Consider the following 57,149-nt stretch of genomic DNA (forward strand, 5'->3'; position numbering starts at 1 on the left):
CGCACCTCACCGGCGGCCGCTGAGCCTCGGTGCGCCGTCGTCTCCCCCGAGCCCAGCCCTGCCCAGCCCTGCCCATCCCTGCCCAGCCCATCCCTGCCCAGCCTGGCCCTGCCCTGCCCATCCCTGCCCAGCCCGGCCCTGCCCTGCCCAGCCCTGAAGAGTCCTGCCGAGCCCTGAAGCGCGCCGAAGCGCCCTGAAGCGCTTTTGCGAAACCGCGCCTCACAGCCCTCTCCGGCGCTCGCCCAGGACCCTCACACCCCCGGCCCGCCCCTGCTGAGGGCAGCGTTCCCCATGAGAAACAGGGGTGATGCGGCCGGGTAACGTCGGAGCCGCACGCTGCGGTGCATGACCTCGAATGCGTGTGTGGTGGTGATCGGCGCCGGCCCAAGGCCTCGCCGCCCCGGCCCTCGAACAGGCCGACACCCTCGCCGCGTTCCTCCCGGGCGGCGCGAACGCCCGCTGCACCGGCACCCGCTCCCCGGCCCGGCCGGCCCTCACCGGTCCCGGCTCCCCCTCCGGCCTCGCCGCGTTCGGTGAGACCGGGGCCCGCCCCGGCGACGACGTAGTGCGGCTCGCCGACGCGCCCCCAGAGCCACTCCCCGCCGCCGGCCCCCGCTCCACCCGCTCCACCTGCTCCACCTGCTCCATCTGCTCCACCTGCTCCACCTGCTCCACCTGCTCCACCTGCTCCACCTGCTCCACCTGCTCCACCTGCTCCACCTGCTCACCAACGACGGAGGCTCCTGATGTCCACGACCGCACCTGTGGGGGACCGGCCCCGCCCCACGATCGTGCTCGTCGGCCACGGCATGGTCGGCCAGCGCTTCCTCGAAGCGCTCGCCGGGCGCGGCCTGACCGCCACGCACCGCGTGGTCGTCCTGTGCGAGGAACCGCGTCCGGCCTACGACCGCGTGCAGCTCACCTCGTACTTCTCCGGCCGGACCCCTGAGGAACTGTCCCTGACGGACCGGGAGTTCATCGCCGCGCACGGCATCGAGCTGCTTGTGGGCGACCCGGCGGAGGCGATCGACCGCGGCGCGCGCACCGTGACGGCCCGTTCCGGCCTGACCGTCGGCTACGACGTCCTCGTCCTCGCCACCGGCTCCTACCCGTTCGTGCCGCCGGTGCCGGGCAAGGACGCCGAGGGCTGCTTCGTCTACCGCACCATCGAGGACCTGCTCGCGATCGAGGCGTACGCGAAGTCGGGGGCCACGACGGGTGCGGTGGTCGGCGGCGGCCTGCTCGGCCTGGAGGCCGCGGGCGCGCTGAAGGGTCTCGGACTCGACGCGCACATCGTGGAGTTCGCGCCCCGGCTGATGCCGGTGCAGGTGGACGAGGGCGGCGGCGCCGCGCTGCTGCGCACCATCGAGGACATGGGCCTGACCGTGCACACGGGCGTGGGCACGCAGGAGATCGTGGTCGGCCCGGACGGTGCCGTCACCGGCATGAAGCTCTCCGACGGATCCGGACTCGCCTCCGACATGGTGGTGTTCAGCGCCGGGGTCCGCCCCCGTGACCAGCTGGCCCGCGAGGCGGGCCTGGCGGTCGGCGAGCGCGGCGGCATCACCGTCGACGAGCAGTGCCGTACGGTCACCGATCCGCAGGTGTTCGCGATCGGCGAGTGCGCGCTGGCGGCGGACGGCCGGGTGTACGGCCTGGTCGCGCCCGGCTACGAGCAGGCGGAGACGGCAGCCGCGACCATCGCCGCGGACGAGGCGTCCTTCACCGGCGCCGACCTGTCGACCAAGCTGAAGCTGCTGGGCGTCGACGTGGCCTCCTTCGGTGACGCGCACGGCACGGCCGAGGGCTGCCTGGACGTCGTCTACTCCGACTCCCGCGCGGGCCTGTACAAGAAGCTGGTCATCGGCCGGGACGGCACGCTGCTCGGCGGCGTCCTGGTCGGCGACGCGGAGGCGTACGGCATCCTGCGCGCGCTGACGGGGTCGGTGCCGCCGGTCCCGCCCGAGTCCCTGGTGCTGCCCGCCGGGGCCGGCGCGGGGGCCCGGCTCGGCCCGTCCGCGCTGCCGGACGAGGCGATCGTCTGCTCCTGCCACAACGTCAGCAAGGGAACGATCCGCGGCGCGGTCACCGAGCACCGGTGCACCACCGTGCCCGAGGTCAAGAAGTGCACCAGGGCCGGTACCGGCTGCGGGAGCTGTGTGAAGGTGCTCGGCCAGCTGGTCACCGCCGAGCTGGAGGCGTCCGGCATCGAGGTCGACAAGGGCCTGTGCGGATGCTTCGCGCAGACCCGCGAGGAGCTGTACGAGATCGTCCTGGCCCTGCGCATCACCTCGTACCAGGAGCTGCTGGACCGCTACGGGCGCGAGGACGCCCGGGGCGGCGAGGGCTGCGAGGTCTGCAAGCCGGCCGTGGCCTCGGTCATCGCCTCGCTCGCCCCGGCGATCGGCGCGAGCGGTTACGTCCTCGACGGCGAGCAGGCGGCCCTGCAGGACACCAACGACCACTTCCTCGCCAACCTGCAGAAGAACGGCTCGTACTCGGTCGTGCCGCGCATCCCGGGCGGGGAGATCGCGCCCGAGAAGCTGATCGTGATCGGCGAGATCGCCCGGGACTTCGGCCTCTACACGAAGATCACCGGAGGCCAGCGGATCGACATGTTCGGGGCGCGCGTGGAACAGCTCCCGCTGATCTGGGCCCGCCTGGTGGACGCGGGCTTCGAGTCCGGGCACGCCTACGGCAAGTCGCTGCGCACGGTGAAGTCCTGCGTCGGGCAGACCTGGTGCCGCTACGGCGTCCAGGACTCGGTCCGCATGGCGATCGACCTGGAGCTGCGCTACCGGGGGCTCAGGTCGCCCCACAAGCTCAAGTCCGCCGTCTCCGGCTGCGCCCGCGAGTGCGCGGAGGCCCAGTCGAAGGACTTCGGCGTCATCGCCACCGCAGGCGGCTGGAACCTTTACGTCGGCGGCAACGGCGGCGCCACCCCGCGCCATGCGGACCTGCTGGCCCAGGACCTCTCCGACGCCGGACTGGTCCGCCTGATCGACCGGTTCCTGATGTTCTACATCCGCACCGCCGACCGGCTGGAGCGCACCTCGGCCTGGCTGGAGCGGATTCCGGGCGGCCTGGACCATGTGCGCGAGGTGGTCGTGGAGGACTCCCTCGGCATCTGCGGGGAGCTGGAGTCCCTGATGGCCGCGCACGTCGCGCACTACCGCGACGAGTGGGCCGAGACCATCGAAGACCCCGAGAAGCTGGCCCGGTTCGTGTCCTTCGTGAACGCCCCGGACACCCCGGACCCGGTGGTCGCCTTCGTCCCCGAGCGCGGCCAGATGAAGCCCGACCTGCCGCTGCTCGCCATCGGCCGCCGCCCCCTGGAAGACGCACTGGAAGGAAGCGCCCAGCGATGACCCTGGCACCCGAGACGACCGGTCTGAAGGTCCAGCTCCGGCTGGCGGACGGCTGGTTCACGGTCTGCGACCTGAGCCGGCTGCTCCCCGGCCGGGGCCTGGCGGCGCTGCTGCCCGACGGCCGCCAGGCCGCCCTCTTCCGCGACCGGAACGGCACCCTGTACGCGATCGACAACCGCGACCCGTTCGGCGGCGCGGCCGTCCTCTCCCGGGGCCTGACCGGCACCCTGCAGGGCCGGCCGTTCGTGGCGTCCCCGCTGCTCAAGCAGCGCTTCGACCTGGAGACCGGGCAGTGCCTGGACGACGGGTCGGTACGCATCGCCACGTACGGGGTGCGGACCGCGTGACAGCCGGCCTCGGCCGGCCGACCTCGATCGACTGATCCCGACCGGCTGTTCCGGACCGGCTGATCCCGACCGGCCGCTCCCGATCGAACGATCTCGACCGAACGATGCCTACCGAACGATCTTGACCAAGCGTTCCAGAAAGAACTAGGCTGCGTCACGTGGCCAGGACCAAGGAATTCGACCCGGACGCCGCGCTGCAGTCAGCCCTGGAGCTGTTCTGGCGGCGCGGCTACGAGGCGACGTCGATGACCGACCTGGTGGAGCACCTGGGCATCGGCAGGGCAAGCCTGTACGCGACCTTCGGGAACAAGCACGAGCTGTATCTGAAGGCACTGGACCGCTACGAGCAGTCGGGCCTGGCCCGGATCGTGCACGAACTGTCCCAGCCGGGCCCCGCCCTGCCCGCCGTCCGGGCACTCGTCGGACGGTTCGCGGCCGAGGCCGCCGATGACCAGCTGCGCAGGAACGGCTGCCTGGTGACCAACACGGCGGCCGAGCTGGCCCCGCACGATCCGGCCGCCACACGGCAGGTCGAGCGCAACTGGGACCACATCGAGACCGTGCTGCACTCGGCGCTGGTGCGCGCCAAGGCCCAGGGTGAGCTGACCGCCGGGCACGACCCGCTCCCGCTCGCCCGCATGCTGCTGGTGCTGATGCAGGGCCTGCGGGTGGTCGGCAAGGCGTCCGCGGACCCGGCCCGGGTCCGGGACGCGGCGCAGCAGGCACTGGCGCTGCTCGACCGATAGGCCCCGCCGTCCGACAAGTCCCGCCGTCCCGTACGCCCCACCGTCGAGGGGCGTGCGCCACGCTCTCATACTGAACCGATCGGTCAAGAAAAAGGGGAGATCATGACCACCACCCGTTTCACCGGCAGGACCGCCCTCGTCACCGGCGCCGGCTCCGGCATCGGCCGCGCCGTGGCACTCGCCTTCGCGGCGGAAGGTGCCCAGGTGGTCGTCGCCGGGCGCCGTCCGGAGCTTCTGGACGAGACCGTCCGGCTGATCGAGGAGGGGGGCGGCAAGGCCCTCGCGGTGCCGGCCGACGTCTCCCGAGCCGCCGACGCCGAGGCGCTGGTCCGGGCCGCCGTCGAGAGGTTCGGTTCGCTCGACGTGGCCGTCAACAACGCCGGCGTCTTCCGGGGCGGACAGCCCCTCGCCGAGCTGCCGGAGGACGACTGGCACACCCAGCTCGCCATCAACGTCACCGGTGTCCATCTGGCCCTCCAGGCGCAGATCCGCCAGATGCGCACCCAGCCCTCGGGCGGCGCGATCGTCAACGTGTCCTCCACGTTCGGCCGGCACACCGGCTCCCCCGGGGCCGCCGCCTACTCCGCCACCAAGGCCGCCGTGACCGCCCTCAGCCGGGGTGCCGCCCTGGACCACATCGGCGACGGCGTCCGCATCAACGTGGTCAGTCCGGGCGCCACGGCCACCTCCATGTCCCTGCGCCCGGGCGAGTCGGAGCAGGGCCGGTCCGAGCGCGCGAAGGCCACCCTGCCGCTCGGCCGGATCTCCGCCACCGAGGAGGTCGCCGCCGCCGTCCTCTACCTGGCCTGCGACGACGCGGCCTCGCTGGTCGGCACCGATCTGGTGGTGGACAGCGGCGGCTCCTTGTGAGCGCGGGGGTTCACCGGCCGGAACGGTACGGGGGTTCACCGGTCCGAACTGCACGGGAGTTCACCGGGCCGGTACCGCGCGGGAGCTCACCGGGCCGGGACAGCGCGGGAGTTCACTGACCGGAGCCGTCGCCCGCACCGTAGGGGTACGGCGGGGCCCCTTCGACATCGGCCAGGCCGTCGGCCTCCGCATCCAGCTGCTCCCGGTCGTACTCGGTGAGGAACGGAAACAGGGCTCCGCAGTCGCGGCAGGCCCGCGCGAGTGCGGCATCGAACGTCGGCCGGGGCTTCAGGATTCCAGGCCGGCGGAACTTGAGCCGCAGACGTTCGTACGTTCTCTCGCTCGAGGTGAGCTCCCCGACCGGACTCAGCCGGCCGGAGCCGCATATCCAGCAACGCATGGCTGGAACCCTACGCCCTAGTCGATCCCCGACCGCTCCACCCCCGCCACGATCCACCGCTGGAAGCACAGGAACACCAGCAGCAGTGGCAGGACGGACACGGCCGCGGCGACGAACAGTTCGTGCAGGCGGATCACCTGGGACGTGGTGAAGGACGACAGTGCCACCTGCACCGTCCAGGCGCTCTGGTCCTGCCCGATGACCAGGGGCCACAGGAAGGAGTTCCAGGCGCCGAGGAACACGATGGTCCCGACGGCGGCGAACACCGGCCGGGCGTTCGGCACGACGACCAGCCAGTAGGTGCGCCAGGGGCCGAGCCCGTCGACCTGCGCCGCGTCCTCCAGCTCCCGGGGAAAGCCCAGGAAGTACTGCCGGAAGACGAAGCAGGCGAACGCCGGGAACAGGGTCGGGACGATCAGCCCGCGGAGCGTGGAGATCCAGCCCAGCGACGACACCAGGACGAAGCTCGGTACGAACGTCACGGCGGCCGGGACCAGGAGCGTGCCGAGGATGCCGTAGAAGACCTTGTTCGCGTGGCGGTAGGGGATGCGGGCGAGGCCGTAGCCCGCGAGGGAGGCGAGGAGCAGGGTGCCGAGTGTGGTCGCGACGGCGATCAGCGCGCTGTTGAGGAGGGAGCGGGCGAAGGGAACGGCGGGGTCGTCGAACAGCTCCCCGACGTTCCGCCACCTCAACTCGCGCGGGAAGAAGGTCCATTGGGGCGAGGTGATGTCCTGCTCGCTCGACAGGCCGTTGCGGACCAGCAGATAGAAGGGGATCAGGAAGAGCAGGGCCAGCGCGATCAGCAGCACCAGCCTGAGGGCCCGCCCGGCCCGCACCAGGGCGTCATCCATCCGCGTCCGTCCTTCCCAGCCTCAGCCACCGCGCCTGCCCCACCGTGACGACGGCGATGACCAGCGCGAGGATCACCGCCCCCGCGCTGCCCAGTCCGAGGTTCTGCCCCTGCCCGAGGGCCGTGTAGTAGAGGTAGACCAGGGGCGGCCGGGCGTAGGGCGGATAACCCCGCGCGTCGGACAGCAGGTTGTAGAACTCGTCGAAGGCCTGGAAGGCGTTGATGACGAGGAGCAGCACCACCGCGACCGAGGTGGCCCGCAGCTGGGGCAGGGTGATGTGGCGCAGCACGGTCCAGCCGGGCCGGGCCCCGTCCACGGCGGCCGCCTCGTAGAGCACCGGGTCGATCCGCTGGAGCCCGGCGAGGAAGAGGATCATGTAGAAGCCGGCCTGGAGCCACAGCCGTACGGTGACGATGACCAGCCAGTACCAGGGCGGGTCGGTGGTGGACAGCCAGGCGACGGGATCGCCGCCGAACCAGCCCAGCACGGTGTTGGCCAGCCCGAACCGCACCCCGTTGAAGAGGGACATCTTCCAGATGAGCGCCGCGACGACGTAACTGCAGGCGGCGGGCAGGAAGAACACGGACCGGAAGAAGGCCCGGGCGCGCCCGATGCGGTTGACCATCAGGGCGAGGGAGAGCGAGAAGACGTAGGTGGCGGGCACGATGAAGGCGGTGAAGACCAGGAAGGTCTTCAGGCTGTCGACGAACGCGTCGTCCTCCAGCATCGCCGCGTAGTTGTCCAGAACGACGAAGTGCGTGGGCGTGACGGTGTTGTGCGCGTCGAAGAAGCTGAGTGCGACGCTCCACAGCAGCGGAACGTAGGTGAACAGGGCGAGCCCGAGGGCGAAGGGTCCGACGAAGACCCAGAACCAGAGGGCGTTGCGCCTGCTCACGGCTTCTTCTTCACACGGTCGAGCTCGGCCGACACCTTCCGTACGACGGCCCGCAGCTCGTTGTCGGGAGCGGCCCCGTTCTTGATGATCCGGCTGAGTGCGTCCTGGTAGGCGGTCTGACTGGCCGGGGTCCACAGCAGGGGCTGGGCATAGCCGTGGTCGGTGCTGAGGCGGACGGCGTCGGCGGCCGGACCCGACCTCAGCCGGGCGGCCTTCTTCGCGAGGGAGGTCCGTGCCGGGATGTGGAAGCCGTAGGAGAGCGCGAAGTCCTCCTGGTAGTCGGTGCGTTCGACCCACAGCCACTTCACGTACTCCTTGGCGGCCTCCCGGTGCCTGCCGCGCGCGCTGACGGCGGCGCCGTACGCGCCGACGGGCACCGAGGGCCGGCCGTGCGGGCCGTCCTGCGGGAAGGGGAGCACCCCGAAGTCGTCGCCGAGTTCCTTGCGCACCTGGGGCAGTGCCCACAGTCCCGACCACTGCATGGCGGTCAGGCCCTGGAGGAGGGCGGAGGGGTCGGACCAGTCGGCGGGAGCGCCGAGGAGGAGGGACCCGTCCGCGTACAGCCGGTGCAGCTTGCCGAGGGTGCGGGCGGCCGCGGGGTCGTCGAAGCCGGCCTTGCCGTCCTCGGTGACCAGGGAAAGTCCGGCGGCGTACAGGGGAGTTCCGCCGAGGACGCCGGCGCCCCCGTCATTGCCGAGGAACAGCCCCTTGACCTTGCTGCCGGTGAGCTTCCCGGCCGCGTCGACCAGGGCGTCCAGGGTGGTGGGCGGCTGGACTCCCGCGTCCGCGAGCAGGCTCTTGCGGTAGTAGAGGAGCTGCATGTCGATGACCTGGGGGATGGCCCAGATCTTCCCGTCGTGCGTCTTGGGCGTGAGCACGGCCGGGTTGAAGTCGTCCCTGACCCCGTGCGGAAGATCGGTGAGGTCGACGACCTGACCGGCCCGGATCTGGTCGAGCGTGGGCCCGTTGACCTCGAAGACATCGGGTCCGGAGTCGGTGAGCAGGGCGGCGGCGGTCTGCTGGTCGTAGTTGCCGGGCCGCCACTGGACGCTCACGTGCGCCTTCCTGTAGGCGGCGGCGTATCGCTGGACGGCCTGCTGGGTGCCCGTCTCGCCGTACTGGTGGTACCACTGCGACAGCGCGGCTCCTCCGCCGTCGTGCCCGCCGCCCCGCCCGGTGTTCGATCCGCACGCGGTGAGCAGTCCGGCTCCCGCGCCGGCTGCCAGCAGCGTCCTGCGGCTGATGCCCGTCATCGTGTGCCCCCTGACGTTCGTCATCGATGCACGGCCCAACGATCAACCATGCGCCGTGATTACGTAAGGGGCGTTGCAGCCGTGTGTCACACCGTGAGGTCCGCGCACCCCGCAGCGCGAGGAGCGGCCCGGGGAAGGAGTCCGGCCGCACACCGGGGGCGGCCGCCGCGTACGGCGTGGGCAGGGCACCCGCCTCGGCCGGCAGGAGGCCGGCGGCCCTGGAGCGGGCGTGCGCGTGGACGATCCGACGCCGGTGGCGGCGCATGCTGTTGAGGTCCTCCGGGGTGCCATCACGCCCGCCGTGTCCAGGCGGTGCGGCGGCTCACCGCGTCCCGATGTCGCGGGCGGTGCCGTCGGCCACCGCCCGGAGCTTGTCGGGGTTGGCCACGTTGTGGATGGCGGTGATGCGGCCGTCGGGGCCGAAGTCGAAGGTCACGGTGGCGATGACGCGTTCCGGGGAGCTGAACACGATGCCCGGGCCGCCGTTGATCCCGACGAGTTCGGCGCGCATGTCGGCGGGCTCGACGCCCTGGTAGGTGACGGTGCCGATGGCCGCGAACCAGGAGGCCACGGTCTGCGCACCCACGACCGGCCGCAGCGCCTGACGGACCTTGCCGCCGCCGTCGGTCCACAGGGTGACGTCCGGCGAGAGCAGCTCCATCAGGGCGTTGACGTCGCCGCCGGTGGCCGCGGCGAAGAACCGCTCGGTGGCCTCACGCTGCCGTGTCCGGTCCGCCGTGAAGCGCGGCCGCCGGGCCTGCACGTGCGCGCGGGCACGGTGCGCGGCCTGCCGTACGGCCGCCTCGGAGCGCTCCACCGCCTCCGCGATCTCGGCGTGGCTGAAGCCGAAGACCTCCTTCAGCACGAACACCGCGCGTTCGAGCGGGCTGAGCGTCTCCAGCACCACCAGCATCGCCATCGACACCGACTCGGCGTCCAGGACGGCCTCGGAGGCGTCCCCGCCGGTGAGGATGGGCTCCGGCAGCCACGGCCCCACATAGGTCTCCCGCTTGTGCCGGGTGGACCGCAGCCGTTCCAGCGCCAGGTTCGAGACGATCCGCGTCAGATACGCCTTCGGGTCGGCCACCTGCGCGCGGTCCGCGGCGGACCACTTGATCCAGGTGTCCTGGACCGCGTCCTCGGCGTCGGCCGCGCTGCCGAGGACGCGGTAGGCCACGGAGAACAGCAGCCGCCGGTGCTCGTGGAAGGCTTGCTGGCCGGGGTGGGCGGTCAGCTCGGTCACTTGGTCCTCCGGATCCGGGTGAAGCGCCCCCCGCGGGGCCAGAACGCGCCCGCTGCGGGCATCTTCTTCATGCGGCCGTAGGTCGGCCACGGCGCGGCGGTCACCGTCTCCTTGTACCGGACCGCCGTACGGCCGGTCAGGCAGATCGGGCGCGGACTGTCGTCGGGGCGGGTGAACTGCACCACCGCGTCGCCCCGCCCCAGGCTGACCGGTGTGTGGTAGTAGCCGAAGCGGAACGGCTTGGGCCGCCTGCCCCTGAGCACCCGGCAGATCGACAGCGCGGCGTGCACTCCGGTCGGCATGCCGCCCTGGCAGGTGCCGTGCATGACGCCGTACCCCTGGCGGATCGCGGCCGCGTCGCCGATCGCGTACACCTCGGGGTGGGACACCGAGCGCAGCGTGGCGTCCGTGACGACGCGGCCGTGCTCGTCCACGGCCAGCCCGGCGGCGGCCGCCAGCGGCGACACCCGTGTCCCGCTCGTCCACAGGACCGCGTCGGCCGTGACGCTCTCGCCGCCCGCCAGCTCCACGGCGTCCGGCAGCACCTTCACCACCTCGGCCCCGGCCCGGACCCGGACGCCCAGCCGGTCGAGCGCGCGGCGCAGATACGCCCTCGCCCTCGGGTTCATGGCGGCACCGGGCTCCTGCCGGCCGAGCAGGACCACGGTCAGCTCCGGGTACCGCTCGGCGATCTCCGCGGCCGACTCGACGCCGGTCAGCCCGCTGCCGACGACCACCACCGTGCCCCCGCCGAGCCGTGAGAGCCGGCCGGCCAGCGCCTCGGCGTCCTGGGCACCGCTCAGCGTGTACGCGTGGTCCTCGCTCCCCGGCACGGCCGAGGTGTCGGCCACACCGCCCAGCCCGTACACCAGCGTGTCGTAGTGCAGCACCCGGTCGTCGTCGATCCGCACGGCCTTCGCGTCCGTGTCCACGGCCGTGACCCAGCCGCGCACGAACCGCGCCCCCGTGCCCTCCAGCAGCTCCGGGACGCTCAGTTCGGCGAGCCGCTGCCCGGTCGCCACCATGTGCAGCCGCATCCGCTCGGTGAACCGCTCCTGCGCGTTCACCACGGTCACCTCGACGTCCTGAGGGCCCTTGACCCGGGCCGCGAGCTGGATCGCCGCGGCCATGCCCGCGTACCCCGCCCCCAGGATCACCACGCGGTGCGGGGCCGCCCCGCCCTCTGTGTGCTGTGCGCTCATCGTCCGGCCCTTCCTCGTTCGCTGTGGACACCCACCAGATGGAAGCTGCGTGCCGGTTCGTGACACGAGGCCGATGTGACGGGCACCACAGTTCGCCGCGAGGCCGCCCCGGACGGGGACGCGCATCCGGCGGCAGGAACGGTCATGCGCCGGATCCCGCCGGTCGGGCCACCGGCGGGGCGAGGGGTCCGGTGCGGCCGCGTGTGACGCCGCCAAGTCCTGTCGGGCATCATGGAGTCCATGACCACCCGTCGAAAGGCCGATGCCGCGTAACCGGCCCGGCGCTCTGCGCAGCGCCCGCAGGACCTCTGGCCCCCGTGTCCGGGAAGAGCCCCCGCCGGTCCGCATACCCGGTCTGTCCGACCGCACCAGCCTCGCCGTCCACCGCGCGGAGCGCCTCTCCCCCGGCTTCCGGTATCCGCGCGGTGCGACCGACACCGCCCTGCGGCGCTACCGGGCGTTCCTCCGTCCGCCCGGGAACCGCCCCCGTTACCCCCGCGAGTCCTCCTGCGGCAGCTGCCCCGGCTGCGCCCTCGACGACGTACGAGAGGCCCGGGACGCGCTGGCGGAGATCCTGCCCCTGCTCCCCGTCCGGGCGCGGGCCGAGCTGCAGGGCGTGGTGACACCACTGGACCACCGCTATCTGCGCCTCACGCTTCCCGACCCGCTGGCCGGTCCCGAGGAGCCGTGGTGGCGCCGGCGCCTGGCCCTCGGCGTGGAGGGCTGGTGATCCCCCGGACACGCGGGGCGGGATTTTTCCCGGCGGCAGGCACAACTTTTCCGGGCGAGGACGCATCCAACAGAACGTCCTCATCACCCATTCGCCCGATGGAGGCGGATGCGCCATGTTTCTGAATATTCGGTTCCTCTCCCGCCGCGGCCTGGCCGCCGGCCTGACCGCCGCCACGGCGGCACTCGCGACAGCAGGCGTCGCATGGAGCGCGGCGGCGACGGCGGCTGCGGCAGCGCCGGCAGCTGCGAAGACATCCGCGACCACGGCCATGACGACCCGGGCGTCGGCCGCTGCGCGCACCTGCGCCGTGACCGACCTCTACGTCTCCATGGGCCGCCAGGAGGGCGCGGCCGGATCCCTCTACTGGCCCGTCCAGTTCACCAACACCAGCACCACGTCGTGCGCCCTGCGCGGCTTCCCGGGCGTCAGCGTCCTGGACACCGCGCACCGGCAGATCGGACCGGCCGCCACCCGCACCAGCCGGTCGTACTCCACCGTCACCCTCGCCCCCGGGCACTCCGCGCCCGCGGTCGTCCGCACCACCAACGGCCCGATCGGCGGGCCCTGCCTGCGCACCGGCAGCTATCTGAGGATCTATCCGCCGGCGTCGCACACCGCCGTCCTCGTGCCCGCACGCTGGACGACGTGCTCGAACACCTTCCAGGTCGGCCCGGTCAACACGGACGGCACCATCTGACCCACCGAGGGGCGGCGACCCGACACGGAGCGCCGCCCCCTTCCCGCCGGGGCCCGTCACGAAGCGGGCCCCGCCTGCGGCCGAGATGGTCTATGACTGCGCGACCGGCTCCAGGGCTTCGACGGCAGCGGCGGCAGCGGACGAATCCGGGCCGTAGAAGATGTCGATGTCGACCTCTTCGCCGCCCATGGTCAGGGTGTCCCATGCCCCGCTGAGGACCAGCATGCGCAGCGTGGCGGAGTCCAGTGTGCGCAGGCGTTCCAGGATCGCCTCGTCGTCCGGCATTCCGGGCAGCCGGGGTGCGAGCCGTTCGCGCATGGCCCGCATGCGCTCCAGCAGCGTCCCGGTGTCCGCCTCATGCTCGGGCTCATCGGTGATCCCGGCGATGCCGTGCTCGATGATGTCCTTGATCGCCCAGGTGACACCTTGGTCGTCGGTGGTCACCATCGCCTTCCACGCGCGGCTCTTGTGCCGGTACTGCAGCATCGACATGGCGGCCTCGTGCCGCAGGAAGTCCGCGTCCCGGAACGCCCGTCCGTTCCAGGCTCCGTTGAGGGAGCGGGCCAGCGAAACGGCGGAGGCGAGACCGCTGTTGAGGCCGCGGCCGGGCCAGAAGTGGATGGCGTTGGCGGCGTCGCCGAGGAGGAAGCCGTAGGTGCCGGGAGAAGCGGCCGTGGGGGGCAGCAGTTCCGCGGAGAAACGCGGGCGTTGCACCATGTCCAGGCGGAAGCTGGTGACCGCGGTCAGGTCCTCGGGCCGGACACCGAACAGCTCCAGTCCCTCGCGCACGCGCTTCCACAGGGACGAGCCCTTGATCAGCGCGGGCAGGAACAGCGTGCCGTGCGTGGAGCACTGGAAGTCGCCGTGTTCGTCGCGGTTCATCAGGCACGGCCGGGAGGCGATGCACTCCTCGAAGACGCGGCGGACCGGGTCGATGCCGATGACCTCCGCCACCTCGGCGTCGGTCAGCCGCATGTTGAGGAAGCCCTCGCCACGCAGCGAGTTGAGCAGGAAACGGTTCTGGGCCACCGTCAGCAGGACCGCCATGGGGTCGGTCAGGCCGGACTTCACGCGCAGGCCGAGGACGACGTCCTGGAGGTGGCGGCCGTCGAGGGAGTAGATGGACTCGTCGGCCTTGCCGAACCGGGCGGCGAAGTGCTCCCGGGTGTGCGACCGCCCGCCGTCGCAGATGGCGAGCACGTGCTGCGTGGCGAGGGCGTCCTGCTGGTCGGCCGCGTCGAACCGGGCGGGTATGAGCCGGATCCGGTCCCGCTTCTCGTTCGCCAGCTCCAGCAGCCGGTCCTCGATGTAGGCGATGCGCATGTTGCGCGGGTGGTGGTCGCCGATCGAGTCCGGGCCCGACGGCCACATCTCGCTGTAGTTCTCCGGGGCGAAGAGGCGCGCGCGCACCTCCTCCGGCCACGCGAGGTACTGGCGGCTCTGCACGGTCACCACCTGCTGGCGCCGCACATTGCCCTCGTCCTCGCCCTTCCAGACGACGGTGCGGCCCTGTTTGCGCCACCTGCCGTCGTAGACGGTGATCTGCGTCTGGGGTCCGAGGAAGTGCTCCAGCAGCAGGGCGAAGGAGAGGCCGACGGGGCCCCCGCCGGCGACGGTGACCCTCAGTACCGGCCCCTGCTCGCCCTCCTCCGGACCGTGGGTCACGGACCGGGGCAGGGACAGCGCCATGAGGGTCTCCATGGCGTCCGCCACCTCGAAGCGGAACTCCTGGTCGCCCAGGGTGATGGCGTCACCGGGCTGCAGCAGACGGGTCTCCACCTCGTCTCCGTTGACCAGGGTGCCGTTGCTGCTGCCGCAGTCGCGCAGCCGGTATCCCTCGTCCTCGTCGAAGACGATCTCCGCGTGGAAGCGGGAGACGCTCAGACTGGAGATGACGACGGTGTTCTCGGAGTTGCGTCCGAAGGTGACGCGGGTGTCGAGGATCGGGATGCGCTCTCCCGCCAGCAGACCTTGGAGTCCGACGAGCACCGGTGCCACGGCACTTCCTTCCAGGGGGCAGCGACACGCTTCACGTGTGTTGTTGAAAAATAAAATGATCACATGCTGTTACAGCATAGCCCCCAAAGGGACCCTCAACGCCCTTTCCTGTAGCGGAAATGTACCGATCCGGGGCCAACCGCGACACCCCGGGTCGCCCACCGGCGGGCGCCCGCGGCGGGCCGCGCCGAAAGGAGCCCGGACGGACCTGCAAGGCGGGTGACGGCGGTTCGATTGCCGCCGCGGCACCAATCTGTCCGGACGGCACACCTAGGGCCGGGTGCGGGTGAGCAGGAGGATCTGGTTGGGGCGGGAGCCGCTTGAGGAGGCGTCAAGAGCCGCCAGGCTCTGCCAGACGATGGACATGTGCTCGCTCCTGCCGCGGTGGCGCACACCCGACTCGTCCAGGTCGGCCATCGCGGCGACGAGAGCCGTGCGGGCGCAGGACAGCGCCCGCTCGTCGCAGGGGACGGTTCGGTCGCGTATCGCCGTGAGCAGCTCGGTGACGCCCTCCACCAGCACCTGTCCTCGATGGGCCGGGAGATCGGTGACGATCGACCGGAGGATGTCGCGCTGAAGGCGTACGACACGGGTCGGATCCTCTGGCACCTGCCGATCGGAACGACCGGTGAGCAGCATGTCCTCAGTTGCCCGCGCCACCAGGAAGTCGTCCAGGGCGGAGAGTCCGGCGGGTTCCGCGTCTTCGGTGGCAGCGGGTGGCCGGCCTGGCAGCCGGCGGTCGAGCAGGGAACGGAAGGTGTTGAGGGAGAGCGTCAACACCTGTGTGTGGGAATCGCGGCTGAGGCCGAGAGCGAGGCCGAGGGCGAGATCGAGGTCGCGGACGAAGAGGTGGGGCAGAGAGAGCGAGAGGGCATCGTCGAGGGCGCGGACGAGGTGGGAGCCGGGGACGAAGTCGCCGGCGGCTCCGAGGGCGAGGCCCAGGGTACGGATCAGGCCCTCGTCGAGGCCCTGGGCGTGTTCGAGGGCACGGTCGAGGTCGAGGCCGTAGGCGTGCTGGAGCGCGCGGCTGAGCGTGGGGGCGAGGTCGAGACCCCGGGCGAGGTCGTGAACGCGGTCGAGGCCGATGCCGGGGTCGAGGATTTCGGAGGCTCGGGCGCCGACGACCGAGTGGGCACGTTCGAGGGCGCGGGCGAGAACGGGATCCAGGTTGAGAGAGAGCTCTTGGACGGGAACCGTCCCGACGGCTCGTGTGAAGGCATGGGCGAGGTCGAACGCCCGCAGGAAAGCGGGGGCGAGCGCGCGGTGGTCGGTGAACGCCTCGGCACACAGGCGGACGTGGTCGAGAGCGACGGCCATGGCCAGAGTGAGAGGGAGTTTCAGCGCGGACAGGGCAGGAGCCCTGCGGAGCGCCGAAGCGTGTGTGAGTGCGGCGGTGAGGACCTTGACCCAGGTCTCCACCCGCGTGCGCTGTGGCTCCGGCGTGGCCATGAGCCGCAGATAGAGGGTGAGCCGTTCCCGGTCGGCGACGACGAGGGAGCCGGCCTGTTCGGCGGGGTAGGTGTAGGGCCAGTCGACTCCCTGAGGCCGGTGAAGGACCGTCTCGGTGCCGTCATGGGCCCAGACCGTGCAACGGGTGAGGTCAGCGACCAGGGCCTCGGGGTCACCGAGATCCGCTGAGGTCGGCAGCCGGTAGACGGTCTCGCCGTCTGCGGTGAGGGTGTTGATCCAGTCGACGAAGCGTTCGGCGTCACCGGCCTGCATGCCCACGGCCACGCCGTTGCCTCTCTCCGGCACGTCCGAAGGAGCGGGATGGTGGCGACCCGCCGCTTCCTCCTCGTTGACGAACGCCATGTACAGGGCATGGGAAACGGGCCGCGCGCACAACGCGGTCGTGTCGTCGATCCGGATCGTCTCGCGCAGTGCCCGCGTGGCCAGGACCCCTGCCACGAGGCGTGCGCGGGAGGGATCGCGAGGTCGGCCGGGAGCGGGCGGGCTCAGCAGGGCTTCCAGCCGGCCCCGGGTGTCGGGGTCGACGGTTCTCGCCTCTTCGGCGCAGTCGAAGGCCAGGGCCAGGGCAGGGACCGTACCGCTGTCCAGGCAGGCGGTGATGACGGGCGTGGCGTCGTTGCCGGCGGACCAGAGCAGGATCGTCTCGCGCCACCATGGGTCGTTGACGTTCGCCGTCAGTACGGTGGTGTCGGCGTGGGGGGTGCTGAGCTGGGCGGCGGCCAGGTACTCCTGCAGCGTGAGGTGGGCGAAGCCGTACACATCATGCTCGCGTTCGACCAGCAGTCCGCTCTTGCGGGCCTCCTCCAGGAACACCTCGGCGGTCACCTGTCCCGGGACCTGCCGAAGGGCCGGCCGGATCGCCCTCGCGGCGTGACGCACCGGCCAGTCGCGGACCCTGGCCTTCATCAGGGCCAGGGCCAGGTGCTGGGCGACATGCTGTTTGTGCGGACCGGCAAGGCCCGTGGCGTCCGTCAGCCCTCGGGCCTCGGAGCGGCGGTGAAGCAGTACGTCGCACATCTCGGCGTACAGGCCGGCGCGATTGCCGGGCAGTTGTCCTCGATAGCGGTGCACGTTCGCCATCATCGTCAGCAGCAGAGGGTTCGCCGCCAGGTCGTACAGGGCGGCCTGTCTGCGTAGACGGGCCAGCAGGTCGGAGGCGGTCCTGGCAGCGGCCGCTCGTACCTCGTGACCGGTGGCACCCCGGGCACGGCTCTCCGTCGCGTACGACCACTGGCGCAGGAAGCGCTCGATCTGCTGCCAGGTGAAGCGGCGTACCTGGAGGACCTCCGCGCCTGGCAGTGGATTCGACTCGTAGCCGTGGGGCCGGGACGTCACCACATAGGTGTTGTGCGGGTGCCGCTGGATCTGCCGAGAGACCCAGGCCACCACCCGGCCCCGTTCCGTCGGGTCGGCGACCTCGTCCAGGCCGTCCAGCAGGACCACGCAGTCTCCGCGATCGAGGCGGCGGGCAAGCCAGCGTGCCGAGACCTTGCCGTCCAGCCAGCCTGCCGAGACCGCCACCGCTTCCAGCGTGTGGGGTTCGTCGGCCAGGAGGGCCGTGGCGTGGTCACGGAGGTAGAGCAGCACGGGCAGGCGTCTCTTCCACGGGCGCCAGCGGTGCACGCACAGCTCCAGGGCCGTGTTGCGGGCCAGCGTCGTCTTGCCGGAGCCCGGGCCGCCGATGACCGCCAGGACCCGGGACGTCTCCTCGCGTTCGGCGTCCCGGAGCATCGATGCCAGGCTTCTGCGTTCTCCGCCGCCCACCGAACCGAGGTACGGCTCCCTGGCCGCCGCGTGCAGTACCTGCGGCACGACACTGACATCGACGTACACCTGACGCATCCGGAACACGAACTCGCTCTGCGTGGCGATGCCGACGGTCTCCATGTCCTGCACGCTCGCCCGCAGCTGCCGCAGGTACACCCGGCGGCCGCCGCGTGCGGCACCGGTGTTCTCGCCCTCGGTGGGGGCAGGGGTGGTTCCCCACTCCGAGTAGACGAGGCTCAGTGCCGATACGCACAGCGAGGCGTACAGCCAGGTCCAGCTGAGTCTGCCGTCGTTGAGCACCTGGTTCGTCGCCACGCCCACCGTGACCAACAGCCCCGCCCCCGCCAGGATGCGGAACGCACGGCGTACCCCCGCCATCCCCTACCCCCCTGTTCGCCCGTGCCGCCTCGCACCAGCCAAGCGCGTGTTGCCCTTCCTGGAAGCGCAGTTGACAGATCCGAGATCTTCCACGTCCCTCGGTCGGCGACGAGAGCTCGACGACGCTGCGTGCCGTGTCGGGAGCGGGCACACGGCAGGTCAGCATGGGCCGGCACCGTCACCCGAAGCCGGCCCGCCCCGGAAGGTGCCAAATCGGAGCGAACGCCCTCGTGGTGACGGCGCGTGAGGGACCCAGCCGCACCCAGAGGGCACGACGGCTTAGCGCGGGTTCAACGGCAGCCGACGCCGGCGAACGTCGTCCAGCCTGGTCGGCGGCGTAGGTGCCGGCACGAGCGCTGCGCCGGTATCGACATCGGCAAGCGGGACGCCAAGGTGTGCGTGCGCGGCGCCGATGGGGGATTCACTGCTGGCAGCGTCCGAACGTCACGACGTAGGTGCCGGCGCTGGACGACGCGGCCCCGGCCCGGTCCGCCGAGCCGGGCTGGGCCCACGGGCCCATCTCGCGCAGCGACGGCTTGAGGATGATGGCGCGGTGGCCGGGGCTGTTCATCCACCAGTTGACGGCGGCCTGCGGAGTTCCCGATCCGCCCCACCCGGTGTACGTGATCTCGTTGAACTCCCACGAGCGGGGGTTGGGACAGTATCCGGCCGCCTGGATGCGGCTCTGCGGTGTCGAGCCGGTCTGGGGATTGCGGTGCGGGTCCTTGCCCGGTCCCCACCACTTCAGCTGGACGGCCGCGACAGCATGCTGCGTGGCCGCTTTCGTCAGGGCCTGGTTGGTGGTGAGGGGAGCCAGCCCGCGCTGTGTGCGCTGCGCGTTGATCAGGCAGATCACGGCATCCCTCGCCTGGGCGGCCGTCCCGGCGGTCGGGGCCTGGTTGGCGACGGCCGCGTTGCAGGTCACGGCCGCCGCGGGCGAGGCCGCCACGACAGGGAAGAGCGTGGCCGACAGGGCGGCAGCCGCGGCGGTGCTCAGCAGCTTTCCGGTGCGCGACGTGTGGCTTTCCACGGATGCTCCACCTCCTGCGAACACGAACGCTGTTGTCGTCCAGGCTGCCACCGGCCCTGGCCCGTCGCCATCCGGGGCCGCGGGTCGGGCGTGCCGCTCGCGGATGTGCTTCTCCCTGGCCTCGGCCCGCAGCCGCTCCAGCTCGGCGTGCTCGCTCTCCCACAGACGACCACCGGGCGACGACGCCGCCACCGGCCGGTCCGACGACGGCGACCCGTTGCGCCTCACACCCGGCTGTGCGGGGTCCCCGGGGGACCCAGGCCCTCAGCCACATCCGGAATCGGCTTCCCGGTCTCCGCCACGATCCATACCGCCCCTCACGGAACTCGGCGTCATGGAAGCGCTTCCTGGATGCCGTGACCCCGACCGTCCCGCCGGTCACAGTCTCCGCAGCGGGAGGGGAACCTCACGTCGAGGAAGTCCCGGAAGTCCACAGCCCGGTGCTGAGGAGACAGCTCGCCGATCACCTTCCCCGTCACGGTGTCCAGAGCGTGGTGGTGAACCGGAGCGTGTTCAGTGGTGAGGCTGACGGCGGCACTTCGAACGATCTTGCCGGCCGGTCGGCGTACATGGAAGAACGGATCTCTCGGCAGAGACGAGGTTGTCGACCAACTCTCCTCCGAGGACGGCCTGTTGCCGTTCCAGTGCACCGTTTCCGAGCCGATCGGTGCCACGTCAGCCACCCTGGCGTGCGACTGCTGCGTCCATCGGCCCGAGGCGATCGGCGAGAGTGTCTGTCGTGCGTGCTGTCCCACCGACCCAGCCGCGCCCGAAGGGCACGGCGAGGGCACAACGGTTCACGCGGCTTCCACGGCAGCCACCGCCGGCAAACGTCGTTCTTCCAGGTCAGCGGCGTAGCTTGACGGTCTCCGCGGAGGATGCACGAAGGGGCGGCACCCCCGCACAGGGTGCCGCCCCTTCTTTTTCGTGTGCCGGAGCCGCCGCCGATCGGTCTGAGGGTCGGGGACCGACGACGGCTCCGGGGTCCGGGCGGGCGGCGCTGCCGCCCTCGGCTCAGCGGTGGTCGCTGCCCGCCGACTGCGTGGCCGCGCGGCCCGCCTCCAGGCGGGCGACCGGGATGCGGAACGGGGAGCAGGAGACGTAGTCCAGACCCACCTCGTGGAAGAAGTGGACCGACTCCGGGTCGCCGCCGTGCTCACCGCAGACGCCGAGCTTGAGGTCGGGACGGGTCTCGCGGCCCGCCTTCGCCGCCAGCTTCACCAGGGAGCCGACGCCGTCCCGGTCGATCGTCTCGAACGGGCTGACGCCGAAGATGCCCTTCTCCAGGTAGGCCGTGAAGAAGGAGGCCTCCACGTCGTCCCGGCTGAAGCCCCACACCGTCTGGGTCAGGTCGTTCGTGCCGAAGGAGAAGAACTCCGCCGCCTCGGCGATCTGGCCCGCCGTCAGCGCGGCGCGCGGCAGCTCGATCATCGTGCCGATCGCCAGCTTCAGCTGTACGCCGGTGGCCGCCTGGACCTCGGAGATGACCTGGTCGGCCTCCTCGCGGACGATCTCCAGCTCCTGGACCGTGCCGACGAGCGGGATCATGATCTCGGCGCGCGGGTCGCCCTTGGCGTTCTTGCGCTCGGCCGCGGCCTCGGCGATGGCGCGGACCTGCATCGTGAACAGACCGGGGATGACCAGGCCGAGGCGCACGCCGCGCAGGCCCAGCATCGGGTTCTGCTCGTGCAGGCGGTGGACGGCCTGGAGCAGACGCAGGTCGTTCTCGTGCGCCTCCTGGCGGGACTCGGCGAGCGCGACGCGCACGGAGAGCTCCGTGATGTCGGGCAGGAACTCGTGCAGCGGCGGGTCCAGGAGACGGATCGTGACCGGCAGGCCGTCCATCGCCTCGAAGAGTTCGACGAAGTCCTTCTTCTGCAGCGGCAGGAGCTGCTCCAGGGCGGCCTCGCGCTCCTCCTCGGTGTCCGCGAGGATCAGCTTCTCGACCATCTCGCGGCGCTCGCCGAGGAACATGTGCTCGGTACGGCACAGACCGATGCCCTGGGCGCCGAAGCGGCGGGCGCGCAGCGCGTCCTCGGCGTTGTCCGCGTTGGCACGCACCCGGAGGCGGCGCTTGCGGTCGGCGAAGGCCATCATGCGGTGCACGGCCTCGACCAGCTCGTCCGCGTCGTCGGCACCGGGGTGCATGCGGCCCTCGAAGTACTCCACCACCGGGGACGGGACCACCGGGACCTCGCCCAGGTAGACCTTGCCGGAGGAGCCGTCGATGGAGATCAGGTCGCCTTCCTCCACCACGTGGCCGCCGGGGACGGTCATGCGGCGGCGCTTGGTGTCGACCTCCAGCTCCTCGGCGCCGCAGACACAGGTCTTGCCCATGCCGCGGGCGACGACCGCCGCGTGGGAGGTCTTGCCGCCGCGCGAGGTCAGGATGCCCTCGGCCGCGATCATGCCGTCCAGGTCGTCGGGGTTGGTCTCCCGGCGGACCAGGATGACCTTCTCGCCCGAGCGGGACCACTTCACGGCGGTGTACGAGTCGAAGACCGCCTTGCCGACCGCCGCGCCCGGCGAGGCGGCGATGCCCCGGCCGACCCGCTCGACCTTCGCGTCATCGTCGAAGCGGGGGAACATCAGCTGCGCCAGCTGGGCGCCGGAGACGCGCTGGAGGGCTTCCGTCTCGTCGATCAGGCCCTGGTCGACGAGCTGCGTGGCGATACGGAAGGCGGCACCGGCGGTGCGCTTGCCGACGCGGGTCTGCAGCATCCACAGCTGGCCGCGCTCGATGGTGAACTCGATGTCGCAGAGATCCTTGTAGTGGTTCTCAAGGGTCTCCATGATCTGCATCAGCTGGTCGTACGACTTCTTGTCGATCGACTCCAGCTCCGCGAGCGGAACGGTGTTGCGGATGCCCGCCACCACGTCCTCGCCCTGGGCGTTCTGGAGGTAGTCGCCGTAGACGCCCTGGTGGCCGGAGGCGGGGTCGCGGGTGAAGGCGACGCCGGTGCCGGAGTCGGGGCCGAGGTTGCCGAAGACCATCGAGCAGATGTTGACGGCCGTGCCCAGGTCGCCGGGGATGCGCTCCTGGCGGCGGTAGAGCTTGGCGCGGTCGCCGTTCCAGGAGTCGAAGACGGCCTTGATGGCGAGGTCCATCTGCTCGCGCGGGTCCTGCGGGAAGTCCCGGCCGGCCTCGGTCTTGACGATCTTCTTGAACTTGGTGACCAGCTTCTTCAGGTCGGCCGCTTCGAGGTCCGTGTCGACGGTGACCTTCTTGGCCGCCTTGGCCGCGTCGAGCGCCTCCTCGAACAGCTCGCCGTCGACCCCGAGGACGGTCTTGCCGAACATCTGGATGAGGCGGCGGTAGGAGTCCCACGCGAAGCGGTCGTCGCCGGCCTGCTTGGCCAGGCCCTGGACCGACTTGTCGGAGAGGCCGATGTTCAGGACGGTGTCCATCATGCCGGGCATGGAGAACTTCGCGCCGGAGCGGACGGAGACCAGCAGCGGGTTGTCGGCCTGGCCGAGCTTCTTGCCCATCGTCCGCTCGAGGGCGTCGAGGTGCGCACTCACCTCGTCACGCAGTGCCGCGGGCTCCTGGCCGCTCTCCAGGTAGACCTTGCAGGCCTCCGTGGTGATGGTGAACCCGGGGGGGACCGGCAGACCGAGGTTGGTCATCTCGGCGAGGTTCGCGCCCTTGCCGCCCAAGAGGTCCTTGAGGTCCTTGTTTCCCTCGGTGAAGTCGTAAACGAGCTTCGCTACGTGGGGTTCTTTGTTTTCCGACACGGGTCTCGACTCCTTGAGGCCGCGGTGGCTGCCCTGACGGCGAGGAACATACCCAGATCGAAGGCGTCTGGGTACGTCCACTCGTGCGTCATGAGCCTGTAACCGGTCGTCCGCCAGCGGATCGAAAGTCAAAGCTTGGCAAGCCGTGACGAGAGTATGCGTTCACTTCTTGAATGCAGCAACCTTCCAGAGTGCGGTTTTCCGCTCATGTGAGCGGCTCTCGGCACGTCTGATTTCGATCGATGAACGATCAAGGGGTGGCACTGAGTGCCACCCCTTGGAGAAGTGCAGTCGCCCCCGAACCGCTCATCTGAGCGCAACCCTTATCAAGGGTGGCGAGAATCACGCTGCCACAGGCGCCGGGATTTCACCATGCGGACGGCTCCTGAGACCGAAAACGGACGGAAACGCACCTGTCACAGGCCGATGGAAACGCACCCGTCACAGGCCCGGGACCTGGCACAGGCCCGGGACCTGGCACGGGTCCGGGAGTCACGGGGCCGGGTGCTGCCACGGGTCCGGGAGCCACGGGTCCGGGTGCTGCCACGGATCCGGGAGCGGCCACAGGGCCGGGAGCCGCCACAGGGCCGCACCTGCCACAGGGGCACATCCGCCACACAACGGTCACGGCCGGACCTGCCGCACGGTCACGACCGGACCTGCCGCACCGCCACGGCCGGACCCACCGCACGGCCGCTCAGACGCCCAGCGCGACGAGTCGTTCCTCCGCACGCGCCGGTGCGTAGAGGTGCTCCACGACCAGCGCCCCCGCGCCCGCCAGCCCCGCCCGCTCCCCCAGCCGCGAGGTCACGACGTCCAGGCGGGCCGTGGAGCGGGGCAGCGCCCGCTGGTAGAGCAGCTCCCGGACGCCCGTGAGGAAGGGCGTGCCGGCCAGGTCGCCCGCGATCATCAGCACACCGGGGTTGAGCAGGGTCACGACCGTCGCCAGCACGTCACCGACCCTGCGGCCGGCCTCCCGGGCCAGCGCGGCCGCCTCCGGGTGCCCGGCCGTCAGCAGGTCCCGCACGTCCGAACCGGAGGCGGCCGGCACACCGGCCTCCGCCAGCCGCCGGGCCACGGCGCCACCGCTGGCGACGGCGGCGAGACAGCCGTACGACCCGCACCGGCACAGCGCCTCCGCGCCCACCCGGATGTGCCCGATGTCGCCCGCGCCGCCGTCGACGCCCCGGTAGATCGAGCCGTCGACCACGACCCCGGCGCCGATACCCGTGGACACCTTGACCAGGACGAAGGCGGAGCAGTCGGGGTGCCCGGTGCGCTGCTCGCCGTACGCCATGAGGTTGGCGTCGTTGTCCACCAGGACCGGGACCGCGGGGGCGCCCGTGTGCTCGGTGAAGGCGCGGGAGAGGCGGCCCCTTATGTCGTAGCCGTCCCAGCCCGGCATGATCGGAGGCTGGACCACCCGGCCCGTCTCGCTGTCCACCGGCCCCGGCACCGCGAGCCCTATCCCGCAGACCTCCTCCGCCCGGTGCCCGGCCTTGGTGAGCAACTCGGCGAACCAGCGGCCGAGTTCGCCGAGGACCGGCTCCGGCCCCTCCTCGATGACGAGGACCCCCGAGTGCTCGGCGAGGATCTCGCCGGTCAGGGTCAGGACGGCCGCCCGGGCGTGCCGGGTGTCCAGGTCGGCGGCGAGGACCACGGCGTGGGAGTCGTCGAACTCCAGGGTGATGGAGGGACGGCCGCCGAGCGGCGAGCCGACCGGACCGCCGGCGCCCTCGCGCAGCCAGCCGGCCCGGAACAGCCGGTCGAGGCGCTGGCCGACGGTGGCCCGGGACAGCCCCGTGGCCTGCTGGAGTGCGCCGCGTGTGACGGCCCGCCCGCTGCGCACGAGTTCGAGCAGATCGCCGGCGCTCGCCTGGTTTCCGCTCCGTCCGGTTCTGCCGGGCCGTCCAGTCATGCGCACCCCCTTGTGCTTCCCAAGCTTGCATTACATATTGGGTTTTGCGTGTTAAATAGACGTAACCCTACGGTAGCCACAACCAAACCCGGTCGGCCGGATGTCTTTCGGGGAGCCCCGAGTGGATCGCACTGCCCAGCTCACTGCCCGTCTCCCGGGACGGGAGATCGCATACGATCCGCCGACATCGGTGCCATCGCTGCACGTCAGAGCCGCACAAGTGCTCGATGCCAACTGGACGGGCAGCTCGACGGTCCCCTCCCGGAGCCTGTATCCGCACCAGTGGTCCTGGGACTCGGCGTTCATCGCGATCGGCCTCAGGCACCTCTCGCCGCTGCGCGCGCAGACGGAGCTGGAGACGCTGCTGGCGGCCCAGTGGGGCGACGGGCGCGTCCCGCACATCGTCTTCCACCCCTCCGTACCGCTCGACGCGTACTTCCCCAGCCCCGACTTCTGGCGCTCCTCGACCGCGGGGCGCGCTGCGGGCGCCCCGCGCACCGTCCAGACGTCGGGCATCGTGCAGCCGCCGGTCCACGCGCTGGCCGCCTGGCTGGTGCACTGCGCCGACCCCGGGCTGTCACGGGCCCGCGGCTTCCTCGCCGGGGTGTACCCGCGGCTGGCCGCCTGGCACCGGTATCTGCTGCACCGCCGGGATCTGGGCGGCGGCGGCCTGGCGTCCGTCGTGCACCCCTGGGAACAGGGCATGGACAACAGCCCCTGCTGGGACGGCCCGCTCTCCCGCGTCACCCCCGCCCCGGCCCGCTCCTTCCGCCGCGCGGACCTCGACCACGGCGCCCCCGAGGACCGGCCGACGGACCTGGACTACGGGCGGTACGTGCGGCTGGCTGCGGACTACCGGGACGGTGCCTATGCCGACGGGGACGGGGAGTTCGCCGTCGAGGACCCGGCCTTCAACGCGCTGCTGATCGCGTCCGAGCATGCGCTGGCGCGGATCGCCGGGGAACTGGGCGCGGCCGGGACCGCCCGCCACGCGCGCGCCGGGCGGCTGACGGCGGCCCTGGTGGAGCGGCTGTGGGACCCGGCGAGCGGGATGTTCCTGTGCCGGGATCTGCGGGGCGGCGCCCTCGTCGCCGGGCGGAGCGTGTCCGGACTGGTCCCGCTGCTGCTGCCGGGACTGCCCCGCCGGGTCGTCGCCGCCCTCGTCCGCACGCTGTGCGGCCCGCACTTCGGGCTGGGCGACGCCACGGCGATGGTCCCGAGCTACGACCTCCTCGGCGAGGCCTTCGACCCGCACCGGTACTGGCGGGGCCCCGCCTGGTTCAACACGAGCTGGCTCCTGGAGCGGGGGCTGCGCGTGCACGGTGAGCGGCAGCGGGCCGACGCGCTGCGGGAGGCGGTGCTCAGGCTCGCCGAGGCCACCGACTTCGCCGAGTACGTCGACCCGTACAGCGGGGAGGCGTGCGGCGCGACCGGCTTCGGCTGGACCGCCGCGCTGGCGCTGGATCTGCTGCACGAGCGCCCGGAACACACCGTGTCCCCCACGGCCACGGGCGCGTTCGACACGAGGGACAAGGGAGGGGACCGGCAATGACGGACCGGCATCATCTGCTCGTGCACGGGGCGACGTTCGCCGCCGTGGGCGACCGGGGCGACATCAGCGGGGTGCGGCTCAACAGCTCCCCGGACGGATTATTCGTACGGGACGCCCGGCACCTCAGCCGCTGGCAGCTCACCGTCGACGGCACGGTGCCCGAGGTGCTCACCCCGGTCACGGACGGCGACACGGCCCGCTGTGTGCTGGTGCCGCGCGGCGCCAGGCAGGAGCCGCCCGCTCACACCCTCTTCCGGGAACAGGCCGTCGGCGACAGCTCGTTCGCCGAGTCCCTGCGGGTGACCAGCAACCGCCCGGTGCCCACCACCGTCCGGCTCGCCATCACCGCCGACGCCGACTTCACCGACCAGTTCGAGCTCCGCTCCGACCACCGCACCTACGTGAAGGCGGGCGCCGTGCGCTCCCGCCAGGTCCTGGACGACGGCATCGAGTTCACCTACCGGCGGGCCGAATGGCGGTCCTGTACGACCATCACGGCCGAGCCGGCCCCCGATGCCGTCGAGGAGACCGGCACCGGCGCCCGCCGCCTGGTGTGGACACTCGACCTGGAACCCCACGGCACGACCGAGCTGGTGCTGCGTGTGATGGCCCGCCCGCACGGCGACAGGCGCGCCCTGCGCGTGCCGCGCTCACCCGCCTCCGTGAACGAGCAGCTCCTGGAGCTGGAAGGCAGGTTCGTGGAGGGCGTGGCCTTCCCGACCGGCTGGCCCGAGCTGGCCGCGGCCTGTGCCCGGGGCCTGGCCGACCTGGCCGCGCTGCAGGTGGCGGCGACCGGACCGGACGGCGAGGAGCTGCGCGTGCCGGCCGCCGGCGCCCCCTGGTTCCTCACCCTGCTCGGCCGGGACGCCCTGCTCACCGCCCTGTTCGCGCTGCCGTACCGGCCCCAGCTGGCCGCGGCCACACTCCCGGCGCTGGCCGCGACCCAGGCGACCCGCACGGGGGTGTCCTCCGTCGCCCAGCCCGGCAAGATCGTGCACGAGGTGCGCCACGGCGAACTGGCGCACTTCGGCCAGGTGCCGTTCGGCCGGTACTACGGCTCCGTCGACGCGACGCCCCTCTTCCTGATCCTGCTCGGCGCCTACGCCGAGCAGACCGGCGACGCCGTTCTGGCCCGGCGTCTCGAACCGCACGCCCGCGCGGCGATCGGCTGGATGCTGGACCACGGCGGGCTGACCTCGCGCGGCTATCTCGTCTACCGCGCCGACGAGGGCGGCCTCGCCAACCAGAACTGGAAGGACTCCCCCGGCGCCATCTGCTGGTCCGACGGCACCCGGCCCACCGGCGCGGTGATGGCGGCGGGCGCCCAGGGCTATGCGTACGACGCACTGCGCCGCACGGCGTGGGTGGCGCGCACCGCGTGGGCCGACGAGACGTACGCCGCGCTGCTGGAACAGGCGGCGGCCGACCTGCGCGACCGCTTCCAGCGGGACTTCTGGATGCACTCGCACTCCTTCCCCGCGCTCGCACTGGACGGGGAGGGCCGCCAGGTCGACGCGCTGGCGTCCGACGCCGGGCATCTGCTGTGGTCGGGACTGCTGGACAAGGAGTACGGGGAGGTCGTCGGGCGGCGGCTGCTGGAACCGGACTTCTTCTCCGGCTGGGGCGTACGCACGGTGGCGTCGGGCCAGCCTGCGTACCACCCGCTCTCCTACCACCGCGGCTCGCTCTGGCCGCACGACAACGCGCTGATCACCCTGGGCCTGGCCCGCTACGGCCTGCACGACGAGGCGCGCACGGTGGCGCACGCCCTGGTCGACGCGGCGACGGCGGCCGGCCACCGGCTGCCGGAGGTACTGGCGGGCTACGGCCGTGACACCCACCCGGAGCCGGTTCCCTGCCCGCATGCGTGCGTCCGCGAATCGCGGTCGGCGGCGGCGCCGCTGGCGTTGCTGACCGCGGTCGGCGGGGCGTAGCTCTGCGCGGGGAGGCCGATCACGCGCCGCCGGGGGTTTCCGCCGTCTCGGAGCCGCGGGGGCGTGCCGGGCCGTTCGCGCAGTTCCCCGCGCCCCTGAAGGGGCGCGGTAGTTTGCCGGGTGTTTGCCCGGGGCCCTGAACAGGGGCCGGAGAGTCGCCGTACGGGATGGTGGCGGGCCGGGCGGGTTCGTCATGGCTTTCGCACGGAAGGACCTCCGGTTGCCTCAGCACACGAGCACGCGCCAGTCACCGGCCATGGCCGGGGGGACCGAGGAGGCCCTGGAGGAGGCCGAGGCAGCAGTCCCGGCGGAGGCCGAGGCAGCAGTCCCGGCGGAAGCCGAGGCAGCAGTCCCGGCGGAAGCCGAGGCAGCAGTCCCGGCGGAAGCCGAGGCAGCAGTCCCGGCGGAAGCCGACGCCACGCCGGAAGCCGGGGAGCCCGACGCCGGAGAGGAAGCCACGGCCGACGCCGGTGACGCCCACGCCGGAGAGGCCGCCACGGCAGAAGAGACCACCGAGGCCGACGCCGGAGAGGCTGCCGAGGCCGACGCCTGTGTGGCCGACGAGGCCGACGCCGGCGTGGCCGACGAGAGCGCCGAGGCCACCGCTGGCAAGGCCACCGCCGAGGAGAGCGCCGAGGCCACCGCTGACAAGGTCACCGCCGACGAGGCCGTCGCTGCCGCCGCCGAGAAGACCGACCCACCGGACGCCGTCGAAATCCCCGCACCCTCCTCGGGCCAACCCTCCGCTCCCGACGCCGGAGAGGCCGCCGCACCCGCTGTCTCCCGCCCCATCAGCCGGCGCAGCCGGACCCTCCGGGCACCCCGGACCTCCTGGTCGGCGTGGGTCAGCCGTCGGCGGCAGGCCCATCCGGCCGCGGCCCAGGCCCTCTCCGTGACCGTCACCGTGCTCGCCGCCGCCCTGGTCGTCGCCGCGCTCGTGCTGCCCAACACGGTCGTCGGGCTGGGGCCGTCGAAGTTCACGCGGATACCCGCGGAGGGGGTCATCGGGGCGGCCGTGATGCTCGCGCTGCCGCGCCGGCCGCGGATCGTGCTGGCTGCCGTGTCCGGGGTCGCGCTGGCCGCGCTGACCGTGCTGAACCTGCTCGACATGGGCTTCAACCAGTATCTGGGCCGCGGTTTCAACCCCGTTCTGGACTGGAGCCTGCTCGGCGACGCCCAGTCGTATCTGGAGGACTCGCTCGGCCGCACCGCCACCCTCGCCGCGACGGCCGGTGTGATCGCCCTGGTCCTGCTGCTGTTCGTGCTGCTGGCGCTGTCGACCGTCCGGCTGAGCAACCTGCTGGCCCGGCACCCCGGCACGGCGACCCGGGGCACCCTGATCGCCGGTGTCGTCTGGATCACCTGCTCCTCCCTCGGCCTCCAGGTCTTCGGTGTGCCCATCGCCTCCGACCGCACCGCCACCGCGCTGAAATGGCAGGTCCGGCAGGCGCGGAACACCCTGCGGGACGAGGCGGAGTTCCAGAAGGTGGCCAAGGTGGACGCGTTCGGGAACACCCCGGGCAGCCAGCTGGTCCCCGACCTGCGCGGCAAGGACATGATCTTCACGTTCATCGAGAGCTACGGCCGCAGCGCGATCGAGGACCCGATCATGGCGCCCGGCGTCGACAAGACCCTGGCTGAGCGCACCGAGGCACTGGCGAAGGCCGGCTACCACGCCAAGAGCGGCTGGCTGACCTCGGCGACCTACGGCGGCAGCAGCTGGCTCGGCCACTCCACCACGATGTCGGGCCTGTGGATCAGCAACCAGCAGCGCTACCGCACCGTCATGGCGAGCGACCACCTCAGTCTGACCGACGCGTTCAAGAAGACCGGCGCCTTCGACACGGTCGGCGTCATGCCGGGCGTGCAGAAGGGCTGGCCGGAGCAGAAGTACTACGGCCTGGACAAGGTCTACAACGCCTTCCAACTCGGCTACAAGGGACCGAAGTTCAGCTGGTCCACGATGCCGGACCAGTATGCGCTGGAGCAGTTCCAGCAGCGGGTGCACAGCAAGCAGCCCGCCGACGGCAAGGATCTGATGTCGTTCCTGATCCTGACGTCGAGCCACCAGCCGTGGGCGCCCATTCCGAAGATGGTCGGCTGGGACCAGCTGGGGGACGGCTCCGTCTTCAAGGGCATCGAGGCGGCGGGCAACAAGCCGACCGACGTCATCGCCGACACCACCAAGTCCCGCCAGGAGTACGGCAAGTCGATCCAGTACTCCGTGACCGCCCTGACCCAGTGGCTGGAGCGCTACGGCAAGGACAACACCGTGCTCGTCTTCCTCGGCGACCACCAGCCCATCGCCCGTGTCAGCGGCAACCACGCCAGCCGTGACGTACCGATCTCGATCGTCGCGAAGGATCCGAAGGTCCTCGACAAGATCGCCGGATGGGGCTGGACGGACGGCCTGCGCCCCGCCCACAACGCACCGGTATGGAAGATGAGTTCGTTCCGCGACCGATTCCTCACGGCATACGGATCCACCAAGCACCCGAAGAAGGGCTGACCCGACCACCCCCACCACCAGGGTCCGCCCCGAACGCCGACATCACCACCGGCCCCCGGGACGGACCCTCACGTTCGGCGTCACCGGCCGGGCCCGGCACAGACCCCCCACGGCCGGCGCCACCACCACGCACCGGGCCAGCTCCCCACGTCCGGCGCCACCGACGGGGCCGTGACGAACCTCGCGTCCGGCGTCATCGGCGTCATCGGCGTCATCGGCGTCATCGGCGTCATCGGCGTCATCGGCGGGGCAACGTGGCAGACCTCGCGTCCGGCGTCACCGACGGGGCAACGTGGCGGACCTCGCGTCCGGCATCAGCCGCCGGGATGCGGGGCGGACCCCCGTGTGCGGCGTCGTCGGTGGGGTCCGGGGCGGAGCCCCGTGGCGGGCGGTTTCCGGCCGGCCGAGTCGGGTGGGCGGCTGGGCCGGCGGGAAACGGCTCAGCCCCCGGACGTGTCCAGCTCCGCGTCCTCGCTGACGCCCGCACAGTCGTAGGGATCCTTCAGCCAGCCGTCCGGCAGCACCACCCGGTTGTTGCCGGACGTACGGCCGCGCGGCCCGTCGGCACCGGTGGGCCAGGGCTGGTCGAGGTCCAGTTCGTCGAGCCCCGCCCGCAGTTCCTCCAGCGAGGACGTGATCGCGAGCCGCTTGCGCATCTCGGAGCCGACCGCGAAGCCCTTCAGGTACCAGGCGACGTGCTTGCGGAAGTCGATGACACCGCGGGACTCGTCGCCGATCCATTCGCCGAGCAGGGTGGCGTGCCGGACCATCACGTCGGCGACCTCGCGCAGCGTGGGCGAGGCGGTGCGTCCGCCGGCGCCTCCGGCACCGTCCTGCGCACGCCCCTCGAAGGCCGCCACCAGGTCCGCGAACAGCCATGGCCGCCCCAGGCAGCCGCGGCCCACGACCACGCCGTCGCAGCCGGTCTCCCGCACCATCCGCAGCGCGTCCTCGGCCGACCAGATGTCGCCGTTGCCGAGCACGGGGATCTCCGGCACATGCTCCTTGAGGCGGGCGATGGCGTCCCAGTCGGCGGTGCCGCCGTAGTGCTGGGCGGCCGTACGGCCGTGCAGCGCGATCGCCGTGACGCCCTCCTCGACGGCGATGCGGCCGGCGTCCAGGTAGGTGATGTGGTCGTCGTCGATGCCCTTGCGCATCTTCATCGTCACCGGGAGGTCACCGGCGCCGGAGACCGCCTCGCGCAGGATCGCGCGCAGCAGGTTCCGCTTGTACGGGAGGGCCGAGCCGCCGCCCTTCCGCGTGACCTTCGGGACCGGGCAGCCGAAGTTCAGGTCGATGTGGTCGGCCAGGTCCTCCTCCGCGATCATGCGGACGGCCTTGCCGACGGTCGCCGGGTCGACGCCGTACAGCTGGATCGAACGCGGCGTCTCCGTCGCGTCGAAGTGGATCAGCTGCATGGTCTTCTCGTTGCGCTCGACCAGCGCACGGGTCGTGATCATCTCGCTGACGAACAGGCCCTTGCCCCCGCTGAACTCCCGGCACAGGGTGCGGAAGGGCGCGTTGGTGATCCCCGCCATGGGGGCGAGCACGACGGGCGGCACCACGGCGTGCGGGCCGATGGAGAGCGGCTGGGTCATCACAGGACTCCGGGGCGGATGTACGACAGGAGGCAAGGAACCATTGTCCCTCACCTCTCGGGCAGCTCCGCCAGCCGCTCCAGCCGCTCCTCGCCGTCCTCGTCGGCGGGGACGTGGGCGACCACCCGGTGGGCCGGTGCCTGCGGGGCCGGCCACATGGTGCGGTGCTCCAGCCGGATGAGGCCGACCGCCGGGTGCCGGTAGCGCTTGACGCGCGGGGACATGCGGGACGCCCTCGCGGTGGTGCCGGCGGTGCAGGCGGCGGGGCTGGCGGGGCTCGGGGCGGTGGGTTTGCGATTGCCGTGACCATGTAATAGTCATTAGTTAGACGCACTATTGAAATAGGCCTAGGATGGAACGCATGCCCGAGCTGAGCCCCCGCCGACGCATGCTCGTACTCGCGATCTGCTGCATGAGCCTGCTCATCGTGAGCCTCGACAACACCGTGCTGAACGTCGCGCTGCCCTCGATGCAGCGCGAGTTGCACGCCACCACCTCCGGTCTGCAGTGGACGATCGACGCGTACACGCTGGTGCTGGCCTCGCTGCTGATGCTGGCCGGCTCGACGGCCGACCGGATCGGCCGCAAGCGTGTCTTCATGGCAGGTCTGGTCGTCTTCTCGATCGGCTCGCTGCTGTGCTCGCTGGCGCCCAGCCTGGATCTGCTGATCGTCTTCCGCATGGTCCAGGCGGTGGGCGGTTCGATGCTCAACCCGGTCGCGATGTCGATCATCACCAACACCTTCACCGACTCGCGCGAGCGGGCCCGCGCGATCGGCGTCTGGGGTGCGGTGGTCGGCATCTCCATGGCCGCCGGCCCACTCGTCGGCGGCCTGCTGGTGGATTCGGTCGGCTGGCGTTCGATCTTCTGGATCAACCTCCCGGTCGGCCTCGCGGCCCTGCTGCTCACCCTGCGCTTCGTCCCCGAGTCCCGCGCGCCCAAGGCCCGCAGGCCCGACCCGGTGGGCCAGGTGCTGGTGATCGCCCTGTTCGGCTCGCTGACCTACGCGATCATCCAGGCGCCGGACTCGGGGCCCGGCACGGTCCTTCCCTTCGCCGCGGTGGCGTGCGCCGCCCTGCTGGGCCTGCTCTGGTACGAGCCCCGGCGCGACGAACCCCTCATCGACCTGCGCTTCTTCCGGTCCGCGCCGTTCAGCGGGGCGACCGTCATAGCGATCAGTGCCTTCGCCGCGCTGGGCGGCTTCCTGTTCCTGTCCACGCTGTACCTGCAGAACGTGCGCGGTCTCGACGCCCGGCACGCGGGCCTGTGGATGCTGCCGATGGCCGTGCCGACGTTCCTGTGCGCCCCGCTGTCCGGGCGGCTGGTGGGCAGCCGCGGGCCGCGGCTGCCGCTGCTGGTGGCCGGTACCGCGATGACCGCGAGCGCGGTGCTGTTCGCGGCCTTCGAGGCGGAGACGTCGAACGTCACGCTGTTCGCCGGCTATGTGCTGTTCGGCATCGGCTTCGGGTTCGTGAACGCTCCGATCACGAACACGGCGGTGTCGGGGATGCCGAGGGCGCAGGCCGGGGTCGCGGCCGCCGTCGCCTCCACGAGCAGGCAGTTGGGGCAGACGCTGGGCGTGGCGATCGTGGGGGCCGTGCTCGCCTCCGGGGTGGGATCGTCGTCGTACAAGGACGCGTTCGTGTCGGCCGCCCGGCCCGGGTGGTGGATCCTCACGGGGTGCGGGCTGGCCGTGCTGGTCCTCGGGGCACTGACCAGCGGGCGGTGGGCTCGCCGGACTGCCGAACGTACGGCGGAGAGCCTCTCGTCGGCCGAGGTGCGCGAGGTCGTGAGGGCCTCCTGAGCGCGGCCCGGCGTCCGTCCGGCGCGTGGACGGCTGCCTGACGCGCGGCAGTCGCGCCTCGCGCCACCAGACCCTGCCGGAGCCCACCGCGCCCGTCCGGTCGTCACGGCCCGGCACGCCCGGCACGACCGCGACGCCGCCCACCACCGGCTCCGCAACCCGGTCACCGGTACCCTCGTCCGCGCCTCGCGGGCCCCGGCGCGGGCACGACCGCCGTGCTTCCGCAGCCGGCCGACGGCACACCGGACGCGTCCTCAGACCGGCCGGCTCTCCCGTGCCTTCACCTGCGCCAGCTCCTGCAGCCTCTCCAGGCGCCGGTGCGTCTCGTCGTTCGCCGGGGTGTACGTGACCATCCGCGCCCCTGCCTCCGGGCCCAGCCACAGGTCCGTGTGCTCCAGGGTCAGGTGCCCCACGTACGGATTGCGGAACTCCTTGATCTTGGTGCGGCTGCCCACGACCTCATGGCGTTCCCAGTTCTCGCGGAACTCCGGGGACTCGGCCTTCAGCCGCTTGAGCAGCATCTTCCAGGCCGGCTCGCCCAGGTGGCCGGCCATGGAGGCGCGCAGCCGGGCGGCCATCAGACGCATCGTGTCGTCCAGGTGCACGACCGCCGCGCGCCAGTCGCTGTTGGTGTGCATGAGGAGCATGCAGTTGCGGTCCTCCGGCGGGACCGCGTCCAGATCGCCCAGGAGCAGGGCGTAGGTGCGGTTGTAGGCGAGGATGTCGTACCGGCTGTTCTGGACGCAGGCCGGGACCGGCTCCAGCGCGCGGAGCATCTCGCGCAGGGCCGGGGTGATGCCGTGGCAGCTCGCGGCGGGGGTCGGATCGGTGGCCGAGGCCAGCCGGAAGAGGTGCGCGCGCTCGCTGGCGTCCAGCATCAGCGTGCGGGCGAGGGCGTCCAGGACCTGCACGGAGACCTGGATGTCGCGGGCCTGTTCGAGCCAGGTGTACCAGGTGACGCCGACCGCCGAGAGCTGGGCGACCTCCTCGCGGCGCAGCCCCGGTGTGCGCCGCCGGACGCCCCGCACCAGACCCACCTGCTCGGGCGCGATCCGCTCGCGGCGGCTGCGCAGAAAGGCGGCCAGCTCGTGCCGCCGGATCTCCGAGCCCCGTGTCACCGGGGCTGTGGTCTCCTGGGCCGTCGTCGTCATGCATTCCAGGATGCCGCCACGCCGATCCTGTTTCCAGGTGGTTCTTGTACCAGGATGAGGACACTCTGGTACCACTCTGGGAGCGGGCGCAGGCTCGGGGGCATGACACAGATCGTCACGACTCCTGCCGTCCGTGCCCCGGCGGCGGCGCCCGTGCTGAGCGGTCCGGGGCTGTTCACCGTTCTGCTGGCCGCGGCGCTGCCGCTGGTCGACTTCTTCATCGTCAATGTCGCGCTGCCGACCATCGGTGCCGATCTCGCCGCGGGCGAGGCCGTGCTGGAGCTGGTCGTGGCCGGGTACGGGGTCGCCTACGCCGTGCTGCTCGTGCTCGGCGGACGGCTCGGGGACCTGTTCGGGCGCCGCCGGATGTTCCTCGGCGGTATGGCCGCCTTCGGGGTGACCTCGCTCGCCTGCGGCCTGGCCCCGAGTGCCTGGACCCTGGTCGCGGCCAGGGTCGTGCAGGGCGCGTCGGCCGCGGCCATGCTGCCGCAGGTGCTCGCGACCATCCAGGCCGCCACGAGCGGCACCCGCCGGGCCCGGGCCATGAGCCTGTACGGCGCGACGGCCGGGCTGTCCATGGTGGCGGGGCAGATCCTGGGCGGTGTGCTGGTCGCCGCCGATCTGGCCGGCAGCGGCTGGCGGGCGATCTTCCTCGTCAATGTGCCGGTCGTCCTGGTGGGGCTGGTGCTGGCCGTGCGGTTCGTGCCGGAGACCCGCTCGCACCGCCCGGAGCCCGTCGACGGGCCCGGCACGGTGCTGCTCGCGGCGTCCCTGCTGACGCTGCTCGCCCCGCTCACCGAGGGCCGCGCGGCGGGCTGGCCGCTGTGGACGTGGCTGTCGCTGGCCGCGTTCCCGCTCGTCGCGGGCGCCTTCTACGCGGTGGAGCGCCGGGCGGACCGGCAGGGGCGGACCCCGCTGGTGCCGCCGAGTCTGTTCGCGGTGGCGTCGCTGCGGCGGGGTCTGGTGCTGATGCTGCCGTTCTCGATCGGCTTCAGCGGGTTCATGTTCGTGATCGCGCTGGTGCTGCAGCGGGGTGCCGGGCTCGGGCCGGTGCCCGCGGGGCTCGCCCTGGCGCCGATGGCCGTCGCGTTCCTCTTCGTCTCCCTCGCCGGACCGCGGCTGATCGCCCGGTACGGCACCCGGGTGATCACCGTCGGGTCCGTGCTGCAGGGCGTGGGCGTCCTGCTGGTCGTCCTGGCCGCCTGGCGGGACTGGCCGCACCTGGGCTTCGGCTCGCTGCTGCCGGGCGCGGCCGTCGCCGGGGCCGGACAGGCGCTGCAGCTCCCCAATCTGATGCGGATCGTGATGTCCGAGGTGCCGCCGGCCCGGGCGGGCGTCGGCAGCGGTGTGATGGTCACCACCCAGCAGTCCGCGCTCACCCTGGGCGTGGCCACCCTCGGCACCCTCTTCCTCTCCCTCGTCCCGCACCAGGGCATGCGGAATGCGCTGGTCATCACGCTGCTGGTGCAGCTGGCCGGGATCGTCCTGACCGGGCTGCTGAGCCTGCGGCTGCCCCGCTCGGTCGGCTGAGCCGAGGGCACGGCTTGGCCAACACGCCGTGAACGACCCCCGTTGATGTTCGTCCTGCTGCACACTCCTTGCGGTCGGGTGTGCCGGACGCGGGGAGGCGTCATGCCGCAGGACAACAGCACGAGCAAGGTCAGCCGCTGGGACGGGCACGGCCGGGAGCACGTGGTCCGGGTGCAGCGCAAGGGCGTGCAGCGCACGATCAGATGCGACACCTGCGGCTGGCGCAAGGGGGCCCAGTTCCTGCCCTGGCTGAAGGCCGAGGAGCATCTGGCCGAGGCCCATCAGGCGACGGTGGATCCGGCGGGTACCCGGCAGCCGTCCCGCTGAGGGCGGACGGGGCACGCGCGGTACGCGGTCCGAAGCCCGCTCACCCGCGCCGACCTGGGGTTTCCGTCGGTTCAGGGGGCTCGTGCGAGCTGCCTCGAGTGGCCGCGGCCGTGACCGGGCGCCAGCCTGGGAAGGTCCATCGAGCGACAGGACGGGAGACCCACATGACCTCCGTACTCCGCCACCACTGCCTCCGTGCGCTCGGCGCCGGTGCCCTGTCCGTGGCGCTGCTCTCCGGCGGGACGGCCCAAGCGTTCGCCGTCGGCCCGAGCCCGGGCGCCGCCTCGATCACCGTCAAGGCCGACAAGAAGTCGGTGAAGGCCGGCGACAAGGTGGTGTTCGCCGGACGCACCAAGGGTCTGAAGATCGGCACCCCGCTGGTGCTCCAGCACGAGAAGTCCGGCAAGTGGACCGCGCTGAGGTCCACCGCCAAGGTCAAGAAGGGCAGTACGTACGCCCTGATCGGCAAGCTCAACACCAAGGGCACCGAGCATCTGCGGATCGCGAGCGCGAACTCGTCCGGAAAGGTCTACTCGCCCACGGTGACGGTCAAGGTGAACTGAGCCCGCGCACCAGCAGGTCCACGACCGCCTCGAACTCCTCCTGGATGCCGGGCTGCTGCCACTCCCGGGCGTAGCAGGGGTCGTGGAAGCGGCCGGTGGCCTGGAAGACGGCCCGGGCCGCGGCGGCCGGGTCGGGCACGGTGAAGGTGCCCGCCCCGGCTCCCGCCCCGATGATCCGGGTCAGTTGCGCGGTCAGGTCGGCGATGTGCTCGCCGACCGCCGTGACGTTCTCGTCGGTGAGCACCGTGTAGGTGGCGAACAGCTCGGGGTCGTCGCCGGCCTTGTGCCGCTTGGCCTCGAACAGGGCCGCGAGCCAGTCCCGCAGCCGCTGCTCGGGAGTGCCGTCCCCGGTGACGATGACGGCGAGCCTGTCCGACGTCCGGTCCAGCCACCGCTTGGTCACCGCCTCGCGCAGCACCGCCTTGGTGCGGAAGTGCCGGTAGACGCTGCCGTGGCTGACGCCGAGCGCGCGGGCCACGTCGACCACGGTGGCCTTGGCCGGGCCGTGGCGGCGCAGCACCTCCTCGGTCGCTGCGAGGATGCGCTCGGCGGTCAGGGTCTCGGTGGGCGGTGCCATGCCCTAGACCGTACCCGGCGTCATGATCGGCGCTCGCTGTCGAGGTGTGCCATCTGCGCGGTCGGGTAGCGGTCGCCGGCCGCGGCGTCGGCCGGTACGGCCTCCTCGATCGCCGCCAGGTCGGCCGCGTCCAGGGTCACGTCCAGCGCGCCCAGCGACTCGCCCAGCCGCTCGCGGGTGCGCGCACCGACGAGCGGGACGATGTCCTCGCCGCGGGAGAGCACCCAGGCGATGGCGGTCTGCGCGACGCTGGCGCCCTTCTCCTCGGCGATCTTGCGGAGCGCGTCGACGAGGTCGAGGTTGCGCTGGAGGTTGTCGCCCTGGAAGCGGGGCGAGTGGGCGCGGAAGTCGTTCGCGGCGAGCTGCCGGTCGCGGGCGAAGTGCCCGGAGATCAGGCCACGCGAGAGGACGCCGTACGCGGTGATGGAGATGCCCAGCTCCCGGGTGGTCGGCAGGATGGCCTGCTCGATGCCGCGGGAGATGAGCGAGTACTCGATCTGGAGGTCGGCGATGGGCGCCGTGGCGGCGGCCCGGCGGACGGTCTCGGCGCCGACCTCGCTCAGGCCGATGTGCCGTACGTACCCCTTCTCGATCAGTTCGGCGATGGCGCCGACGGTCTCCTCGACCGGTACGTCCGGGTCGAGGCGGGCGATCCGGTAGACGTCGATGTGGTCGACGCCGAGGCGCTGCAGGGAGTAGGCGGCGAAGTTCTTCACGGCGGCGGGGCGGCCGTCGTAGCCGCTCCAGCCGCCGTCGGGGTCGCGCAGGGCGCCGAACTTCACGCTGACCAGCGCCTGTTCGCGGCGGGTGGCGGGCGCGGTGCGCAGGGCCTCGCCGAGCAGCATCTCGTTGTGGCCCATGGCGTAGAAGTCGCCGGTGTCCAGCAGGGTCACGCCGGCCTCCAGGGCGGCGTGGACGGTCGCGATGGACTCGGCGCGGTCGGCGTCGCCGTACAGCGCGGACATGCCCATGCAGCCGAGGCCGAGGGCGGAGACCTGGGGGCCGGTGGTTCCGAGGGTTCGGGTGTGCATCGTCATGTCCTTCACTCTGCCATGACAGCTGACAGATTTCAATATCTGTCATTCCATACTTGTCACCCCCCTCACGCTCACCACCACGCCCCCTCGTGACGACTTGGTCCAGACCTATTGACGAGAGGTCTGGACCACATGCACTGTCATGGAACCGCACTGTCATGCCTACGACACCTCACCGCACCCCCACCGGGAGGCTCCGCATGCTCCGCCGCACCCTGCGCCTGCTCACGGCCGCACTCACCACGGCCGTTCTCGCCCCGCTCGCGATCGCCACCGCCCCCACCGCATCCGCCGCCGACACCTGCGCCGTGAAGTCACGGCCGGCCGGCAAGGTCCTCCAGGGCTACTGGGAGAACTGGGACGGCTCCGCCAACGGCGTCCACCCGCCCTTCGGCTGGACCCCGATCACCGACTCCCGCATCCCCGCACACGGCTACAACGTGATCAACGCGGCCTTCCCGGTCATCCGCTCGGACGGCACGGCCCTGTGGGAGGACGGCATGGACAGCGGCGTGAAGGTGGCCACGCCCGCCGAGATGTGCGCGGCCAAGGCGTCCGGCCGGACGATCCTGCTCTCCATCGGCGGTGCCTCGGCCGGCATCGACCTGAACTCCGCCGCCGTGGCCGACCGGTTCGTGGCGACCATCGTCCCGATCCTGAAGAAGTACAACTTCGACGGCATCGACATCGACATCGAGACCGGCCTCACCAACAGCGGCAACATCGCCCAGCTGTCCACGTCCCAGGCCAACCTGATCCGCATCATCGACGGCATCCTCGCCCAGATGCCGTCCGGCTTCGGCCTGACGATGGCCCCGGAGACCGCGTACGTCACCGGCGGCAGCATCACCTACGGCTCGATCTGGGGCGCCTACCTGCCCGTCATCAAGAAGTACGCGGACAACGGCCGGCTGTGGTGGCTGAACATGCAGTACTACAACGGCAGCATGTACGGCTGCTCCGGCGACTCCTACTCGGCCGGCACGGTGCAGGGCTTCACCGCACAGACCGACTGCCTCGACAAGGGCCTGGTGGTGCAGGGCACGACGATCAGGGTGCCGTACGACAAGCAGGTACCGGGCCTGCCCGCCCAACCGGGCGCGGGCGGCGGCTACATGTCACCGTCCCTCGTCTCCCAGGCCTGGAAGCACTACGGCAGCTCGCTCAAGGGGCTGATGACCTGGTCGCTCAACTGGGACGGCTCGAAGAACTGGACCTTCGGCGACAACGTGAAGGCACTTCAGGGCCGCTGAACACCGCCCCTGCGCCGGCCGGCCCCCGCGGGGGACCGACTTCCGGCGGGAACCGGCCAGTTGACCGGCGACGTCACCGGCGAAGTGACCCGGCCGGCCGACCGGCCCGGCCGACCGGCTCCGACGGGATCGCCACCTTCAGCCTTCGACACGGTGACGTCGAAGCTCGACGAGGCCTGCGGCCACGCGGCACTCCACGTGGACCCGGACCTGTAACCAAAACGCCCACCCACCGGCCGACCGAGCCGAACCGGGGACGGACCTGGACCGCAGGACGGGCCCGGGCCTACAACCAAAACGCCCACCCTCCGGCCGACCGAGTCGGGTGGGAGGGTGGGCGAAAGAGACCGGGGGTCCGGGGGCGGAGCCCCCGGACTGCGGCCGCAGCGGACCTCAGCAGCCCAGCAGGCGGCTGGCCAGGTACCCCTCGATCTGGTCCAGCGACACCCGCTCCTGCTTCATCGAGTCCCGCTCACGGACGGTGACGGCGTTGTCCTCGAGCGTGTCGAAGTCGACGGTCACGCAGTACGGCGTACCGATCTCGTCCTGGCGACGGTAACGACGGCCGATGGCACCGGCGTCGTCGAACTCGATGTTCCAGTTCTGGCGCAGCGCCTGGGCGAGCCCCTTGGCCTTCGGGGACAGCTCGGGGTTGCGGGACAGCGGCAGCACCGCGACCTTCACCGGGGCCAGGCGGTGGTCCAGGCGCAGCACCGTCCGCTTCTCCATCTTGCCCTTGGCGTTCGGCGCCTCGTCCTCGACGTACGCGTCGAGCAGGAAGGCCAGCATGGTGCGGCCGACACCGGCCGCGGGCTCGATGACGTACGGCGTCCAGCGCTCGCCGGCCTCCTGGTCGAAGTAGGAGAGGTCCTGGCCGGAGGCCTTGGAGTGGGCGCCGAGGTCGTAGTCGGTGCGGTTGGCGACACCTTCCAGCTCACCCCACTCGCTGCCGCCGAACTGGAAGCGGTACTCGATGTCGGCGGTGCGCTTGGAGTAGTGGGAGAGCTTCTCCTGCGGGTGGTCGTACCAGCGCATGTTCTCCTCGCGGAGACCCAGGCCGGTGTACCAGTTCCAGCGCTGCTCCATCCAGTACTCCTGCCACTTCTCGTCCTCGCCCGGCTTGACGAAGAACTCCATCTCCATCTGCTCGAACTCGCGGGTGCGGAAGATGAAGTTGCCGGGCGTGATCTCGTTGCGGAAGGACTTGCCCATCTGCGCGATGCCGAACGGCGGCTTGCGGCGCGAGGTGGTCTGCACCTGGGCGAAGTTGGTGAAGATGCCCTGGGCGGTCTCGGGGCGCAGGTAGGCGACGGAGCCGGAGTCCTGGGTCGGGCCGAGGTGGGTGGAGAGCAGACCCGAGAACTGCTTGGGCTCGGTGAACTGGCCCTTGTTGCCGCAGTTCGGGCAGTTGATGTCGGCCAGGCCGTTCTCCGGGGCGCGGCCCTTCTTCTCCTCGTAGGCCTCTTCCAGGTGGTCGGCACGGAACCGCTTGTGACACGCGGTGCACTCGGTCAGCGGGTCCGTGAAGGTGGCGACGTGACCGGAGGCGACCCAGACCTCGGAGGCCAGGATGACGGACGAGTCGATACCGACGACGTCCTCGCGCGACGTCACCATGTAGCGCCACCACTGACGCTTGATGTTCTCCTTGAGCTCGACACCCAGCGGTCCGTAGTCCCAGGCGGCGCGCTGACCGCCGTAGATCTCACTGCAGGGGAAAACGAAGCCACGGCGCTTGCTCAGGCTGACGATGGTGTCGATCTTGTCGGCGGCCACGGTGCTCTCTTCATTACGTCGACGGGCGTTGAAGCGAGATGCTTCCAGCGAATGATTCAGGTTACCGGCGCAGGCTCCCCCACGACCAAATCGGCCCCCCTGTTCCGCGGCTCTCACCAGCCTTGTTGACAACGGTTTCCATTTTTGTTGAAAATGACTGTCATGAACGTACGACGACGCCTCATACCCGTGGCCGCTGCCACCGCGGTCACCGCCCTCGGGCTCGGCTCCCTCACCGCCTGTTCCAGTGACTCCGCCGCGGCGGCCAACACCAGCAAGTTCGACGTCGTCGCATCGTTCTATCCGCTGGCCTACCTCGCCGAGCAGATCGGCGGCAGCCACGTCCACGTCACCACGCTCACCTCCCCCGGCCAGGAGCCGCACGACCTGGAGATCAGCCCGCAGCAGATCGCCGGGCTGCAGAACTCCGACGCGGTCCTGTACCTGAAGCACCTCCAGCCCTCCGTCGACGACGCGGTGGCCCAGTCCCCGGTCAGGACGAAGATCGACGCGGCCTCCCTGACCACGCTGGAGGAGCACGGCAACGAGGTCGGCGGCCACGCGGCCGCGCACGACGAGCACCAGGGCGAGGAGCCCGGCGGCAAGGACCCGCACATCTGGCTCGACCCGGTGCGCTACGCCCAGGTCGCCGAGGGCGTCGGCAAGGCCTTCGAGAAGGCCGACCCGGACCACGCGGCCGACTACCGGAAGAACACCGCGGCCCTGGTGAAGAAGCTGGACGGCCTGAACACGCAGTTCAAGGACGGCCTCGCGGACACCAGGACCAAGGTCTTCATCACCACGCACGCCGCCTTCGGCTACCTCGCCGAGCGCTACGGCCTCACCGAGGAGGCGATCAACGGCCTCGACCCCGAGTCCGAGCCCAGCGCCGCGCGCGTGAAGGACCTGGAGAACCTGGCCAAGGCCGACGGCGTCACCACCGTCTTCTACGAGACGCTGGTCAGCGACAAGACCGCGAAGACGATCGCGGGCGACTCGGGTCTGAAGACGGACGTCCTCGACCCGCTCGAGGGCATCACGCCGAAGTCCCGGGGCAAGGACTACTTCTCGGTCCAGGAGGCCAATCTCAAGGCGCTCCAGCAGGCACTGGGGGCCAAGTGACCGGCACGGAGGACGACACCATGGGCGAGCCCGTCATAGCCATGCGCGCGGTGAGCGCGGAACTCGGCTCGCGCCCGGTCCTGCGCGGCATCGACCTCACCGTGCGCGGCGGCGAGGTCGTCGCGCTGCTCGGCGCGAACGGTTCCGGCAAGTCGACGGCCGTGCGCAGCATCATCGGCCAGGTACCGGTGAACGGCGGCACGATCGAGCTGTTCGGCACCCCGCGCCGCGCCTTCAGGGACTGGGCGCGCGTGGGATACGTACCCCAGCGCACCTCGGCCGCGGGCGGGGTCCCCACCACCGTGACCGAGCTGGTCTCCTCGGGCCGCCTGGCCCGCACCCGCTTCGGCCTCTTCCGCAGGGCGGACCGCGAGGCCGTCCGGCACGCCCTGGAGCTGGTCGGCATGGCGGACCGGGCCAAGGACTCGGTGACCGCGCTCTCCGGCGGCCAGCACCAGCGGGTGCTGATCGCCCGCGCCCTGGTCGCCGAACCCGAGCTGCTGATCATGGACGAGCCGATGGCGGGCGTCGACCTGGCCAGCCAGGAGGTGCTCGCCCGCACTCTCCGCGAGCAGGTCGCGGCCGGTACGACGGTCCTGCTCGTGCTCCACGAACTGGGCCCGCTGGAGCCGCTGATCGATCGCGCGGTCGTACTGCGCGACGGCTGTGTGGTGCACGACGGCCCGCCCCCGCAGGCGGTCGGCCAGCATGCGCTGCCCGGCCATGACCACGTACACCCGCACGCACCCGCGGGCGCCGAACCGATCCGCACGGGACTGCTGAGCTGATGGACCTCCTGAACTACGCCTTCATGCAGCGGGCGCTCATCGCGGCCGTCCTGGTCGGCATCACCGCGCCCGCGATCGGGATCTACCTGGTCCAGCGCCGCCAGCCCCTGATGGGCGACGGCATCGGGCACGTGGCGATGACCGGCGTCGGCCTGGGCTTCCTGCTGCACGCCTCGCCGGTGTGGATGGCCACGGCCGTCTCCGCGCTCGGCTCGGTGCTGATGGAACTGATCCGCTGGTACGGCAGGACGCGCGGCGACATCGCCCTCGCGATGCTCTTCTACGGCGGTATGGCCGGCGGCGTGATGTTCGTCAACATCGCGCCGGGCGGCTCCAACGCGAACCTCATGTCGTACCTGTTCGGCTCGCTGTCGACGGTGGCCCCGTCGGACGTCACCGCCATCATGATCCTGTCGGCCTTCGTGGTCGCCGTCACCCTGGGCCTGCGCCGCCAGCTGTTCGCGGTCAGTCAGGACGAGGAGTTCGCCAGGGTCCTCGGACTGCCCGTGCGCGCCCTGAACCTGCTCGTCGCGGTCACCGCGGCGGTCACGGTGACCGTCGCCATGCGGGTGGTCGGTCTGATCCTGATCTCCGCGCTCATGGTCGTGCCCGTCGCCGCCGCGCAGCAGCTCACCCGCAGCTTCGCCGCGACCTTCGCGATCGCCGTCGCGATCGGTGTGACCGTGTCGATCGGCGGCACGGTCACCTCGTTCTACCAGGACGTTCCGCCGGGCGCGACGATCGTCCTGCTGACCATCGGCGCGTTCGTCGTCCTCACCGTCCTGGCGACTCCGCTGGCCCGCCGACGCGCCCGCGCGGCGGCCGCGGCACAGCCCGCGGGCGACCCGGCGGAGTGCTCGATCCCGGCCACGCGGGAAGCCGCGGACGAGATCGGCGTCTGACCGCGCACGGGCCGGACTGGCACAATGGCCCGGGCAGACGCGAGACGTGAGGAGTCAACCCGTGACGACCGCTGGACCGCCCGTGAAGGGCCGCGCCACCCGGCAGCGTGCCGCCGTGGCGGCGGCCCTGGACGAGGTCGACGAGTTCCGCAGCGCGCAGGAACTGCACGACATGCTCAAGCACAAGGGCGACTCGGTCGGCCTGACCACGGTCTACCGCACCCTCCAGTCCCTCGCCGACGCCGGCGAGGTCGACGTCCTGCGCACCTCCGAGGGCGAGTCCGTCTACCGCCGCTGCTCCACCGGCGAACACCACCACCACCTGGTCTGCCGCAGCTGCGGCAAGGCGGTGGAGGTCGAGGGTCCGGCGGTGGAGAAGTGGGCCGAGGCCATCGCCGCGGAGCACGGCTTCGTCAACGTGGCGCACACCGTGGAGATCTTCGGTACGTGCGCGGAGTGCGCCACCGCCGGGAACTGACGCTCAGGCCCGGGTCAGGTTGCGCTGGAGGACCTCCCGCAGCCGGTCCGCGTCGGCGGGGTTCCGCAGGCCGCGCTTGGGCAGCACGGTGAAGCAGGTGGCGTTCTTGTCGTCGCTGAAGGTGAGGAAGGCGTCCTTGGTCTCGCGGAAGCGGGGCTGGGCGGTCCAGTTGACCGACGCCGTGCTGTTGTCGGTGGCCATCGTCAGCCCGGCGTCCGTGACGGTCACGCGGTACACCCCGTTGCGGGCGGCGACCTTCATGAGCTGGCGGGCCTGCAAGCGGGGCAGGCAGAACAGCAGTGCCCCGACCAGAGGCATGTAGACCAGCATGAACCAGTCGACGTCTCCTCCGGACACCGCGATCCCGAGGCTCAGCGCCCAGGCGAGGGCCAGCAGGACGAGGGCCGCCTTCTGGACCCGCCCCGCCCGGTTGAACCGCTTGCGTTCCCGCAGTGCCCCTGCGTAATCCCCCGCGACCGGCTCGTACGCCAGCTCGACCGCGCCCTGTTCGGCGTCCCGCCCCATGTCCATGACCATGAGGCGAGATCGTACCGGCAGCTTTCAGCCACGCCCGAAGCAGCGCTCCAGCTCGTCGAGGTCGTAGAACTTGCTGCCCTTGGCGATCGGGTGGCAGCCGGCCCTGAAGGCCGTCTCCTTCTCGTTGTAGAGCATCCGGACCAGGTAGCGGCCGTTCTTCTCGTAGACGTCCCACTGGATGTTGGAGCCGAGCGGGGCCACGTCCGCGCCGCGCCAGGGGTTGTCGGCGTAGGTGTACGGCTGCTGCGCGGTGGCCGGTTCGGTGCTGCCCGGCAGTCCCATCAGCGCCGCCAGCGGAATGATCTCCTCGGCGTGGGTGAAGCGCAGTTCGGCGCCGAGGTCACTGGTGCCGTCGCGCTTCGCCTCGGCCTGCTTGAAGAAGTCGTCGAGCAGGACGCCCGCCATCTTGTAGGTGATGTCGCTGTCGGCGAAGCCGGGACCCTTCTCGTAGAAGTCCTCGACGTCGCTCAGGTACCCGAACCAGGCGGCGTCGGAACGGGAGATGTACCGCTCCATGCCCCAGCCCCCGCCCCCGGGGCTCTCCTCGCTCATGGCGGGGGCGATGGCGTACAGGTTGTAGACGGCCTGGGCGGCGGGGACCTGGTCGGCGATGCGGTCGACGAAGGCGTCCTTGAAGAGCTTGCGCAGCACGCTGCGGGCGGCCCGGTGCGTCCGGGGCTGGTCCGTGATCGACTTCAGCGTGCTCGCGAGACGCTGGTCGTTGGCGATGTAGTCGCGGTAGGCCGCGCCGCCCGCCGCCTTGTGGAAGTACAGCAGGTCCTTGTCGGTGCGGGCCGGGCCGATCAGCGGCTTCAGCGCCGGATCGGCGTCGGCGAGGGCGCCCGTGAACTCGGTGCCGCTGTCGACGGCCCGGCCCTGCCCGGAGCTGACCACGTCGATCTTCTCGCTGTCCGCGGCGATCCTCCCGAACAGCGACGGCAACCGCTGTTCCAGGCGCACGGCCGTGTCCTTCAGCTCCTGCCTGCCGCGGCCGCTGAGGTTGCCGTACCCGACCTGCGCCATGGCGGCCTGCAGGGCGCGGACCGTCGGCCCGAACTCCTGCCCCCTGCGGGTGAGTTGACCCTCGGCCTGTGCCTTGTCCCACAGGGCGAGGATCAGGTCGCCGTCCTCGCCGTCGGTGGCGGAGCGGGAGCCGTGCCGGGAGACGTTCTCCGTGAAGACGGGGGTGTAGCCGGCGGGGGGCCGCTGGTAGGTGCGGGGGCTCTGCTCGGGCGCGTAGGGCGCCTTGGTGCCGTAGGAGTCCCGGTGCGCGGGACCGTCGGCGGCGTGCGCCGGCAGCGCGGTGAGCAGCAGGGCGCCGAGGGCGAGGACCGGTGGAAGACGTCTCATGAGTCCCGCATCCTCGGCGGCCCGCGTGAACCACCGGTTGCTACGAGGTGGACTCGCCCCTGATGTCGGCCTCCATGGTGAGGAGTTCCTCGTTCGGGATCGCCCCGCCGAAGCGCCGGTCGCGGGAGGCGAACTCGATGCACGCCCGCCACAGGTCACGGCGGTCGAAGTCGGGCCAGAGCACGTCCTGGAAGACCATCTCGGCGTACGCGCTCTGCCAGAGCAGGTAGTTGGAGGTGCGCTGCTCGCCGCTGGGGCGCAGGAACAGGTCGACGTCCGGCATGTCCGGGTAGTACAGGTACTTCGCGAGGGTCTTCTCGTTGACCTTCGACGGGTCGAGGCGACCCGCCTTCACGTCCTCGGCCAGCGCCTGGGCGGCGTCGGCGATCTCGGCCCGGCCGCCGTAGTTCATGCAGAAGTAGAGGGTGAGCAGGTCGTTGCCCTTGGTCTGCTCCTGGGCGACCTGGAGCTCCTTGGCGACCGACTTCCACAGCTTGGGCATGCGGCCCACCCAGCGCACCCGGATGCCGAGGGCGTCGAGCTGGTCGCGGGTCTTGCGGATGAAGTCGCGGTTGAAGTTCATCAGGAAGCGGACCTCGTCGGGCGAGCGCTTCCAGTTCTCGGTGGAGAAGGCGTACAGGGAGATGTTGCGGACGCCGATCTCGATGGAGCCCTGGAGCACGTCGAGCACGCGCTCGGCGCCGACCTTGTGGCCCTCCGTGCGCGGCAGCCCGCGCTCCTTGGCCCAGCGGCCGTTGCCGTCCATGACGATCGCCACGTGGTTCGGAACCAGCTCGCCGGGGAGCTTGGGCGAACGGGCACCGGACGGGTGCGGCTCCGGCGCCTTGTACTCGCGCCGCTGGCGCCCCAGGATCCCGCGAACGACCATGTGCTTCTCGTCTCCCTTGCTCACTTTTCCACGTACCGGAGGGAACGCAGTCCGCGCTCCAGATGCCAGTGCAGGTAGGCGGACACGAGCCCGCTGCCCTCCCGGACGTACCGCGCCTCGCACGCGTCCGCCGTCTCCCAGTCTCCCGTAAGCAGCGCGCCCAGCAGTACCAGGGTCTGCGGGGAGGGTACGACGCTGCCCGGCACCCGGCAGTCGACGCAGACGGAGCCGCCGGAGGCGACCGAGAAGAAACGGTTGGGTCCGGGCATCCCGCACCTGGCGCAGTCGCCGAAACTGGGCGCGTAGCCGTTGACGGCGAGTGAGCGCAGCAGGAAGGCGTCCAGGACGAGGTGCGGGGCGTGCTCGCCGCGGGCGAGGGTGCGCAGGGCGCCGACCAGCAGCAGGTACTGCTGTACGGCAGGCTCGCCCTCGTGGTCGGTGAACCGCTCGGCGGTCTCCAGCATGGCGGTTCCGGCGGTGTACCGGGCGTAGTCGGCCACGATCCCGCCACCGTAGGGCGCGATGGTCTCGCTCTGTGTGCACAGCGGCAGCCCGCGCCCGATCAGCTCACTGCCCCGCGCGAAGAACTGCACGTCGACGTGGGAGAAGGGCTCCAGCCGGGCCCCGAACTTCGATTTGGTCCGCCGCACCCCGCGCGCCACGGCCCGCACCCGGCCGTGCCCTCGGGTGAGCAGCGTGATGATCCGGTCCGCTTCGCCGAGCTTCTGGGTGCGCAGGACGACACCGTCGTCCCGGAACAGACTCACAGCCGGCCCTCGCTTCCGGTCGGCCGGGGGCCCGGAGGTCGCCCCCCGGAAAGACACGGCATGATCCGGTCCGCTTCGCCGAGCTTCTGGGTGCGCAGGACGACACCGTCGTCCCGGAACAGACTCACAGCCGGCCCTCGCTTCCGGTCGGCCGGGGGCCCGGAGGTCGCCCCCCGGACAGGCACAGCATGATCCGGTCCGCTTCGCCCGGCCTCCGGGTGCGCAGCACGACGCCGTCGTCACGGAACAGACTCATGGTTCCATTCTGCCCGCCCGTGCCGCACCCCGGGGCCATCGGGGCCGCGGACCCCTCTTCAAGGCACCTCACCCCGGCTGCGCGCGTTGGCGTGGGCCGTCGCCGCGCTCAGCTTCTCGGCAGGAGTGGCCCGGCGGACGGCCTCCGGCCTGGCGTCCCATTCGCGCCCGCCGCCGAAGGGCCGCAGCTGCACATACGGCCCTTCGTACCCCATGACGATGCCGAGGCGTCCGGTACGGGTGTCGACGGCACAGGAGCCGACCGGGAGTTTCATCGCGTCCACCTCCGGTGGCTCCCCTGCCCCCGGCAATTTCACGCTTCGCATGCCACTGGTGGCCCAGCGTGCCTAAACTCGGCGCGGACTCTGCCCGCACGTCCGGTCGCAGAGCTGCGCCAACTCATGCCCGCGCACTGCCATTTCGTCCCGCCATTGGTGCGACCTGTGGCGGCTACGCCATTCGTGTGTGATCTCTTGACCGCCCCCACGGGCCCTCCTATGGTCGCGCTGAGCGACCGGACGTAGGACGTCGTACCTCCCCCCTCCCCTCCCCGACCTCGCTGGAGGATCCGTGCGCGACGACGTGACCCACGACGTGCCGGCACCGCGCCGCCGCTCGTTCCTGACGTACACGGGGGCGCTGGGCGTGGCCGCCGTCCTTCCGCCGGCGCTGGCGGGCTGCTCCGCCGGTCCGGAGTCCACGAACGACACCGGCGGCGGGGGCAGCGGCAAGGACCGCACGCTGACCGCGGTGATCGGGTACGGAAACGACGGCAGCTGGGATCCGACGCAGACGGCGTCCGCGTTCGCCATGGCCGCCAACAACCACATCTACGAGGGACTGCTCGACACGGACCCGATCTCGCGGCTGCCCTACCCGGCGCTGGCCACCGAGGTGCCGAAGGACCAGAACGCCACGGTCTGGCGGTTCACCCTGCGCTCCGGTGCGACCTTCCACGACGGCAAACCCGTCACCGCCGACGACGTGGTCTTCGTCTTCGACCGGATCCTCGACCCGAAGACCCAGACCCTTGCCAAGGGCTTCTTCGCGAGCTGGCTGAAGGAGGCCCGCAAGGTCGACGCGCGGACCGTCGAGCTGGTCCTGAAGTTCCCCTTCCCGGACGGACTCGCCCGGCTCACGCTGGCCAAGGTCATGCCGAAGCACGTGTTCTCCCGGCCGGGCGCCTGGGACGACGCGATCAAGGGTCTGGCGGTGGGTTCGGGGCCGTACCGGCAGGCCGCGCACCACCCGAAGTCGAACACCACCTTCGAGGCGTTCGCCGGCTACAACGGGCCGCGCAAGCCCGCGTTCAAACGGATGAACTGGCTGACGATCGTGGACGCGGCACCCCGCGTGGCGAAGATCTCCGGGACCGGTGCGGGTGCGCAGATCGCCGACAACATCCCCTACGCCAACATCGCCCGCCTGGAACAGGGCGGCCTGAAGGTCGCGGGCGGGGCCGGGATGAACAACCTGTTCCTGATGTTCAACACCCGGCACAAGCCCTTCGACGACGTACGCGTGCGGCAGGCGCTGCACTACGCCATCGACACCGAGAAGATGGTGCAGGTCGCGCTGAAGGGACACGGCAGGCCGGCGTCCTCGTTCCTCAACGAGGGCAACCCCAGCTACCGGCGGGCCAGGACGGTCTACGACCACGACCCCGCGAAGGCGAGGGCCCTGCTGAAGGCCGCGGGGGTCAAGGGGCTGAAGGTCGAGATCCTCGCCGTGAACGTCAGCTGGATCGTGGACTGCCTGCCGACCATCAAGGCCTCCTGGGACGCGATCGGCGTGGAGACGACCCTGGCCCCGCAGGAGACCACGGCCGTGTTCACCAAGATGGACCAGAAGCAGGACTACCAAGTGGTGGCCGCGGCGTCCAACCCCAACCAGTTCGGGCTCGACGCCGACCTGATCATGCATTACAACTACGGGCCCGACAACCTGTGGATGGGCTACACCCGCTGGGCCGGCACCGCGGTCGCCAAGCAGCTCTTCCGGGACATGGACCGGGCGACCCGGGAACCGGACCCGCAGAAGAAGAAGACGATGATCCAGGACTACATCGACGTCGTCGCCGAGCAGGCCGTGCTCTACCCGGTCGTCCACAACGAGCTGATGACGGCCTGGGACCCGCGCAAGCTCAGCGGGATAAGGCCGCAGCCCTACCCGGGCATCAACCTCCTCCAGGCCGCGTGGACCTAGCGGTATGACGGCCGTCGTACGGATCCTGCTCCGCCGCATCGCCCTGCTCGTGCCGCTGCTGCTCGGGATCGTGCTGTTCGTGTTCCTGGTGATGCGGTTCTCCGACGTCGACCCCGCGTCCGCGTTCTTCCAGGGCGCGAACCCGACCCCGCAGCAACTGCACGACTTCCGGGAGCGCAACGGCCTGCTCGACCCGTTCCCGGTGCGCTACGTCCACTTCGTGGGCGATGTGCTCCACGGCGACCTGGGCACCAGTGCCCTGACCCGGGCGCCGGTCGTCGACCAGGTGACCACCGCGCTGCCGCTCACCCTGCAGCTGACCTTCCTCGGCCTCGGCATCGCGGTGGTGCTGGCGCTGGCCGGAGGCGTCACCGCGGCCGTCCACCGGGACCGGCTGCCGGACCAGATCATCAGGATCGTCTCCCTGATCGGGGTCGCCGCGCCCGGATTCTGGCTGGCGCTGCTGATGATCCAGTACCTGGCGGTGGACCAGGGCTGGTTCCCGACCGGCGGCTACATCAACCCGGCCGACTCCTTCACCGGCTGGCTCAGGACCATGGCGCTGCCCGCGTTCGCGCTGTCCCTGCCGGTGGCCGCCCAGCTGACCCGGATCGTGCGCACGTCGGTGGTGGAGGAGCTGGACAAGGACTATGTGCGCACCGCGATCGGCAGCGGGCTGCCGCCCCGGGTCGTGGTCGGCCGGAACGTACTGCGCAACGCGCTCGTCAACCCGCTGACCGTGCTCGGCCTGCGGGTGGGCTACCTCCTCGGCGGCGCGGTCGTCATCGAGACGATCTTCTCGCTGCCCGGCATGGGCAAGCTGATGATCGACGCCGTGCAGAACGGTGATCCGGCGGTGGTGCAGGGGGTGGTCCTCACCACGGCCACCGGGTTCGTCGTCGTCAACCTCGTCATCGACATCCTCTACCTGCTCGTCAACCCACGTCTGAGGGCGGCCTGATGGTCACGCGCGCGGAGCTCACCGAGCGGCTCTCCCGGCCCGGCGTCCGGCTGCGCGGCTGGCACCGGCTGCCGCTGCTGTCGAAGGCCGCCGTCTGCTTCGTGGCCCTGGTCGTCCTGGTCGCCGCCCTCGCTCCGGTGCTCGCCCCGCACGACCCGCTCGACCAGCAGGACCCGGTCGACGGCACCGGACACCCGTCGGCCGCGCACTGGATGGGCCAGGACAGCCTCGGCCGGGACATCCTCAGCCGGCTGATGTACGGAGCCCGCTGGTCGCTGGCGATCGGTCTCGGCGCGACCGCGCTGGCGCTGGTCGTGGGCGCGGTCGTCGGGGCGCTCGCCGCCACCTCGCGCAAAGGGGTCGACGAGACGCTGATGCGCTGCCTGGACGTGGTGATGGCGTTCCCGGGCATCGCGCTCGCGGCCGTGCTGGTCGCCGTCTTCGGCGGCGGGATCACCGTACTGATCTGCGCGATCGCCTTCCTGTTCACCCCGCCGGTCGCACGCGTGGTGCGCGCCAACGTCCTCGACCAGTACGGGGAGGACTACGTCACCGCGGAACGGGTGATCGGCGCCCGCACCCCGCACATCGTGCTGCGGCACGTGGCCGTCAACTGTGCCGCCCCGGTGCTGGTGTTCTGCACGGTCCAGGTCGCCGAGGCCATCGTCTTCGAGGCGTCGCTGTCCTTCATCGGCGCGGGCGTACGGCCCCCGGACCCCTCCTGGGGCAGTGTCATCGCCGACGGGAAGAACATGGTGCTGACCGGCGGCTGGTGGGCGACCGTCTTCCCCGGGCTGCTGATGCTGCTGACCGTCCTGTCCCTGAACATCCTCTCCGAGGGCGTCTCGGACGCCTGGGCCGCCCCGGCCGCCCGCGAGGTGGAGGTCCCCGAGGACCACCTGGAGACACCGCGGCCCGGCACCGGCGAGGTGCTCCCGCTGCCCGGCCTGGCCGAGGCCGCCGCCCGGCTGCGCGGCCGGGCCCGTCCGCGCCCCGCGCCCGGCGGACAGCCGGTGCTCGCGGTGGAGAACCTCGCCATCGGCTTCCCCGGACGCCATCGGGGCGTGGACATCGTCGACGGCGTGAGCTTCGAGGTGCACCCGGGCGAGGTGCTGGGCCTGGTGGGCGAGTCGGGCTGCGGCAAGTCGCTGACCGCGCTCACCGTCATGGGGCTTCAGCCCCGGGGCGCCCGGGTGCGCGGCCAGATCCGCTTCCACCAGCGGGACCTGCTCGCCGAGCCGATGCGGGTACGGCGCCGGCTGCTCGGCCACGAGATGGCGATGGTCTACCAGGACGCCCTGTCCTCGCTGAACCCGGCGATGACCATCCGCGCCCAGCTCAAGCAGCTGGTCCGGCGCGGCGGCCAGCGCACCCCGCACGAACTGCTGACGCTGGTCGGCCTGGACCCCGACCGCACCCTGCGCAGCTACCCGCACGAACTCTCCGGCGGCCAGCGCCAGCGCGTGCTGATCGCCATGGCCCTCTCCCGCGACCCCGCCCTGATCGTGGCCGACGAACCGACGACCGCCCTGGACGTCACCGTGCAGGCCCAGGTGATGGAGCTGCTGCTGCGGCTGCGCGAGGAACTGGGCTTCGCGCTGATCCTGGTCTCGCACGACCTGGCGCTGATCGCCGACGTCACCGACCGGGTGGTGGTGATGTACGGCGGGCAGATCGTGGAGACGGGCGTGACGGCCGACCTGGTGGAGGCGCCGGCCCACCACTACACCCGCGGGCTGCTCGGCAGCGTGCTCTCGCTGGAGTCGGCCGACGAACGGATGACGCAGATCAAGGGGGTCGTACCGTCCCCCGCCGACTTCCCCGCGGGCTGCCGGTTCGCCGACCGCTGCCCGCTGGCCACCGCGGTGTGCCACACCACCGCGCCGGTCCTCACCGGCCGGGCCGCGCACACGACCGCCTGCCACCACCCCGCGGTGGAACCGACGTCGGCGGAGAGCGAGGCCGTGCAGTGACCGCTGCCGTGGAGGACCGTACCGGGACCGCCGTCGTCGAGGTGCGGGACGCCCATGTCGTCCACAAGGCCCGCGGCGGCGGTGTGTTCACCCGCGACCGGGTGTACGCCCTCACCGGTGCCGGTCTCACCGTCGCGCCGGGTGAGACGGTCGGCGTGGTCGGCGAGTCGGGGTGCGGGAAGTCGACGCTGGCGCGGGTGCTGGTGGGCATCCAGCGGCCGACCTCCGGAACGGTGTCGTTCCGGGGCCGTGACCTGTGGTCGATGCCCCCGGCCGAGCGCCGGGCCACGGTCGGCGCGGGCACCGGCATGATCTTCCAGGACCCCTCGACCGCCCTGAACCGCAGGCTGACGGTACGCCGTATCCTGCGCGACCCGCTGGACGTCCACGGGCGCGGAACGCGGACCGGACGCGACGACCGGGTGAAGGAGCTGATGGCCCTGGTGGGTCTCCCCCGGGCCCTGGCCGACGCGCTGCCCGGTCAGCTCTCCGGCGGGCAGCGCCAGCGCGTCGCCATCGCCCGCGCACTCGCCCTGGACCCCGGCCTGGTGGTGGCCGACGAGCCGACCAGCGCCCTGGACGTCTCGGTCCGCGCCCAGATCCTCAACCTTCTCCTGGACCTGAAGGAGCGCCTCGGCCTCGCCCTGGTGTTCGTCTCCCATGACATCCAGACGGTGCGGCGGATGAGCGACCGGGTGATCACCATGTACCTGGGCCGGATCGTCGAGGAGACCCCGGCCGGCCGGGTCACCGACCAGGCCCGGCACCCGTACACCCGCGCCCTGTTCTCGGCCACGCCCGGCCTGCTGGATCCCATCGACCCGATCCCGCTGACCGGACCCGTGCCCTCGGCGACCCGGCCGCCGAGCGGCTGCCCCTTCCGTACCCGCTGCTGGAAGGCCGACGAGGTCTGTGCGGATTCGATGCCGGACTTCTCGGCCGCGTCGCGGCCCGGACACCGCTACCGCTGCCACCATCCTGTGCAGGAGGACCAGTCGACCCGCGACCTGGCCCGCCAGAGCCTGCCCCGGAGCACCGAATGACCCCTCCCGCCCCTCTCACCGGTGTCGTCCCGCCCGTCTGCACGCCCCTGACACCGGACCGCGAGGTGGACGTGCCCTCACTGCTCCGGCTGGTCGACCACCTGGTCGATGCCGGGGTGCACGGCCTGTTCGTGCTCGGCTCCACCTCCGAGGCGGCCTTCCTGACGGACCGGCAGCGCGGGCTGGTGGTCGAGGCGGTCGTCGGCCATGTGGCCGGCCGGCTGCCCGTCCTGGCCGGCGCCATCGACATGACCACCCCGCGCGTCCTGGACCACGTCCGCGCCGTCACCGCGGCGGGTGCGCAGGCCGTCGTCGTCACCGCCCCCTTCTACGCCCGCACCCATCCCGCGGAGATCGTCCACCACTACCGCCGGCTCGCGGCCGCCAGCCCGGTCCCGGTGATCGCCTACGACATCCCGTCCGCCGTCCACACCAAGCTCCCCCCGGAGCTGGTCCTCGGTCTCGCCGCGGACGGTGTGCTGGCGGGCCTGAAGGACTCCAGCGGGGACCTGGCCGCCTTCCGCGAGGTCGTCACCGGCGCCCGCGCCCTGTCCGGCTTCAGCGTCCTGACCGGCTCCGAACTGATCGCCGACTCGGCGCTCGCGCTGGGCGCCGACGGAGCGGTGCCCGGCCTCGCCAACGTCGACCCGCACGGCTACGTCCGCCTCTACCGTGCCGCCCGCGCGGCCGACCGGGAGGGCGCACGCAGCGAACAGGAACGGCTGTGCGAGCTGTTCGGGATGGTCGGCGTGGGCGACTCCGCGCGGATGGGCGGCAGCTCGTCGGCGATCGGCGCGTTCAAGGCGGCGCTGCACCTGCGCGGCATCATCGACTGCCCGGCGACGGCGGAGCCGCAGGTGCCGCTGTCGGGGGACGAGGTGGCGAAGGTCGGGAAGTTCCTGGCGGGGGCGGGGCTGCTGTAGGCGCTTTCGTTCGGACCGGCCGGCCCCTGGTGCCGGTACCCGGTGATGCCTGTGCGTCACCACCGCTCACGGGACGTCCGGAAACTTCGGGCGAAAAGCGATAAAATTAGCCGAATCGTTGGCCTGGCTTCCGGACCTGGACTGCACTCGACCCGTGTGACCTTGGGGAGCGGCATGGTGGCGAGGTCTCCTGAGCAACGCGGAGTCCCGCACGGCGCTGGTGTGCGGGGCAGGTTGCTGCCCCTCCTGCCTCCTCTGCTGCTGCTCATAGGCCTGCTCATGGGCCTCTTCACACCCCGCGACATCAGGCCGGACGCCTTCCTCGCCACCGCCATGGTCTCCGCCGCCGCGCTGCTGCCCCTGTGGCGGACCGTGCTCACCGGAGTGGTCGCGTGCGGCATCTTCTTCGGCCTGATGGTGGACTTCGATGCGCTGCGGGACGCG

The 57,149-nt window shown here is 71.4% G+C and carries 48 protein-coding genes (2 of these 48 only partly in view); 25 read left to right on the forward strand and 23 right to left on the reverse strand.

Translation table 11 applies throughout. From position 1 onward, the window contains the following. From ACZ7P3_RS08030 to ACZ7P3_RS08050, 5 genes are all read left to right on the forward strand, one after another. Positions 1 to 23, forward strand: the 3' portion of a protein-coding gene (locus tag ACZ7P3_RS08030) for a class F sortase (protein ID WP_472079799.1). The gene continues 598 nt to the left of window position 1, outside the view; the window shows 23 of its 621 coding nt (coding positions 599–621); the start codon falls outside the window, past its left edge; its stop codon occupies positions 21 to 23. 723 nt (positions 24 to 746) lie between these two features. Beyond that, positions 747 to 3,368 carry a nitrite reductase large subunit NirB gene (gene nirB, locus ACZ7P3_RS08035; RefSeq protein ID WP_472079801.1) on the forward strand — a complete coding sequence of 874 codons (2,622 nt, stop codon included), beginning with the start codon at positions 747 to 749 and terminating at the stop codon, positions 3,366 to 3,368. Further along, positions 3,365 to 3,715 (forward strand): nitrite reductase small subunit NirD, encoded by a 351-nt coding sequence (gene nirD / locus ACZ7P3_RS08040; protein WP_472079803.1) that lies wholly within the window; start codon positions 3,365 to 3,367, stop codon positions 3,713 to 3,715. The genes nirB and nirD overlap by 4 nt, the downstream gene beginning before the upstream one ends. 158 nt (positions 3,716 to 3,873) lie before the next feature. After that, positions 3,874 to 4,461, forward strand: a complete 588-nt coding sequence (locus ACZ7P3_RS08045; RefSeq protein WP_472079805.1) for a TetR/AcrR family transcriptional regulator — start codon at positions 3,874 to 3,876, stop codon at positions 4,459 to 4,461. Between the two features lie 102 nt (positions 4,462 to 4,563). Then, positions 4,564 to 5,331 (forward strand): SDR family NAD(P)-dependent oxidoreductase, encoded by a 768-nt coding sequence (locus tag ACZ7P3_RS08050; RefSeq protein ID WP_472079807.1) that lies wholly within the window; start codon positions 4,564 to 4,566, stop codon positions 5,329 to 5,331. Positions 5,332 to 5,443: 112 nt separating this feature from the next. Here ACZ7P3_RS08050 and ACZ7P3_RS08055 read toward each other — a convergent pair whose 3' ends face one another. The 6 genes from ACZ7P3_RS08055 to ACZ7P3_RS08080 all read right to left on the reverse strand — a co-directional run bounded on the left by ACZ7P3_RS08055 (position 5,444) and on the right by ACZ7P3_RS08080 (position 11,175). After that, complete coding sequence (locus ACZ7P3_RS08055) at positions 5,444 to 5,731, reverse strand: hypothetical protein (RefSeq protein ID WP_472079808.1); 288 nt, start codon at positions 5,729 to 5,731, stop codon at positions 5,444 to 5,446. 17 nt (positions 5,732 to 5,748) lie between these two features. After that, a complete protein-coding gene (locus ACZ7P3_RS08060; protein ID WP_472079810.1) occupies positions 5,749 to 6,582 on the reverse strand; it encodes a carbohydrate ABC transporter permease in 834 nt (277 codons plus the stop codon). Further along, entirely contained in the window at positions 6,575 to 7,477 is a 903-nt protein-coding gene (locus ACZ7P3_RS08065) for a carbohydrate ABC transporter permease (protein ID WP_472079812.1), read from the reverse strand. The genes ACZ7P3_RS08060 and ACZ7P3_RS08065 overlap by 8 nt, the downstream gene beginning before the upstream one ends. Beyond that, positions 7,474 to 8,730, reverse strand: coding sequence for an ABC transporter substrate-binding protein (locus ACZ7P3_RS08070; RefSeq protein WP_472079814.1), 1,257 nt, complete (start codon positions 8,728 to 8,730; stop codon positions 7,474 to 7,476). The genes ACZ7P3_RS08065 and ACZ7P3_RS08070 overlap by 4 nt, the downstream gene beginning before the upstream one ends. A gap of 322 nt (positions 8,731 to 9,052) precedes the next feature. Next, entirely contained in the window at positions 9,053 to 9,973 is a 921-nt protein-coding gene (locus ACZ7P3_RS08075; protein ID WP_472079816.1) for an RNA polymerase sigma-70 factor, read from the reverse strand. Next, a complete protein-coding gene (locus ACZ7P3_RS08080) occupies positions 9,970 to 11,175 on the reverse strand; it encodes an NAD(P)/FAD-dependent oxidoreductase (protein WP_472079817.1) in 1,206 nt (401 codons plus the stop codon). Before ACZ7P3_RS08080 ends, ACZ7P3_RS08075 begins: the two co-directional genes overlap by 4 nt. Before the next feature lie 262 nt (positions 11,176 to 11,437). Here ACZ7P3_RS08080 and ACZ7P3_RS08085 point away from each other — a divergent pair, with 262 nt between their 5' ends. Both ACZ7P3_RS08085 and ACZ7P3_RS08090 read left to right on the forward strand, forming a co-directional pair. After that, a complete protein-coding gene (locus tag ACZ7P3_RS08085; protein ID WP_472079819.1) occupies positions 11,438 to 11,905 on the forward strand; it encodes a hypothetical protein in 468 nt (155 codons plus the stop codon). 115 nt (positions 11,906 to 12,020) lie between these two features. Then, positions 12,021 to 12,605: a DUF4232 domain-containing protein gene (locus tag ACZ7P3_RS08090; protein ID WP_472079821.1), complete on the forward strand. Its 585-nt coding sequence runs from the start codon at positions 12,021 to 12,023 to the stop codon at positions 12,603 to 12,605. A 90-nt stretch (positions 12,606 to 12,695) separates the two neighbouring features. Here ACZ7P3_RS08090 and ACZ7P3_RS08095 read toward each other — a convergent pair whose 3' ends face one another. The 5 genes from ACZ7P3_RS08095 to ACZ7P3_RS08115 form a co-directional block, all read right to left on the reverse strand. Further along, the gene (locus ACZ7P3_RS08095; RefSeq protein ID WP_472079823.1) at positions 12,696 to 14,603 is read right to left on the reverse strand and encodes an FHA domain-containing protein; all 1,908 of its coding nucleotides are present in this window, start codon (positions 14,601 to 14,603) and stop codon (positions 12,696 to 12,698) included. Between the two features lie 270 nt (positions 14,604 to 14,873). Continuing rightward, on the reverse strand, positions 14,874 to 18,218 hold the full coding sequence (locus tag ACZ7P3_RS08100) for an NACHT domain-containing protein (RefSeq protein WP_472079824.1): 3,345 nt from the start codon (positions 18,216 to 18,218) through the stop codon (positions 14,874 to 14,876). Between the two features lie 421 nt (positions 18,219 to 18,639). After that, a complete protein-coding gene (locus ACZ7P3_RS08105) occupies positions 18,640 to 19,248 on the reverse strand; it encodes a CAP domain-containing protein (protein WP_472079826.1) in 609 nt (202 codons plus the stop codon). A gap of 1,014 nt (positions 19,249 to 20,262) precedes the next feature. Further along, on the reverse strand, positions 20,263 to 22,983 hold the full coding sequence (ppdK, locus tag ACZ7P3_RS08110; RefSeq protein ID WP_472079828.1) for a pyruvate, phosphate dikinase: 2,721 nt from the start codon (positions 22,981 to 22,983) through the stop codon (positions 20,263 to 20,265). Between the two features lie 697 nt (positions 22,984 to 23,680). After that, positions 23,681 to 24,901, reverse strand: a complete 1,221-nt coding sequence (locus tag ACZ7P3_RS08115; RefSeq protein WP_472079830.1) for an ROK family transcriptional regulator — start codon at positions 24,899 to 24,901, stop codon at positions 23,681 to 23,683. A gap of 121 nt (positions 24,902 to 25,022) precedes the next feature. On the opposite strand from ACZ7P3_RS08115, the gene ACZ7P3_RS08120 reads away from it, so the two are divergent. The 3 genes from ACZ7P3_RS08120 to ACZ7P3_RS08130 all read left to right on the forward strand — a co-directional run bounded on the left by ACZ7P3_RS08120 (position 25,023) and on the right by ACZ7P3_RS08130 (position 30,896). Beyond that, entirely contained in the window at positions 25,023 to 26,453 is a 1,431-nt protein-coding gene (locus ACZ7P3_RS08120; protein ID WP_472079832.1) for an MGH1-like glycoside hydrolase domain-containing protein, read from the forward strand. Continuing rightward, positions 26,450 to 28,387, forward strand: coding sequence for an amylo-alpha-1,6-glucosidase (locus ACZ7P3_RS08125; RefSeq protein WP_472079834.1), 1,938 nt, complete (start codon positions 26,450 to 26,452; stop codon positions 28,385 to 28,387). Before ACZ7P3_RS08120 ends, ACZ7P3_RS08125 begins: the two co-directional genes overlap by 4 nt. A gap of 892 nt (positions 28,388 to 29,279) precedes the next feature. After that, the gene (locus tag ACZ7P3_RS08130) at positions 29,280 to 30,896 is read left to right on the forward strand and encodes a sulfatase-like hydrolase/transferase (RefSeq protein WP_472080309.1); all 1,617 of its coding nucleotides are present in this window, start codon (positions 29,280 to 29,282) and stop codon (positions 30,894 to 30,896) included. 440 nt (positions 30,897 to 31,336) lie between these two features. Here the strand turns inward: ACZ7P3_RS08130 and dusB are convergent, their stop codons facing one another. Beyond that, complete coding sequence (gene dusB / locus ACZ7P3_RS08135; RefSeq protein ID WP_472079836.1) at positions 31,337 to 32,494, reverse strand: tRNA dihydrouridine synthase DusB; 1,158 nt, start codon at positions 32,492 to 32,494, stop codon at positions 31,337 to 31,339. A gap of 50 nt (positions 32,495 to 32,544) precedes the next feature. After that, positions 32,545 to 32,718 carry an MmyB family transcriptional regulator gene (locus ACZ7P3_RS08140; RefSeq protein WP_472079838.1) on the reverse strand — a complete coding sequence of 58 codons (174 nt, stop codon included), beginning with the start codon at positions 32,716 to 32,718 and terminating at the stop codon, positions 32,545 to 32,547. 137 nt (positions 32,719 to 32,855) lie between these two features. Between ACZ7P3_RS08140 and ACZ7P3_RS08145 the strand changes: the two genes are divergently transcribed. Further along, a complete protein-coding gene (locus ACZ7P3_RS08145) occupies positions 32,856 to 34,298 on the forward strand; it encodes an MFS transporter (protein WP_472079840.1) in 1,443 nt (480 codons plus the stop codon). Positions 34,299 to 34,552: 254 nt separating this feature from the next. Here ACZ7P3_RS08145 and ACZ7P3_RS08150 read toward each other — a convergent pair whose 3' ends face one another. Further along, complete coding sequence (locus ACZ7P3_RS08150; protein WP_472079842.1) at positions 34,553 to 35,449, reverse strand: helix-turn-helix transcriptional regulator; 897 nt, start codon at positions 35,447 to 35,449, stop codon at positions 34,553 to 34,555. Between the two features lie 102 nt (positions 35,450 to 35,551). Between ACZ7P3_RS08150 and ACZ7P3_RS08155 the strand changes: the two genes are divergently transcribed. From ACZ7P3_RS08155 to ACZ7P3_RS08165, 3 genes are all read left to right on the forward strand, one after another. Beyond that, positions 35,552 to 36,979, forward strand: a complete 1,428-nt coding sequence (locus ACZ7P3_RS08155; protein WP_472079844.1) for an MFS transporter — start codon at positions 35,552 to 35,554, stop codon at positions 36,977 to 36,979. Positions 36,980 to 37,081: 102 nt separating this feature from the next. Beyond that, positions 37,082 to 37,306 carry a hypothetical protein gene (locus tag ACZ7P3_RS08160; RefSeq protein ID WP_472079846.1) on the forward strand — a complete coding sequence of 75 codons (225 nt, stop codon included), beginning with the start codon at positions 37,082 to 37,084 and terminating at the stop codon, positions 37,304 to 37,306. Positions 37,307 to 37,470: 164 nt separating this feature from the next. Then, on the forward strand, positions 37,471 to 37,869 hold the full coding sequence (locus ACZ7P3_RS08165) for a hypothetical protein (protein ID WP_472079848.1): 399 nt from the start codon (positions 37,471 to 37,473) through the stop codon (positions 37,867 to 37,869). Here the strand turns inward: ACZ7P3_RS08165 and ACZ7P3_RS08170 are convergent. Together ACZ7P3_RS08170 and ACZ7P3_RS08175 are read right to left on the reverse strand one after the other, a co-directional pair. Then, positions 37,856 to 38,446, reverse strand: coding sequence for a TetR/AcrR family transcriptional regulator (locus ACZ7P3_RS08170; RefSeq protein WP_472079850.1), 591 nt, complete (start codon positions 38,444 to 38,446; stop codon positions 37,856 to 37,858). The two genes, ACZ7P3_RS08165 and ACZ7P3_RS08170, sit on opposite strands and share 14 nt — an antisense overlap. 20 nt (positions 38,447 to 38,466) lie before the next feature. After that, positions 38,467 to 39,483, reverse strand: a complete 1,017-nt coding sequence (locus ACZ7P3_RS08175; RefSeq protein WP_472079852.1) for an aldo/keto reductase — start codon at positions 39,481 to 39,483, stop codon at positions 38,467 to 38,469. 200 nt (positions 39,484 to 39,683) lie between these two features. On the opposite strand from ACZ7P3_RS08175, the gene ACZ7P3_RS08180 reads away from it, so the two are divergent. Beyond that, entirely contained in the window at positions 39,684 to 40,736 is a 1,053-nt protein-coding gene (locus ACZ7P3_RS08180; RefSeq protein WP_472079854.1) for a chitinase, read from the forward strand. A gap of 393 nt (positions 40,737 to 41,129) precedes the next feature. On the opposite strand, the gene ACZ7P3_RS08185 is transcribed toward ACZ7P3_RS08180, so the two are convergent. Then, positions 41,130 to 42,512: a glycine--tRNA ligase gene (locus ACZ7P3_RS08185; RefSeq protein ID WP_472079856.1), complete on the reverse strand. Its 1,383-nt coding sequence runs from the start codon at positions 42,510 to 42,512 to the stop codon at positions 41,130 to 41,132. A 162-nt stretch (positions 42,513 to 42,674) separates the two neighbouring features. Between ACZ7P3_RS08185 and ACZ7P3_RS08190 the strand changes: the two genes are divergently transcribed. The 4 genes from ACZ7P3_RS08190 to ACZ7P3_RS08205 all read left to right on the forward strand — a co-directional run bounded on the left by ACZ7P3_RS08190 (position 42,675) and on the right by ACZ7P3_RS08205 (position 45,802). Beyond that, positions 42,675 to 43,634 (forward strand): metal ABC transporter substrate-binding protein, encoded by a 960-nt coding sequence (locus ACZ7P3_RS08190; protein WP_472079858.1) that lies wholly within the window; start codon positions 42,675 to 42,677, stop codon positions 43,632 to 43,634. Between the two features lie 20 nt (positions 43,635 to 43,654). Beyond that, positions 43,655 to 44,422: a metal ABC transporter ATP-binding protein gene (locus ACZ7P3_RS08195; RefSeq protein WP_472080310.1), complete on the forward strand. Its 768-nt coding sequence runs from the start codon at positions 43,655 to 43,657 to the stop codon at positions 44,420 to 44,422. Then, positions 44,422 to 45,324: a metal ABC transporter permease gene (locus tag ACZ7P3_RS08200; protein WP_472079860.1), complete on the forward strand. Its 903-nt coding sequence runs from the start codon at positions 44,422 to 44,424 to the stop codon at positions 45,322 to 45,324. The genes ACZ7P3_RS08195 and ACZ7P3_RS08200 overlap by 1 nt, the downstream gene beginning before the upstream one ends. A 61-nt stretch (positions 45,325 to 45,385) precedes the next feature. Beyond that, complete coding sequence (locus ACZ7P3_RS08205) at positions 45,386 to 45,802, forward strand: Fur family transcriptional regulator (RefSeq protein WP_472079862.1); 417 nt, start codon at positions 45,386 to 45,388, stop codon at positions 45,800 to 45,802. Between the two features lie 3 nt (positions 45,803 to 45,805). Here the strand turns inward: ACZ7P3_RS08205 and ACZ7P3_RS08210 are convergent, their stop codons facing one another. The 6 genes from ACZ7P3_RS08210 to ACZ7P3_RS08235 form a co-directional block, all read right to left on the reverse strand. Continuing rightward, complete coding sequence (locus ACZ7P3_RS08210; RefSeq protein ID WP_472079864.1) at positions 45,806 to 46,339, reverse strand: YcxB family protein; 534 nt, start codon at positions 46,337 to 46,339, stop codon at positions 45,806 to 45,808. Between the two features lie 24 nt (positions 46,340 to 46,363). Further along, positions 46,364 to 47,689, reverse strand: a complete 1,326-nt coding sequence (locus ACZ7P3_RS08215; protein WP_472079866.1) for a histidine-type phosphatase — start codon at positions 47,687 to 47,689, stop codon at positions 46,364 to 46,366. 40 nt (positions 47,690 to 47,729) lie between these two features. Next, positions 47,730 to 48,578, reverse strand: a complete 849-nt coding sequence (locus ACZ7P3_RS08220; RefSeq protein WP_472080311.1) for an isoprenyl transferase — start codon at positions 48,576 to 48,578, stop codon at positions 47,730 to 47,732. A 20-nt stretch (positions 48,579 to 48,598) separates the two neighbouring features. Then, positions 48,599 to 49,345, reverse strand: coding sequence for a DNA repair protein RecO (gene recO, locus ACZ7P3_RS08225; RefSeq protein WP_472079868.1), 747 nt, complete (start codon positions 49,343 to 49,345; stop codon positions 48,599 to 48,601). 124 nt (positions 49,346 to 49,469) lie between these two features. Next, on the reverse strand, positions 49,470 to 49,601 hold the full coding sequence (locus tag ACZ7P3_RS08230) for a hypothetical protein (RefSeq protein ID WP_472079870.1): 132 nt from the start codon (positions 49,599 to 49,601) through the stop codon (positions 49,470 to 49,472). Between the two features lie 58 nt (positions 49,602 to 49,659). Then, the gene (locus tag ACZ7P3_RS08235) at positions 49,660 to 49,875 is read right to left on the reverse strand and encodes a hypothetical protein (RefSeq protein ID WP_472079872.1); all 216 of its coding nucleotides are present in this window, start codon (positions 49,873 to 49,875) and stop codon (positions 49,660 to 49,662) included. Between the two features lie 295 nt (positions 49,876 to 50,170). Between ACZ7P3_RS08235 and ACZ7P3_RS08240 the strand changes: the two genes are divergently transcribed. The 6 genes from ACZ7P3_RS08240 to ACZ7P3_RS08265 all read left to right on the forward strand — a co-directional run. Further along, on the forward strand, positions 50,171 to 51,805 hold the full coding sequence (locus ACZ7P3_RS08240; protein WP_472079874.1) for an ABC transporter substrate-binding protein: 1,635 nt from the start codon (positions 50,171 to 50,173) through the stop codon (positions 51,803 to 51,805). A gap of 4 nt (positions 51,806 to 51,809) precedes the next feature. Further along, entirely contained in the window at positions 51,810 to 52,766 is a 957-nt protein-coding gene (locus tag ACZ7P3_RS08245) for an ABC transporter permease (RefSeq protein WP_472079876.1), read from the forward strand. Next, positions 52,766 to 54,739 carry a dipeptide/oligopeptide/nickel ABC transporter permease/ATP-binding protein gene (locus ACZ7P3_RS08250; RefSeq protein ID WP_472079878.1) on the forward strand — a complete coding sequence of 658 codons (1,974 nt, stop codon included), beginning with the start codon at positions 52,766 to 52,768 and terminating at the stop codon, positions 54,737 to 54,739. Before ACZ7P3_RS08245 ends, ACZ7P3_RS08250 begins: the two co-directional genes overlap by 1 nt. Beyond that, positions 54,736 to 55,782, forward strand: coding sequence for an oligopeptide/dipeptide ABC transporter ATP-binding protein (locus ACZ7P3_RS08255; RefSeq protein WP_472079880.1), 1,047 nt, complete (start codon positions 54,736 to 54,738; stop codon positions 55,780 to 55,782). The genes ACZ7P3_RS08250 and ACZ7P3_RS08255 overlap by 4 nt, the downstream gene beginning before the upstream one ends. Continuing rightward, a complete protein-coding gene (locus ACZ7P3_RS08260; protein WP_472079882.1) occupies positions 55,779 to 56,705 on the forward strand; it encodes a dihydrodipicolinate synthase family protein in 927 nt (308 codons plus the stop codon). The genes ACZ7P3_RS08255 and ACZ7P3_RS08260 overlap by 4 nt, the downstream gene beginning before the upstream one ends. Before the next feature lie 222 nt (positions 56,706 to 56,927). After that, positions 56,928 to 57,149, forward strand: partial view of a PP2C family protein-serine/threonine phosphatase gene (locus tag ACZ7P3_RS08265; RefSeq protein WP_472079884.1) — the start only. 852 nt of this gene lie beyond the right edge of the window; 222 of the gene's 1,074 nt are visible here — the first part of the coding sequence; its start codon is at positions 56,928 to 56,930; its stop codon lies off the right edge, out of view.

It is taken from the genome of Streptomyces sp. NPDC107581 (genome assembly GCF_055657175.1).

Bases quoted from the DNA above. Each gene is read 5' to 3' on its own strand.
- nirB (WP_472079801.1), top strand. From the start codon at position 747: ATGTCCACGACCGCACCTGTGGGGGACCGGCCCCGCCCCACGATCGTG.
- nirD (WP_472079803.1), top strand. From the start codon at position 3,365: ATGACCCTGGCACCCGAGACGACCGGTCTGAAGGTCCAGCTCCGGCTG.
- ACZ7P3_RS08050 (WP_472079807.1), top strand. From the start codon at position 4,564: ATGACCACCACCCGTTTCACCGGCAGGACCGCCCTCGTCACCGGCGCC.
- ACZ7P3_RS08055 (WP_472079808.1), bottom strand. From the start codon at position 5,731: ATGCGTTGCTGGATATGCGGCTCCGGCCGGCTGAGTCCGGTCGGGGAG.
- ACZ7P3_RS08060 (WP_472079810.1), bottom strand. From the start codon at position 6,582: ATGGATGACGCCCTGGTGCGGGCCGGGCGGGCCCTCAGGCTGGTGCTG.
- ACZ7P3_RS08070 (WP_472079814.1), bottom strand. From the start codon at position 8,730: ATGACGGGCATCAGCCGCAGGACGCTGCTGGCAGCCGGCGCGGGAGCC.
- ACZ7P3_RS08080 (WP_472079817.1), bottom strand. From the start codon at position 11,175: ATGAGCGCACAGCACACAGAGGGCGGGGCGGCCCCGCACCGCGTGGTG.
- ACZ7P3_RS08085 (WP_472079819.1), top strand. From the start codon at position 11,438: ATGCCGCGTAACCGGCCCGGCGCTCTGCGCAGCGCCCGCAGGACCTCT.
- ACZ7P3_RS08090 (WP_472079821.1), top strand. From the start codon at position 12,021: ATGTTTCTGAATATTCGGTTCCTCTCCCGCCGCGGCCTGGCCGCCGGC.
- ACZ7P3_RS08100 (WP_472079824.1), bottom strand. From the start codon at position 18,218: ATGGCGGGGGTACGCCGTGCGTTCCGCATCCTGGCGGGGGCGGGGCTG.
- ACZ7P3_RS08115 (WP_472079830.1), bottom strand. From the start codon at position 24,901: ATGACTGGACGGCCCGGCAGAACCGGACGGAGCGGAAACCAGGCGAGC.
- ACZ7P3_RS08125 (WP_472079834.1), top strand. From the start codon at position 26,450: ATGACGGACCGGCATCATCTGCTCGTGCACGGGGCGACGTTCGCCGCC.
- dusB (WP_472079836.1), bottom strand. From the start codon at position 32,494: ATGACCCAGCCGCTCTCCATCGGCCCGCACGCCGTGGTGCCGCCCGTC.
- ACZ7P3_RS08140 (WP_472079838.1), bottom strand. From the start codon at position 32,718: ATGTCCCCGCGCGTCAAGCGCTACCGGCACCCGGCGGTCGGCCTCATC.
- ACZ7P3_RS08145 (WP_472079840.1), top strand. From the start codon at position 32,856: ATGCCCGAGCTGAGCCCCCGCCGACGCATGCTCGTACTCGCGATCTGC.
- ACZ7P3_RS08150 (WP_472079842.1), bottom strand. From the start codon at position 35,449: ATGACGACGACGGCCCAGGAGACCACAGCCCCGGTGACACGGGGCTCG.
- ACZ7P3_RS08155 (WP_472079844.1), top strand. From the start codon at position 35,552: ATGACACAGATCGTCACGACTCCTGCCGTCCGTGCCCCGGCGGCGGCG.
- ACZ7P3_RS08160 (WP_472079846.1), top strand. From the start codon at position 37,082: ATGCCGCAGGACAACAGCACGAGCAAGGTCAGCCGCTGGGACGGGCAC.
- ACZ7P3_RS08165 (WP_472079848.1), top strand. From the start codon at position 37,471: ATGACCTCCGTACTCCGCCACCACTGCCTCCGTGCGCTCGGCGCCGGT.
- ACZ7P3_RS08170 (WP_472079850.1), bottom strand. From the start codon at position 38,446: ATGGCACCGCCCACCGAGACCCTGACCGCCGAGCGCATCCTCGCAGCG.
- ACZ7P3_RS08175 (WP_472079852.1), bottom strand. From the start codon at position 39,483: ATGACGATGCACACCCGAACCCTCGGAACCACCGGCCCCCAGGTCTCC.
- ACZ7P3_RS08180 (WP_472079854.1), top strand. From the start codon at position 39,684: ATGCTCCGCCGCACCCTGCGCCTGCTCACGGCCGCACTCACCACGGCC.
- ACZ7P3_RS08190 (WP_472079858.1), top strand. From the start codon at position 42,675: ATGAACGTACGACGACGCCTCATACCCGTGGCCGCTGCCACCGCGGTC.
- ACZ7P3_RS08195 (WP_472080310.1), top strand. From the start codon at position 43,655: ATGGGCGAGCCCGTCATAGCCATGCGCGCGGTGAGCGCGGAACTCGGC.
- ACZ7P3_RS08200 (WP_472079860.1), top strand. From the start codon at position 44,422: ATGGACCTCCTGAACTACGCCTTCATGCAGCGGGCGCTCATCGCGGCC.
- ACZ7P3_RS08210 (WP_472079864.1), bottom strand. From the start codon at position 46,339: ATGGTCATGGACATGGGGCGGGACGCCGAACAGGGCGCGGTCGAGCTG.
- ACZ7P3_RS08215 (WP_472079866.1), bottom strand. From the start codon at position 47,689: ATGAGACGTCTTCCACCGGTCCTCGCCCTCGGCGCCCTGCTGCTCACC.
- ACZ7P3_RS08220 (WP_472080311.1), bottom strand. From the start codon at position 48,578: ATGGTCGTTCGCGGGATCCTGGGGCGCCAGCGGCGCGAGTACAAGGCG.
- ACZ7P3_RS08230 (WP_472079870.1), bottom strand. From the start codon at position 49,601: ATGAGTCTGTTCCGTGACGACGGCGTCGTGCTGCGCACCCGGAGGCCG.
- ACZ7P3_RS08235 (WP_472079872.1), bottom strand. From the start codon at position 49,875: ATGAAACTCCCGGTCGGCTCCTGTGCCGTCGACACCCGTACCGGACGC.
- ACZ7P3_RS08245 (WP_472079876.1), top strand. From the start codon at position 51,810: ATGACGGCCGTCGTACGGATCCTGCTCCGCCGCATCGCCCTGCTCGTG.
- ACZ7P3_RS08250 (WP_472079878.1), top strand. From the start codon at position 52,766: ATGGTCACGCGCGCGGAGCTCACCGAGCGGCTCTCCCGGCCCGGCGTC.
- ACZ7P3_RS08260 (WP_472079882.1), top strand. From the start codon at position 55,779: ATGACCCCTCCCGCCCCTCTCACCGGTGTCGTCCCGCCCGTCTGCACG.